Annotated in this window: 61 protein-coding genes and 1 pseudogene (2 of these 62 running past the window's edge); 30 read left to right on the plus strand and 32 right to left on the minus strand. The window is 65.5% G+C overall.

Annotated elements, in window-relative coordinates; translation table 11 throughout:
- On the minus strand, positions 1–35 hold the start of the coding sequence (locus tag EH231_RS11605; RefSeq protein WP_090435197.1) for an acyl-CoA dehydrogenase family protein. 1,141 nt of this gene lie to the left of the window's left edge; only the first 35 of its 1,176 coding nucleotides appear in the window; it begins with the start codon at positions 33–35; its stop codon lies off the left edge, out of view.
- Positions 36–1,040, minus strand: a complete 1,005-nt coding sequence (locus tag EH231_RS11610; RefSeq protein WP_124712466.1) for an acyl-CoA dehydrogenase family protein — start codon at positions 1,038–1,040, stop codon at positions 36–38.
- A 278-nt stretch (positions 1,041–1,318) separates the two neighbouring features.
- Here EH231_RS11610 and EH231_RS11615 point away from each other — a divergent pair, with 278 nt between their 5' ends.
- From EH231_RS11615 to EH231_RS11630, 4 genes are read left to right on the plus strand one after another with little or no spacing between them, the layout of a single operon-like run.
- Entirely contained in the window at positions 1,319–2,431 is a 1,113-nt protein-coding gene (locus EH231_RS11615; protein ID WP_164480855.1) for an amidohydrolase family protein, read from the plus strand.
- A gap of 22 nt (positions 2,432–2,453) precedes the next feature.
- Complete coding sequence (locus tag EH231_RS11620) at positions 2,454–3,608, plus strand: amidohydrolase family protein (protein ID WP_164480856.1); 1,155 nt, start codon at positions 2,454–2,456, stop codon at positions 3,606–3,608.
- Positions 3,608–4,000, plus strand: coding sequence for a Rieske (2Fe-2S) protein (locus EH231_RS11625; RefSeq protein ID WP_090435185.1), 393 nt, complete (start codon positions 3,608–3,610; stop codon positions 3,998–4,000). The genes EH231_RS11620 and EH231_RS11625 overlap by 1 nt, the downstream gene beginning before the upstream one ends.
- A 23-nt stretch (positions 4,001–4,023) precedes the next feature.
- A complete protein-coding gene (locus EH231_RS11630; RefSeq protein WP_090435181.1) occupies positions 4,024–4,959 on the plus strand; it encodes an alpha/beta fold hydrolase in 936 nt (311 codons plus the stop codon).
- A gap of 17 nt (positions 4,960–4,976) precedes the next feature.
- Here EH231_RS11630 and EH231_RS11635 read toward each other — a convergent pair whose 3' ends face one another.
- Complete coding sequence (locus EH231_RS11635; protein WP_164480857.1) at positions 4,977–5,450, minus strand: hypothetical protein; 474 nt, start codon at positions 5,448–5,450, stop codon at positions 4,977–4,979.
- Between the two features lie 33 nt (positions 5,451–5,483).
- Here EH231_RS11635 and EH231_RS11640 point away from each other — a divergent pair, with 33 nt between their 5' ends.
- From EH231_RS11640 to EH231_RS11680, 9 genes are all read left to right on the plus strand, one after another.
- On the plus strand, positions 5,484–6,785 hold the full coding sequence (locus tag EH231_RS11640; RefSeq protein WP_205264197.1) for an NADH-ubiquinone oxidoreductase-F iron-sulfur binding region domain-containing protein: 1,302 nt from the start codon (positions 5,484–5,486) through the stop codon (positions 6,783–6,785).
- A complete protein-coding gene (locus EH231_RS11645; RefSeq protein ID WP_090435172.1) occupies positions 6,782–7,003 on the plus strand; it encodes a ferredoxin in 222 nt (73 codons plus the stop codon). Before EH231_RS11640 ends, EH231_RS11645 begins: the two co-directional genes overlap by 4 nt.
- Positions 7,004–7,097: 94 nt before the next feature.
- Complete coding sequence (locus tag EH231_RS11650) at positions 7,098–8,753, plus strand: thiolase C-terminal domain-containing protein (protein ID WP_090435169.1); 1,656 nt, start codon at positions 7,098–7,100, stop codon at positions 8,751–8,753.
- A 3-nt stretch (positions 8,754–8,756) separates the two neighbouring features.
- Positions 8,757–9,626 carry an alpha/beta fold hydrolase gene (locus EH231_RS11655; protein ID WP_090435166.1) on the plus strand — a complete coding sequence of 290 codons (870 nt, stop codon included), beginning with the start codon at positions 8,757–8,759 and terminating at the stop codon, positions 9,624–9,626.
- A complete protein-coding gene (locus tag EH231_RS11660; protein WP_090435164.1) occupies positions 9,626–10,444 on the plus strand; it encodes an NAD(P)-dependent oxidoreductase in 819 nt (272 codons plus the stop codon). The genes EH231_RS11655 and EH231_RS11660 overlap by 1 nt, the downstream gene beginning before the upstream one ends.
- Positions 10,444–11,232, plus strand: coding sequence for an NAD(P)-dependent oxidoreductase (locus EH231_RS11665; protein ID WP_090435161.1), 789 nt, complete (start codon positions 10,444–10,446; stop codon positions 11,230–11,232). The genes EH231_RS11660 and EH231_RS11665 overlap by 1 nt, the downstream gene beginning before the upstream one ends.
- Positions 11,233–11,380: 148 nt before the next feature.
- On the plus strand, positions 11,381–12,583 hold the full coding sequence (locus EH231_RS11670; RefSeq protein WP_090435158.1) for a cytochrome P450: 1,203 nt from the start codon (positions 11,381–11,383) through the stop codon (positions 12,581–12,583).
- Between the two features lie 31 nt (positions 12,584–12,614).
- On the plus strand, positions 12,615–12,815 hold the full coding sequence (locus EH231_RS11675) for a ferredoxin (RefSeq protein WP_044522319.1): 201 nt from the start codon (positions 12,615–12,617) through the stop codon (positions 12,813–12,815).
- Between the two features lie 2 nt (positions 12,816–12,817).
- On the plus strand, positions 12,818–13,585 hold the full coding sequence (locus EH231_RS11680) for an alpha/beta fold hydrolase (protein ID WP_124712468.1): 768 nt from the start codon (positions 12,818–12,820) through the stop codon (positions 13,583–13,585).
- A 1-nt stretch (position 13,586) separates the two neighbouring features.
- On the opposite strand, the gene EH231_RS11685 is transcribed toward EH231_RS11680, so the two are convergent.
- The 5 genes and pseudogenes from EH231_RS11685 to EH231_RS34245 all read right to left on the minus strand — a co-directional run.
- Positions 13,587–14,507: an LLM class F420-dependent oxidoreductase gene (locus EH231_RS11685; protein WP_090435155.1), complete on the minus strand. Its 921-nt coding sequence runs from the start codon at positions 14,505–14,507 to the stop codon at positions 13,587–13,589.
- 12 nt (positions 14,508–14,519) lie between these two features.
- A complete protein-coding gene (locus EH231_RS11690) occupies positions 14,520–14,816 on the minus strand; it encodes a DUF1330 domain-containing protein (RefSeq protein ID WP_090435152.1) in 297 nt (98 codons plus the stop codon).
- Positions 14,817–14,831: 15 nt separating this feature from the next.
- Positions 14,832–15,026, minus strand: coding sequence for a ferredoxin (locus EH231_RS11695; protein WP_090435149.1), 195 nt, complete (start codon positions 15,024–15,026; stop codon positions 14,832–14,834).
- Positions 15,026–16,306 (minus strand): cytochrome P450, encoded by a 1,281-nt coding sequence (locus tag EH231_RS11700; RefSeq protein WP_090435340.1) that lies wholly within the window; start codon positions 16,304–16,306, stop codon positions 15,026–15,028. Before EH231_RS11700 ends, EH231_RS11695 begins: the two co-directional genes overlap by 1 nt.
- A 131-nt stretch (positions 16,307–16,437) precedes the next feature.
- Positions 16,438–16,570, minus strand: a pseudogene (locus EH231_RS34245) (short-chain dehydrogenase); the annotation flags it as partial.
- Between the two features lie 139 nt (positions 16,571–16,709).
- Between EH231_RS34245 and EH231_RS11710 the strand changes: the two are divergent.
- The 4 genes from EH231_RS11710 to EH231_RS11725 are packed head-to-tail and all read left to right on the plus strand — an operon-like array spanning position 16,710 to position 20,702.
- Positions 16,710–17,366, plus strand: coding sequence for a TetR/AcrR family transcriptional regulator (locus tag EH231_RS11710; protein ID WP_170856518.1), 657 nt, complete (start codon positions 16,710–16,712; stop codon positions 17,364–17,366).
- Positions 17,367–17,380: 14 nt separating this feature from the next.
- Positions 17,381–18,682 carry an acyl-CoA dehydrogenase family protein gene (locus EH231_RS11715; RefSeq protein ID WP_090435145.1) on the plus strand — a complete coding sequence of 434 codons (1,302 nt, stop codon included), beginning with the start codon at positions 17,381–17,383 and terminating at the stop codon, positions 18,680–18,682.
- Positions 18,683–18,714: 32 nt separating this feature from the next.
- A complete protein-coding gene (locus EH231_RS11720; protein WP_124714259.1) occupies positions 18,715–19,704 on the plus strand; it encodes a phosphotransferase family protein in 990 nt (329 codons plus the stop codon).
- Positions 19,701–20,702 carry an NADPH:quinone oxidoreductase family protein gene (locus EH231_RS11725; RefSeq protein ID WP_124712469.1) on the plus strand — a complete coding sequence of 334 codons (1,002 nt, stop codon included), beginning with the start codon at positions 19,701–19,703 and terminating at the stop codon, positions 20,700–20,702. Before EH231_RS11720 ends, EH231_RS11725 begins: the two co-directional genes overlap by 4 nt.
- Here the strand turns inward: EH231_RS11725 and EH231_RS11730 are convergent.
- Positions 20,659–21,015 carry a limonene-1,2-epoxide hydrolase family protein gene (locus EH231_RS11730; protein WP_090435139.1) on the minus strand — a complete coding sequence of 119 codons (357 nt, stop codon included), beginning with the start codon at positions 21,013–21,015 and terminating at the stop codon, positions 20,659–20,661. The genes EH231_RS11725 and EH231_RS11730 overlap by 44 nt on opposite strands.
- A 176-nt stretch (positions 21,016–21,191) precedes the next feature.
- Between EH231_RS11730 and EH231_RS11735 the strand changes: the two genes are divergently transcribed.
- The gene (locus EH231_RS11735) at positions 21,192–22,406 is read left to right on the plus strand and encodes a cytochrome P450 (RefSeq protein WP_124712470.1); all 1,215 of its coding nucleotides are present in this window, start codon (positions 21,192–21,194) and stop codon (positions 22,404–22,406) included.
- A gap of 87 nt (positions 22,407–22,493) precedes the next feature.
- Here EH231_RS11735 and EH231_RS33810 read toward each other — a convergent pair whose 3' ends face one another.
- From EH231_RS33810 to EH231_RS11775, 9 genes are all read right to left on the minus strand, one after another.
- Positions 22,494–22,664, minus strand: coding sequence for a hypothetical protein (locus tag EH231_RS33810; RefSeq protein ID WP_164480858.1), 171 nt, complete (start codon positions 22,662–22,664; stop codon positions 22,494–22,496).
- Between the two features lie 167 nt (positions 22,665–22,831).
- Entirely contained in the window at positions 22,832–23,335 is a 504-nt protein-coding gene (locus EH231_RS11740) for a hypothetical protein (RefSeq protein WP_090435331.1), read from the minus strand.
- A 14-nt stretch (positions 23,336–23,349) separates the two neighbouring features.
- The gene (locus EH231_RS11745) at positions 23,350–24,003 is read right to left on the minus strand and encodes a TetR/AcrR family transcriptional regulator (RefSeq protein WP_090435132.1); all 654 of its coding nucleotides are present in this window, start codon (positions 24,001–24,003) and stop codon (positions 23,350–23,352) included.
- Between the two features lie 117 nt (positions 24,004–24,120).
- A complete protein-coding gene (locus EH231_RS11750; protein ID WP_090435127.1) occupies positions 24,121–25,269 on the minus strand; it encodes an acyl-CoA dehydrogenase family protein in 1,149 nt (382 codons plus the stop codon).
- Between the two features lie 15 nt (positions 25,270–25,284).
- Positions 25,285–26,442, minus strand: coding sequence for a thiolase family protein (locus tag EH231_RS11755; protein ID WP_090435123.1), 1,158 nt, complete (start codon positions 26,440–26,442; stop codon positions 25,285–25,287).
- Between the two features lie 18 nt (positions 26,443–26,460).
- A complete protein-coding gene (locus tag EH231_RS11760) occupies positions 26,461–27,633 on the minus strand; it encodes a CaiB/BaiF CoA transferase family protein (protein ID WP_241178169.1) in 1,173 nt (390 codons plus the stop codon).
- Between the two features lie 52 nt (positions 27,634–27,685).
- Entirely contained in the window at positions 27,686–28,444 is a 759-nt protein-coding gene (locus tag EH231_RS11765) for an SDR family oxidoreductase (RefSeq protein WP_124712472.1), read from the minus strand.
- Positions 28,445–28,460: 16 nt separating this feature from the next.
- Positions 28,461–29,639 carry an acyl-CoA dehydrogenase family protein gene (locus EH231_RS11770; RefSeq protein WP_090435328.1) on the minus strand — a complete coding sequence of 393 codons (1,179 nt, stop codon included), beginning with the start codon at positions 29,637–29,639 and terminating at the stop codon, positions 28,461–28,463.
- 52 nt (positions 29,640–29,691) lie between these two features.
- A complete protein-coding gene (locus EH231_RS11775) occupies positions 29,692–30,987 on the minus strand; it encodes an amidohydrolase family protein (RefSeq protein WP_044522276.1) in 1,296 nt (431 codons plus the stop codon).
- A gap of 237 nt (positions 30,988–31,224) precedes the next feature.
- Between EH231_RS11775 and EH231_RS11780 the strand changes: the two genes are divergently transcribed.
- Genes EH231_RS11780 through EH231_RS11810 form a run of 7 tightly spaced genes read left to right on the plus strand, consistent with a single transcriptional unit; the run spans position 31,225 to position 37,069 of the window.
- Positions 31,225–31,755 carry a carboxymuconolactone decarboxylase family protein gene (locus EH231_RS11780; protein WP_090435325.1) on the plus strand — a complete coding sequence of 177 codons (531 nt, stop codon included), beginning with the start codon at positions 31,225–31,227 and terminating at the stop codon, positions 31,753–31,755.
- A 25-nt stretch (positions 31,756–31,780) separates the two neighbouring features.
- The gene (locus tag EH231_RS11785; protein WP_090435322.1) at positions 31,781–33,130 is read left to right on the plus strand and encodes an aromatic ring-hydroxylating oxygenase subunit alpha; all 1,350 of its coding nucleotides are present in this window, start codon (positions 31,781–31,783) and stop codon (positions 33,128–33,130) included.
- The gene (locus EH231_RS11790) at positions 33,123–33,452 is read left to right on the plus strand and encodes a hypothetical protein (protein ID WP_090435114.1); all 330 of its coding nucleotides are present in this window, start codon (positions 33,123–33,125) and stop codon (positions 33,450–33,452) included. Before EH231_RS11785 ends, EH231_RS11790 begins: the two co-directional genes overlap by 8 nt.
- A gap of 2 nt (positions 33,453–33,454) precedes the next feature.
- On the plus strand, positions 33,455–34,681 hold the full coding sequence (locus EH231_RS11795; RefSeq protein ID WP_090435111.1) for a metal-dependent hydrolase family protein: 1,227 nt from the start codon (positions 33,455–33,457) through the stop codon (positions 34,679–34,681).
- A complete protein-coding gene (locus tag EH231_RS11800) occupies positions 34,665–35,111 on the plus strand; it encodes a nuclear transport factor 2 family protein (protein WP_090435109.1) in 447 nt (148 codons plus the stop codon). The genes EH231_RS11795 and EH231_RS11800 overlap by 17 nt, the downstream gene beginning before the upstream one ends.
- Positions 35,108–36,259 carry an acyl-CoA dehydrogenase family protein gene (locus EH231_RS11805; RefSeq protein WP_164480859.1) on the plus strand — a complete coding sequence of 384 codons (1,152 nt, stop codon included), beginning with the start codon at positions 35,108–35,110 and terminating at the stop codon, positions 36,257–36,259. Before EH231_RS11800 ends, EH231_RS11805 begins: the two co-directional genes overlap by 4 nt.
- A 60-nt stretch (positions 36,260–36,319) precedes the next feature.
- Positions 36,320–37,069, plus strand: coding sequence for an acyl-CoA dehydrogenase family protein (locus EH231_RS11810; protein WP_234927620.1), 750 nt, complete (start codon positions 36,320–36,322; stop codon positions 37,067–37,069).
- Positions 37,070–37,163: 94 nt separating this feature from the next.
- Here the strand turns inward: EH231_RS11810 and EH231_RS11815 are convergent, their stop codons facing one another.
- The gene (locus EH231_RS11815; RefSeq protein WP_090435106.1) at positions 37,164–38,645 is read right to left on the minus strand and encodes an adenylate/guanylate cyclase domain-containing protein; all 1,482 of its coding nucleotides are present in this window, start codon (positions 38,643–38,645) and stop codon (positions 37,164–37,166) included.
- Positions 38,646–38,661: 16 nt separating this feature from the next.
- Positions 38,662–39,444: an enoyl-CoA hydratase gene (locus tag EH231_RS11820; protein ID WP_090435103.1), complete on the minus strand. Its 783-nt coding sequence runs from the start codon at positions 39,442–39,444 to the stop codon at positions 38,662–38,664.
- 208 nt (positions 39,445–39,652) lie between these two features.
- Here EH231_RS11820 and EH231_RS11825 point away from each other — a divergent pair, with 208 nt between their 5' ends.
- From EH231_RS11825 to EH231_RS11830, 3 genes are all read left to right on the plus strand, one after another.
- A complete protein-coding gene (locus EH231_RS11825; RefSeq protein ID WP_164480860.1) occupies positions 39,653–40,372 on the plus strand; it encodes a TetR/AcrR family transcriptional regulator in 720 nt (239 codons plus the stop codon).
- Positions 40,373–40,421: 49 nt separating this feature from the next.
- Positions 40,422–40,856: a hypothetical protein gene (locus tag EH231_RS33815; protein WP_164480861.1), complete on the plus strand. Its 435-nt coding sequence runs from the start codon at positions 40,422–40,424 to the stop codon at positions 40,854–40,856.
- Between the two features lie 108 nt (positions 40,857–40,964).
- The gene (locus EH231_RS11830) at positions 40,965–41,810 is read left to right on the plus strand and encodes a mycofactocin-coupled SDR family oxidoreductase (RefSeq protein ID WP_090435099.1); all 846 of its coding nucleotides are present in this window, start codon (positions 40,965–40,967) and stop codon (positions 41,808–41,810) included.
- An 11-nt stretch (positions 41,811–41,821) separates the two neighbouring features.
- Here the strand turns inward: EH231_RS11830 and EH231_RS11835 are convergent, their stop codons facing one another.
- Positions 41,822–42,628, minus strand: coding sequence for an SDR family NAD(P)-dependent oxidoreductase (locus tag EH231_RS11835; RefSeq protein ID WP_124712473.1), 807 nt, complete (start codon positions 42,626–42,628; stop codon positions 41,822–41,824).
- Between the two features lie 39 nt (positions 42,629–42,667).
- Here EH231_RS11835 and EH231_RS34710 point away from each other — a divergent pair, with 39 nt between their 5' ends.
- Together EH231_RS34710 and EH231_RS34715 are read left to right on the plus strand one after the other, a co-directional pair.
- Positions 42,668–42,958 carry a hypothetical protein gene (locus tag EH231_RS34710; protein WP_321180081.1) on the plus strand — a complete coding sequence of 97 codons (291 nt, stop codon included), beginning with the start codon at positions 42,668–42,670 and terminating at the stop codon, positions 42,956–42,958.
- A 207-nt stretch (positions 42,959–43,165) separates the two neighbouring features.
- Entirely contained in the window at positions 43,166–43,486 is a 321-nt protein-coding gene (locus EH231_RS34715; protein WP_321180080.1) for a hypothetical protein, read from the plus strand.
- On the opposite strand, the gene EH231_RS11845 is transcribed toward EH231_RS34715, so the two are convergent.
- The 11 genes from EH231_RS11845 to EH231_RS11900 form a co-directional block, all read right to left on the minus strand.
- Complete coding sequence (locus EH231_RS11845) at positions 43,397–45,814, minus strand: CaiB/BaiF CoA transferase family protein (protein WP_124712474.1); 2,418 nt, start codon at positions 45,812–45,814, stop codon at positions 43,397–43,399. The two genes, EH231_RS34715 and EH231_RS11845, sit on opposite strands and share 90 nt — an antisense overlap.
- A 4-nt stretch (positions 45,815–45,818) precedes the next feature.
- The gene (locus EH231_RS11850; RefSeq protein WP_090435093.1) at positions 45,819–46,778 is read right to left on the minus strand and encodes an enoyl-CoA hydratase/isomerase family protein; all 960 of its coding nucleotides are present in this window, start codon (positions 46,776–46,778) and stop codon (positions 45,819–45,821) included.
- Positions 46,771–47,904, minus strand: coding sequence for a M24 family metallopeptidase (locus EH231_RS11855; RefSeq protein WP_090435090.1), 1,134 nt, complete (start codon positions 47,902–47,904; stop codon positions 46,771–46,773). Before EH231_RS11855 ends, EH231_RS11850 begins: the two co-directional genes overlap by 8 nt.
- Positions 47,894–49,162, minus strand: a complete 1,269-nt coding sequence (locus EH231_RS11860) for a M24 family metallopeptidase (protein WP_090435087.1) — start codon at positions 49,160–49,162, stop codon at positions 47,894–47,896. Before EH231_RS11860 ends, EH231_RS11855 begins: the two co-directional genes overlap by 11 nt.
- The gene (locus tag EH231_RS11865; protein WP_090435085.1) at positions 49,159–50,322 is read right to left on the minus strand and encodes an amidohydrolase family protein; all 1,164 of its coding nucleotides are present in this window, start codon (positions 50,320–50,322) and stop codon (positions 49,159–49,161) included. Before EH231_RS11865 ends, EH231_RS11860 begins: the two co-directional genes overlap by 4 nt.
- 51 nt (positions 50,323–50,373) lie before the next feature.
- Positions 50,374–51,591: a cytochrome P450 gene (locus EH231_RS11870; RefSeq protein ID WP_124712475.1), complete on the minus strand. Its 1,218-nt coding sequence runs from the start codon at positions 51,589–51,591 to the stop codon at positions 50,374–50,376.
- Between the two features lie 21 nt (positions 51,592–51,612).
- The gene (locus EH231_RS11875) at positions 51,613–51,807 is read right to left on the minus strand and encodes a ferredoxin (protein WP_090435079.1); all 195 of its coding nucleotides are present in this window, start codon (positions 51,805–51,807) and stop codon (positions 51,613–51,615) included.
- A complete protein-coding gene (locus tag EH231_RS11880) occupies positions 51,804–52,469 on the minus strand; it encodes a TetR/AcrR family transcriptional regulator (protein ID WP_170856516.1) in 666 nt (221 codons plus the stop codon). Before EH231_RS11880 ends, EH231_RS11875 begins: the two co-directional genes overlap by 4 nt.
- A 154-nt stretch (positions 52,470–52,623) precedes the next feature.
- On the minus strand, positions 52,624–53,442 hold the full coding sequence (locus tag EH231_RS11885) for an SDR family NAD(P)-dependent oxidoreductase (protein WP_124712476.1): 819 nt from the start codon (positions 53,440–53,442) through the stop codon (positions 52,624–52,626).
- Positions 53,439–54,263, minus strand: a complete 825-nt coding sequence (locus tag EH231_RS11890) for an alpha/beta fold hydrolase (protein ID WP_090435309.1) — start codon at positions 54,261–54,263, stop codon at positions 53,439–53,441. The genes EH231_RS11885 and EH231_RS11890 overlap by 4 nt, the downstream gene beginning before the upstream one ends.
- A gap of 979 nt (positions 54,264–55,242) precedes the next feature.
- On the minus strand, positions 55,243–56,372 hold the 3' portion of the coding sequence (locus tag EH231_RS11900) for a DUF4185 domain-containing protein (protein WP_090435070.1). It continues 505 nt past the right edge of the window; only the last 1,130 of its 1,635 coding nucleotides appear in the window; its start codon lies off the right edge, out of view; its stop codon occupies positions 55,243–55,245.

The following is a 56,372-nucleotide window of genomic DNA, read 5'->3' on the forward strand; positions in this document are numbered from 1 at the left end:
AACTCCTCGACATCGGAATCGAATGTCAGCTGCATTTACAGGCCCCTGTAGGTCGTGCGGTACTCGGCGGCGATCAACGCGCGGTGCTCGGCGGCGCCGCCCAGCAGGAGCTCGCCCGCCTTGGCCCGCTTGAGCGCGAACTGCACGTCGTTCTCCCAGGTGAAGCCCATGGCCCCGAACAGCTGCAGGCCATGTCGGAACACCACTGCCTGGCACTCCCCTGCGGCGGCCTTGGCCATCGCCGATGCCAGCCGCCGGCGCGGGTCGTCGGCGGCGATGGTCAGCGCGGCGAAGTACGAGAGTGCCCGTGCTCTTTCGATGGCCACGTGCATGTCGACGGCCTTGTGCTGCACGGCCTGGAACGACCCGATCGCCACACCGAACTGCTGCCGCTGCTTGACGTGTTCGAGGGCCAGATCGAGGACCCGCTGGCAGGCTCCGACCATCGTGACGGCCATGCCGGCCATGGCCAGGTGACGCGCCTTCTCGGTATCCACGTGAACGCGATCCGAGTCATCGACATGGACGTCGTCGAACGACACCTCCGCCACGTGCAGCACCGGATCGAAGACCGGGCTGCGCTTGGCCGAAACCTTGGCCGCGTCGACCAGGAACACTCCACCGTCGGTCACCACGGCCAGGTTCAGCGCACGGTCCCCGTCGAGGACGTGATGGGCGGTTCCGGTCAGCACCCAGCCGGTGGCATCCCGGTTGGCCGTCACACCGCTGTACACCGCGGTGCCGGCTTTGGCCGCGTCGAAGCGGTCCCCCGCCAGTGGCGCATATTGCGTCATGGTCGCCAGGTATGGGGTCAGGTCGGTGGCCCGGCCGAGCTCCTCCAGCACGATGGCCAGTTCCACCGCGTTCTCCGAGTCGGTGAGCTCAGTCCAGCCCTGGTCGATATAGCTCTGCCACAGCGGTGTCGGATCGACACCCTGCTCAGCCACCTCACGGACCAGCGTGGCCGGGCACTGTTTGGTCACCGCGTCACGCACGGTTTCCTGCCATAGCCGCTGATCGGCATCGAATTCGAGTAGCAACCGCCGCCTCCTGCCGCACTGTCACGTCCGGAAGGAGAATAGCATTCTCTTTCTATGGTGCGACCTTCTCCTCCGGCAAGTACCTATTCTCCGTAGCAGTCCGCTGTGCAGGTGACCAACACTGGCGATTACCTGCGACAAAGCCCCGAGGCGTTCCGAGAACTATGTTCTTGCCATGGAAGAATATGGATCTAGACTGGCTGTAAGATCCGGCGCGAGAGGCACGTTGTCATGAGCGCGTGCGCAGCTCGTTTCCAGACGGACATCGGAGGACAGTCTTGGTAATCAAAGACCCGGCGCAGCCCGGCAGTGCGGGAACGCCCCTGATCGACGCGAGCGTGCACGTCTTCTTCGGTTCGAACAAGGACCTGCGGCAGAACTTCCTCAAGGAACCCTTCGCCAGCCGCGGCTTCCCTGACTACGAGATGAACTGGTACGGCGCACCGGGTGGCGAATACGCCAAGGACACCAAGGGACCCAACCGGCAGTACCCCGGCTCCGATCCCGACATCGCCGCGCAGCATCTGTTCACCGACCGCGGCGTGGACATCGCAATCCTGCACCCGATGACCCGCGGCATCATGCCCGACCGTCACCTCGGTACCGCGCTGGCCGCCGCGCACAACGCGATGATGGTGACCCGCTGGCTCGAACACGACGAACACGGTGAACGGTTCCGCGGCACCATTCGGGTCAACCCGGACGACATCGCCGGCGCACTGCGCGAGATCGACAAGTACAAGGACCACCCGCGCGTGGTGCAGATCGGCGTGCCGATGCAGTCACGCGAACTCTATGGCAAGCCGCAGTTCTGGCCGCTGTGGGAGGCGGCCGCCGCGGCGGGCCTGCCGGTGGCCGTGCACATCGAGGGCGGGGCCGGCATCCAGTTCGCGCCGACGCCGTCCGGTAAGGCCCGGACCTACGAGCAGTACCTCGGGTTCATGGCGCTGAACTACCTGTACCACCTGATGAACATGATCGCCGAGGGCGTGTTCGAGCGGAACCCCACGCTCAAGTTCGTCTGGGCCGACGGCGCCGCGGATCTGTTGACCCCGTTCATTTGGCGGATGGATTGCTTCGGCCGCCCGCACCTGGAACAGACCCCGTGGGCACCGAAGATGCCCAGCGACTACCTGCCCGGCCACGTGTACTTCGTGCAGGGCGCGCTCGACGGTCCCGGCGACACCGATTTCACCGGCGAGTGGTTCAGCTTCACCGGCAAGGAAGACATGGTGATGTTCGGTTCCAGCTACCCGCACTGGCAGCTGAACGAACCGACGATTCCGAGCGCGTTCAGCACCGAGCAGCGCGACAAGTTGTTGTGGCGCAATGCTGCAGAGCTTTACGGACTGCAAAACGCAGTTCCCACGTCCGCGGTTGCGGCACAGTAGAGGCACGTGAGGGAGGCCCTGTATGTCAACCAACCAGCCAATCACGACGAGTCCACGGGTGCCCGCCACGGAGCGAATTGCGGTGCGGTGCGTCGACTCCGACGTCCACCCCATGCCCAAGCGCGGTCAGCTCCTCGAGTACATCCCGGAGCCGTGGCGCAGCAAATTCTTCATGAGCCATCCGGTCGGCGACCAGATCTACTACGACGCACCCGATTACGCGCACTCCTACGCGATGCGGCTCGACGCCTTCCCGCCCGACGGTGAGTTCGCCTGCAGCGACCCCGATATGGCGCTGCGCCAGCTCATCATGGAAGCCGGTTCGGACATCGCGATCCTGGAACCGACGCACAGCGAGAGCCGCCTGGGTGAGGCCACCGCGGCCTACTGCACCGCCACCAATTCCTGGCTCGCCGACAACTGGCTGGACCCGCACAACAACTGGCATGAGCGCTGGCGCGGCTCGATCTGCGTGGCCGTCGAGGAACCGTCACTGGCGGTGGCCGAGATCGAGAAGTGGGCCGAACACCCATACATGTCCCAGGTCCTGATCAAGGCCGAGCCGCGGCCGTCGTGGGGCGACCCGAAGTACGACCCGGTGTGGGCGGCAGCGACCAAGCACGACATCACCGTGAGCTGCCACCTGTCCCGGGGTGAGTTCGAGAACCTGCCGCTTCCCCCGGTGGGCCTGCCGAGCTACAACCACGACTTCATGGTCACGTACTCACTGTTGGCGGCCAACCAGGTGATGAGCCTGATCTTCGACGGCGTCTTCGACCGGTTCCCGACGCTGCGCATCGTGTTCATCGAGCACGCGTTCACCTGGATCCTGCCGCTGATGTGGCGGATGGACGCGATCTATGAGGCACGCAAGTCCTGGATGGACATCAAGCGCAAGCCGAGCGAGTACGTCAAGGACCACATCAAGTTCTCGACCCAGCCGCTCGATTACCCCGAGGACAAGACCGAGCTGTCGCGGGCGTTCGAGTGGATGGAGTGCGAGAAGATCCTGCTGTACTCCAGCGACTACCCGCACTGGACGTTCGACGACCCGCGGTGGCTGGTCAAGCACCTGCCCGAGCACGCCCGTGAGGCCATCATGTTCCGCAACGGCATCGAGACCTACAAGCTGCCCGAAACCGTCCCGGTCCTCGAGGGACAGGTCCGGGTGTTCTAGTGAGCGAGCCTGACAAGCGCCCCCGGCTCGCGCAGGGTCGCGAGCACGTTGTCGCCACCGTGGAGGAGATCCCGCCCGGCACACACAAACTGGTGCCGATCGGCCGCCACGGTGTCGGTGTGTACAACGTCAACGGCACCTTCTACGCCATCGCCAACTACTGCCCGCACGAGGGCGGTCCGCTGTGCTCAGGCCGTGCCCGGGGCCGCACGGTGGTCGACGATGATGTGCCGGGCGACGCGGTGATGGTGCGCGACAAGGAGTTCATCTACTGCCCCTGGCACCAATGGGGTTTCGAGCTGGCAACCGGCACCACCGCGGTGAAGCCGGAATGGAGTATCCGTACCTACCCGGTCCGTGTGGTTGGAGATGATGTGTTGGTGATGGCATGAGCGAGCTTGCGAGCGAATCAACGATGTCGGGTGAGATTCAATTTCCGTTGGGAACCCCGGAACTCAAGCGGGGCGAGAAGACCATCGAGATAAACGGCGGCAACGTCGTCTACGAGATCCTGGGCAAAGAAGGCGATTTCATCGCGCTGACGCCCGGCGGCCGGTTCAGCAAGGACATTCCCGGACTGCGTCCGCTGGCCCAGGCCCTGGTCAAGGGCGGCTATCGGGTGCTGCTGTGGGACCGGCCCAATTGCGGCCGCTCTGACATCCAGTTCTACGGCCAGAGCGAATCGCACATGCGCGCCGAGACGCTCTCGGCGCTGATCACCAAGCTGGGCATCGGTCCGTGCATCCTGGCCGGCGGTTCCGGCGGGGCTCGCGATTCTATGCTGACCGCGATGCTCTACCCCGAGGTCGTCACCAAACTCGTGGTGTGGAACATCGTCGGCGGCGTGTACGGGTCGTTCGTGCTCGGCTCCTACTACATCGTGCCGAGCATCCTGGCCGTTCGCGGAGCGGGCATGAAAGCCGTTGCCGCCATTGAGGAGTGGAAAGAGCGCGCCGCCGAGAACTCGGTGAACCGCGACCGCATCCTGGCTCAGGATCCTGATGAGTTCCTCAAGCTGATGCTGCGCTGGCTCAATGCGTTCGTGCCGAAGCCCGGCCAGACCATTCCCGGCGTCGAGGACGAGATGTTCGACAACATCACCGTGCCGACGCTCATCATCCGTGGCGGCGAGAACGATCTGGACCATCCCAAGCGCACCTCCCTTGAGGTCAGCTGCCTGATCAAGGGTTCCAAGCTGATCGACCCGCCGTGGCCCGAGGACGCCTGGGAGCGCGCCGGTGAGGATCGGGCCTCGGGGAAGGTCAAGCGGTTCAACATGTTCGACACCTGGGTACAGGCCGCACCGGCGATCATCGAATTCCTGGGGTCGACCTCATCGGAGCCCAGGTGAGCGCAGTGCCGTCGCCCTCACACCGTCCGGATGTGCACCTCGCAGTTCAGGGAAGCCTCCAGGGCGGTGTGGACGCGGCTTTCCGGGACGCGGGTCAGGTCGGCCTTGTCCAGGGTCACCGTCACCACATCCCAGCCCTCGTCATCGACGGACCGAACGATGTCGCCCGACAGGCCGAAACCAGCCAGTACGCCGCGGGCGTCCTCGTCGGTCCCGCGGCTCACGAAGGTGACCACCCCAGCCGTGGGCGCGGTGCCAAAAGCCTTGGCACACAGTTCCATCGCAATGGCCTGCAGCTCTGGTGCGTCGTTGCCGGCGATCAACACCTCGACCTCGCGGCGATTCGCGGGCAGTCCGGCGAGCTGGTTGTCCAACACCTCGGCACCACGTTCGCCCAGCAACTCACGGAGCGTTGCCATGCCGTCGGATAGCTCCTGGCCCCCGAGCTCACCGGCCGGGTCGACGCCGACGCGCACCACCGCAGTTCTCATGCCGGTAAGCCTAACCGGGGACGGGATGTGACCATGACAGCCGAACTGACGGTCGCGGCATGGCCGGGAATCACCCCGCGCCTCCTGCGTGACGGGCCCGAAGGCCTGACCGACTATCAGCGGGCCGGGGGCTATGGCGCCCTTACCGATCCGGAGCAGTTGCTGGACGAGGTACAGGCCGGCGGATTGCTCGGTCGGGGCGGCGCGGCCTTCCCGATGGCGGTGAAACTGCGCACGGTCCGCGACAACGGGCAGCAGGGCGGCGAGGCCAAGATCGGCTCAGTGGTGATCGCCAACGGCGAAGAGGGCGAGCCGGCCTCGATCAAGGACCGCTGGTTGCTGCGCAACCGCCCACATGCGGTGTTGGATGGCCTGCGACTGGCCGCCGGGATCGTCGGTGCCGGCCGTGCCGTGGTGTACGTGTCGGATCCCCGGGCCGCCGAGAGCATCGAGCGCGCGCTCGCCGAACTCCCCGGCGAATTGCCCGGTGTGGCGATCGAATTGCTCACCGTCGCCCCAGGTTACGTCGCGGGCGAGGAAACCGCCGCCGTACACGTGGTCAACGGAGGACCGGCCAAACCGACGGACAAGCCACCGCGCCCGTTCGAGGAGGGGGTGGATGGCAAGCCGACGCTGATCAGCAATGTCGAGACGCTGGCCCACCTGGCGTTCCTCCACCAGCACGGCGCCCAGACGTTCCGGGAACTAGGCACCGAGGCCTCCCCCGGCACCTTCCTGGCCACGATCACCGGGGCCGGACGCGCGCCGGCGCTGTACGAACTGCCGCACGGCATCGCCTTCGCCGATCTGCTGACCCTGCACGGGGTGTCCCCCGACAAAGTCCACGGGGCGCTGATGGGCGGGTACTTCGCCGGACTGGTCAACCGCGACATCGTCGGGATCACACTGGATCACGAGTCGGTGCGGGCCCTCGGCAGCGGGTTGGGCTGCGGCGCCATCGGCATCCTCACCGATGACTGCCCGGTGGCGGTCGCGGCGTCGGTGCTGGCGTACTTCGACCGCGAGAACGCAGGCCAATGCGGTTCGTGCTTCAACGGAACGGCCGCCATGGCAGCCGTGGCCACGGGCCTGCGCGACGGTCTGGCCACGCAGGAGGACCTGGACCGGCTCAAGCGGTGGTCGGTGGTGTTGCGCGGCCGTGGTGCCTGCGCCACGCTCGACGGCGCGGCCAATGTGGCGGCGAGCCTGCTGTCCCAGTTCCCCGACCCGGTACAGCGCCACCTCGAAAATGGCTGTCAGACTTGCCGTTCCGGTGCATTCACTGCCGATCGGCCCTACGAGGTGGAGTCCCTGGAGGCGGTGGTGGCGGTATGAAGATCAAGCTCGATCGCACGTTGTGCGATGGCTTCGGATTGTGCGCCAAGCACGCACCGGAGTACTTCCCGCTCGACGACTGGGGGTACGCCTCACTTCAGGGTGACGGCAACATTCCCGAGGCCGACGAGGACGCGGTCCGGCGTGCCCTGCTGGACTGCCCCGTGCACGCGATCATCGAGTTGAAGGACACCCGGACACAGCGGGAGGCCGGCTGAGCCCGGCTCGAATACGTTGGTTCTGGATCACCGATACCGGAAACTGGTAACGTGATTCTCCACACAGAATAACCCGCTTACCACCGGAGTCGAGTTGTCACAGATACCGGGACGTCCGCTCCCGACGGTCACCACGCTCAACGAGTACTTCTGGACTGCGGGCGCCGACGGGGTGCTGCGAATCCAGGAGTGCCAGGACTGCAGCGCCCTCATCCATCCGCCGCAGCCGATCTGCCGCTATTGCCGCAGCCACAACATGGGCGTGCGTGACGTGTCCGGCCGTGCATCGCTGGCGGGGTTCACGGTCAACCACCGGTTCGGTTTCCCCGATATGCCGCCGCCGTATGTGGTGGCCGAGGTGGCCATCGCCGAGGATCCCCGGGTCCGGCTGACGACCAACATCGTCGACTGCGAGCCGGACGATCTAAAGCTAGGGATGCCGGTAGAGGTCGAGTTCCTGCACATCGAGGATGTCTGGCTGCCGGTGTTCAAGCCGTCGGCCGACACCACCTCCACCCCTCCGGTCGCCGAACCCGTCGCCCCCCAGGACGTCGGCAAGTACGTCCGGCCGATGCTGACCAAGGAGAAGTTCGAGGACCACTCGGCCATCACCGGCATCGGCATGTCCGCCATCGGCCGCCGGCTGATGGTGCCGCCGCTGTCGCTGACCATCGAAGCCGCCGAAAAAGCAGTCGCCGACGCCGGTTTGACGTTCGACGACATCGACGGTTTGTCCACCTATCCGGGTCTGGACATCGCCGGCATGGGCGAAGGTGGCGTGAGCGCACTGGAGGGCGCGCTCGGGCTCCGGCCGACGTGGATCAACGGCGGTATGGACACCTTCGGCCCCGGTGGCTCGGTGATCGCGGCCATGATGGCGGTCGCCACCGGAATGGCCAAACACGTTCTGTGTTTCCGCACGCTATGGGAGTCGACCTTCGGCCAGCTGGTCAAGGAGGGCAAGATGTCCCCTCCGATGGGTGGCCGTAGCAACAGCTGGCAACACCCGTTCGGGTCCACCTCGGCGGCACACACGTTGGCCCAGAACGCCGGCCGCCACTTCGACCGATATGGCACGACGCGGGAGACGCTCGGCTGGATCGCGCTGAACCAGCGTGCCAACGCCACACTGAACCCGACCGCGATCTACCGCGATCCGATGACCATGGACGACTACCTGTCGGCCCGCATGATCACCACGCCATTCGGCCTATACGACTGCGACGTGCCGTGCGACGGCGCGGTGGCTGTCATCGTCTCGGCCGTCGATGTCGCGCGCGATCTGGCCAAGCCGCCGATCCTGTTCGAGGCGGTGGGCACCCAGATCATCGAGCGATTGGACTGGGACCAGACCACCCTGACCCACGAACCGCAGGTGCTCGGCCAGAGCGCCCACATGTGGTCGCGAACCTCGTTGCGCCCCAGCGATGTCGATGTCGCCGAGCTCTATGACGGATTCAGCTTCAACTGCCTGTCCTGGCTGGAGGGGCTTGGCTTCTGCGGCATCGGGGAGGCCAAGGACTTCCTCGACGGCGGCCACAACATCGCCCGCGACGGCGTCATCCCGCTCAACACCCACGGCGGGCAGCTCTCGCACGGCCGCACCCACGGGATGGGCCTCATCCACGAGGCTGTCACCCAGCTACGCGGCGAGGCCGCTGAGCGCCAGGTGGCCGACGCGCGCGTCGCTGTGGCCAGCAGCGGTGGTCTGACCCCGAGCGGCGTGCTGCTGATGCGCAGGGACGACTAAGCCATGAGCAAGGCCGATCCGCACCCCAGGGTGGTGATGGTCGACGGCGTCCCGATGTCGGCCCTGGTCGCCGAGTCCCCTGCCCCGCGCGCCGTCGTCGTCGCATTGCACGGCGGGGCCACCACGTCTGCTTACTTCGACTGCCCCGGGCACCCGGAGCTGTCGCTGTTGCGCATCGCCGTCGACCAGGGGTACACCGTGATCGCGCTGGATCGCCCCGGCTATGGCGCGTCGGCGGCCTACCCGGACGCCATGGCACGGCCCGAACAACGGGTCGCGCTGGCGTTCGGCGCAATCCAGCGCATCGCCGGTGCGGCGGACCTGTTCGTTCTGGGCCATTCGATGGGCTGCGAGCTGGCACTGCACCTGGCGGTGCAACGGCCCGAGGTACTCGGCGTGTCACTGGCCGGCACCGGCCGCCGGTATCACCCGGGTGCACAGGACCTGCTGAAGGACGCCTCACCCGTGAACCGGCCGCGCGGTCTGCGTGAGCTGCTGTGGGAGCCGGCCCGGCTCTACCCGTCGGACGTGGTCGGCGCCGGATTGTCGGCGGGTGGCACCGCTTACGAGGGTGATGTCATCAAAACCTGGTCTCGGCAGGACTTTCCGGCGCTGGCCGGCCAGACGAAAGTGCCTGTGCAGTTCCTCGCCGGCGAGTTCGAGAACGTCTGGCAGTCCGATGCCGAGGCACTGGCCGCGATCGGCGCGATGTTCACCGCCGCGCCCCGGGTCCAGACCGGTGAGCTCGCCGATAGCGGGCACAACCTCAGTGTGGGGCTGACCGCCGCGAGTTATCACCGCAAGGTGTTGTCGTTCGCCGATGAGTGCGTCGCCGACAGTGCGCGCACCGAAGTGGAAGTGGAGGCAGGTTGATGCGAGTCGGATTTATCGGGCTGGGCAGCCAGGGCGCGCCGATGGCCCGGCGGATTGTCGAAGGCGGCTTCGAGACGACCCTGTGGGCCCGGCGCCCGGCGTCCCTGGAACCCTTCGCCGACACCGCGGCCAAGACCGCCGGTTCCCCCGCCGAACTGGCCGCCGCCAGTGATCTGGTCTGCCTGTGTGTGGTCGGCGACGACGACGTCCGCCAGGTGCTCGACGGCGAGAACGGTGTGCTGGCCGGACTCGCGCCCGGCGGCGTCATCGCCATTCACTCCACGGTGCACCCCGACACCTGTCGGGAGATCGCAGAAAAGGCTGCCGCCCAGGGTGTTTCTGTCGTCGACGCCCCGGTGAGCGGTGGCGAGCCCGCCGCCTCAGCGGGCACCCTGCTGGTGATGCTCGGCGGCGACGAGGAAGTCGTCGAACGGGTGCGGCCGGTGTTCGCCACCTATGCCGACCCGATCGTGCACCTCGGCGGCATCGGTGCCGGCCAGGTCGCCAAGATCCTGAACAACCTGCTGTTCAGCGCCAACCTGGGTTCCGCCATGAGTGCGCTGGAACTCGGTGAGGCGCTTGGCGTTCCGCGCCAGGCGTTGTGCGAGGTGATCTCGCGCGGCTCGGCCACCAGTAAGGCTCTCAACAGCATCGCCATGTTCGGCGGGACGCTGGACAACCTGGCACCGATCGCGGGGGCGCTGCTGCAGAAGGACTGCCGCCATGCCGCCAGCCTGGCCGACGATGCCTCGGCCCCCCAGGGGGCGGTGTTTGACGCGGCGGACAACGCCCTGGCGATCATGAACCATCCCCGCTGATGCATATCGGTTTCATCGGGGCAGGCCGGATGGGCGCTCCGATGGTGCGCCGCCTGACCGACGCCGGACACCAGGTGCGAGCCTTGGGCCGCGACGACGAAAAGCGCGCTGCGATAGCCGAACTCGGCGCTGAGCCGGTGGATTCGGCGAGCGCTGCCGTCGCCGATGCCGGCGTCACGATCGTCTGCGTGTTCACCGACGATCAGGTCCGGGAACTCTGCCCGGATCTGATCGACGAGATGCCGGCCGGTTCTGTGCTGGTGCTGCACACCACCGGCAGCCCCCGCACTGCCGAGGCCCTCGCCGAGCGCGGGGCCGCCCGCGGCATCGCCGTCGTCGACGCACCGGTCAGCGGCGGACCGCATGACATCGCGGCCGGCACCGTCACGGTGTTCGCCGGCGGTGACGACGACGCGGTCGCTCGCGCCCGCGAGGTGCTGACCTCCTATGCCGATCCGGTACTGCACGTCGGCCCGGTCGGCGCCGGACAACGGGTGAAGTTGGTGAACAACGCGTTGTTCGCCGCGCAGATCGGCGCCGTGGCCGAGGGCGTGCGCCTGGGCGATCGACTGGGCATCGACGAGGCGACGCTACTGACCGCACTCACCCACGGCAGTGCGGCAAGTCGCGCGCTGGGCGGTATCGCCGCCACCGGCTCCGCAGACGCATTCATCGCCCGGGTCGGCGAATTCATCGGCAAGGACGTGGCCGTGGTCCGCAGAACAGCCTCTGAGCTGGACAGCGACCTGGGCCGACTCGAGGACCTGCTCGACGCTGCACTCAAGTGAGCCGGCCCGCCGTCACGACCTGATCAGCACCCATTTTGTGCTTTTCAAACACTCCCAAAGGGTTTACTGTTAGCGTTACAGTTCAACAGATTCCCGTAACGTTTCACAGCACTTCCGGCCCAGCCCGCCGCGAAGGAGGAGCCAGCCAATGACCAAGGCCCAGGTGATTTTCGATCCGTTCTCCGAGGAGTTCTTCAACAACCCGTTCGACATGTACCGGCGGATGCGCCAGGACGCGCCGCTCTACTACAACGAGGACTCCGACTTCTATGCCCTGACCCGGCATGAGGACGTGTCGGCGGCGCTGAAGGATCACGAGGCGTTCTCCTCGTCGCGCGGCTGCGATCTGGCCATGGTGCAAAGCGACGAGCCGCCGCAGAAGTCGATCATCTTCATGGACCCGCCCGATCACCGGCACATGCGCAGCCTGCTGAACAAGGCGTTCACCCCGCGCATGATCCAGTCGCAGCGCGACACGGTGGTGGAACAGATCGACCACCACCTCGGATTGATCAAGTCCGACGAATTCGATGTCGTCCAGGATTTCTCGGGCCCGTTCCCCGTCGAGGTCATCACCCGGATGGCCGGCGTCGACCCGGAGTACCGCCAGCAGGTCCGGCACTGGATCGACACCAGTCTGTCCCGTGAACCCGGCCAGATCGGCTACTCAGAAGCCGGAATGCAGGCCAACATCGATACCGGCATCTACTACTACGGGTTGGTGCAGAAACGCCGGGAAGACCCGCAGGACGACATGATCAGCCGGCTCATCGCCGCCGAGATCCCCGGCGAGGACGGCCAGATGCGCCGCCTCGACGACATCGAGATCACCGGGTTCGCCACCCTGCTGGGCGGGGCCGGAGCCGAGACCGTCACCAAACTCATCGGCACCGCCATGGTGCTGTTCGCGCGCAACCCGGAGCAGTGGCAGAAACTCCTCGACGACCGCGAGAAGATCCCGGCCGCCGTCGAGGAATTGCTGCGCTACGAGGGCCCGGTGCAGTACAACGTGCGCTACACCCTCAAGGAAGCCCACGTGCCCAGTGGCACCATCCCGGCGGGCAAGGCGGTGTTCCTGATCAGTGCCGCGGCCAACCGCGATCCCAACGCGTTCACCGACGCCGACGCCTTCGACATCGAGCGCGACCGCACGGAGGCACAGAACCTGGGGCTGGGCTACGGCATCCACAGCTGTCTCGGGGCCGCACTGGCCCGTATGGAGAGCGCCGTCGCGCTGGAGAAGCTGCTCGACTTCATGCCCCGCTACGAGGTGAAATGGGATGAGCTGCAGCGGGTTCACATGCAGAATGTGGCGGGCTACTCGCACGTGCCGGTGAAGGTGTTGAGGTGATGAGCGCTTGCGCGAAGAACAGAGGGCGCTGATGACCAAGAAGGTTCACGTCGATTTCGAGATCTGCGAGAGCAACGCGGTCTGTATGGGGATCATCCCCGAAGTGTTCGACCTCGACGATCAGGACTACCTCCACATCCTTCAGGAGGATGTGACGCCCGAGAACGAGGCGCTGATCCGCGAAGCGGTGCGCCAGTGTCCCCGGCAGGCTATCTCGATCAAGGACGAGTAGGCGTGCGGTTCGTCTTCGTACACGGCGGTTTTCACGCGGCCTGGTGTTGGGAGCGGACCGTCGCCGAGTTGCAGAGCCTGGGTCACGACGGCGTCGCCGTGGACCTGCCCGGACATGGCGCCCGGGTAGCCGAGGAATCAACCCTGGCCAACCGGCGGGCCGCGATCGTCGAGGTGATGCAGCCCGGCGATGTGCTGGTCGGACATTCCGGCGGCGGGTTCGACGCGACCCTGGCCGCCGATGCGGCCCCGGAACTGGTGGGCCACATCGTGTATCTGGCCGCGGCGCTGCCCAGAGAGGGCCGGACCTATCCCGAAGCCATGGCCATGCGTTCGGCCGAGGACCAATTGGGCGGCGAATTCGACGGTGATGTCGGCGAGATGCTGGGCTACCTGCATTTCGACGAGGAAGGCGCCATGCACTTCGCCGACTTCGACGGCGCGTGGCGTTACTTCTACCACGACTGCGACGAGGCAACGGCGCGTTGGGCTTTCGATCGCCTCGGCCCCGAGCGATTCGGCGACACCACGGTCACGCCGGTGTCTGTGCCGCAGTTCTGGGGGGCCGATCTGCCTCGCAGCTTCATCCGCTGTCTGCAGGACCGCTCGATGCCGCAATGGCTGGCCGACACCGTCACCCAACGCCTCGGTGTCGAACAGCTGACCATCGACGCATCGCACTCGCCGTTCCTGAGCCGCCCGCGCGAGCTGGCCGAGCTACTCGTGCACGCCACGACCACCACGCCGATTGCCGCGTTGACGCCGGCCTGATCTATGCGGCGGAGATAACCGTCTTCCCGAATTCCTCGGCGGCCTCCAGCGCATGCGCCAGACTGTCGCCGGGCAGAGTCACGTGCAGCCAGGTCACCCCCAGCGCGGCGAGCTTGTCCACACCGGCCAGATAGGCCTCGGCATCGAAGTCATCGTCGCCGGGGCTACCGCCCTCAAAGTTGTTGAACACGATGTCGATTGCTTCCGGATCGCGACCGGCCGCGGCCAGCCGCGCCCGCAGATCCTCGATGCCGGTAGCCAAGGCGTCCAGTGAATCGATCGCTGCCGTACCCGCGGTCTTGGCCAGACCCGCCGGCGCGGCGAACGGGCACCAGCCGTCGCCGTGTTTGGCCACGCGGGCGCGCGCGGCAGACGTGTTGCCGCCGATCCAGATCGGAGGATGCGGGCTCGCCGCCGGCCGGGGGTGCGCCGTGATACCCCGGGCGCTGAAGCTCTTCCCCTCGAAGGTGTAGTCGTCGGTGGTCCAGACGCCGCGGATCACCTCGAGCGCCTCGTCGAAGAGTGCAGCGCGCTCATCGTAGGAGACCCCGAGCGCACCGAATTCCCGCTTGAGGTAACCGACTCCGACGGCCAGGGTGAACCGGCCGCCGGACAGCACGTCGAGGGTGGCACCGGATTTGGCCACCACGAACGGATTTCGATACGGCAGCACCACAATGTTGGGCACCAGGCGCAGGGTCGTGGTGTGTGCCGCGGCGAAGGCCATGGCCACGAACGGATCCAACGCATCGTGACCGCCGGCGTCAAGCCAGCGTTGCGACGGGGCGGGATGGTCGGTGAACCCGAAGCCGTCGAAACCCGCCGCTTCAGCCGCAGCCGCCATCGCCGCAACTCCGCTGCCGCTCACCAGATCCGGGTGGTAGGGGTGAGTGTGCATCGGGTAGGTGATGCTGTAACGCACTGCGGCCGCCGATCAGGAAGGGAAGCCGGAGATGATGATGCCGTTGCACTCCGCCGCGCCCTGACGGACCTTGGCGGCTGCCTGGTAGGCGTCGGAGTAATACCATTCCCGCGCGGCGTCGACGGACTCGAACTCCAGCACGACGGTCTGGGTGCCGTGCCAGGCGCCCTCGATGACCTCCGGCTTCTGGTCGACGGCCACGATGGTGGCACCGCCCATGGCCTTCGACGCCAGCTTCGCGTACTCCCCCATCCCGGCCGGGTCCTTGATGTCCTCGGTGATGATCACATATCCCTTGGCAACTGCCATGTCCGAACTCCTTCTCTAGCCTTCGATTTCGCTGATTGCCCGCTCCGGGCAATTCTGTATCGCCTCGCGTGCCGCATCCTCAAGTCCTGCCGGAACCTCTTCCGGATCGGCCACCGCCCAACCGTCGTCTGACATCTCGAAGACCTCGGGACACAGCGTCAGGCACATGCCATGGCCGGCACAACGGTCCTCGTCAACCCGGACCCGCATCAGCTGTCGAACTCCAGGTGCAGTTCGGTCAGCCCACGCAGGATGAAGGTGGGGATGTAGTTGTAGCGACGGTCGCCGTCCGAACCGTGCTCGGCCTCGGAGATCCGGATGTCGGTGGTCCGGTCCAGCAACCGCTCGATACCGACCCGGGTCTCGGCACGTGCCAACGGGGCACCGGGGCAGCTGTGGATGCCGCGGCCGAAAGCCAGGTGCTGGCGGGCATTCTTGCGCGCCGGGTCGAAGATGTCGGGATCCTCGAAGCGCCGCGGATCGCGGTTGGCCGCACCGTTGAGCACCATCACCGTGGTACCGGCATTCAACTCGGTGTCGCCGATCGTCACCGGGCAGCGCGACAGCCGGAAGTCGCCCTTGACCGGGCTCTCGATGCGCAGCGCCTCCTCGATGAAGTTCGGGATCAGGCTGCGGTCGGCCCGAAGCCGCTGCTGGATCTCCGGCTGTTCGCCCAAGACCTTCAACGCGGTGCTGAGCAGGCGCACCGTGGTCTCCTGTCCGGCCGAGAAGACATTCGTCGCCACCCGCGCGACATCGCCGACGTCGGGGATGCTGCCGTCCGGGAACGTGGCCTCCGCCAGCCCGGTGAGGACGTCATCGCGCGGGTTGGCCCGGCGGTCCGACACGTAGTCGGAGAACTGGCCGTAGAGGAACTCCAGCGGGCTGTGGGACAGCGATTCCTTGCTTGTGCTGCCGATGCCGCCGCCGGAATGCTGCTTGATGCCGTTGACGAAGCCTTCCCGATCCTCTGGCGGGATACCGAGCAGGTCGGCGATCACCAGGAGCGTGAACGGACCGGCGAAGCCTTTGATGAACTCGCCGCCGCCGGGCGCCAGGTAGCTGTCGAGCACCTCGTCGGCCAGCTGCCACATGGCGTCCTCGTTCTCCTTGAGGCGCTTGGGCGTGATCAACCGCATCAACAGCGACCGGTGATCGGTGTGGGTGGGCGGATCCAGCGTCGGCAGCTGATCGCTGAACGGCAGATCGTTGCGGTGCTTGTCGATGAGCGCGGTCACGTCCTCGGCACTGCGCCCCTCCAGCGGGACCGGGAACCCCGGGAACGGCCCGGTGACCGACAGGCAGGACGAGAAGGTCTCCTCGTCGTTGTAGACCTGCACGGCCTCGTCCCAGCCGGTCACCATGGTCACGTTGTAGTGGTCTTCACGGGTGACCGGGCACTTGTTCCGCAGCGCCTCGAAGAATGGGTACGGGTTGTCGACCAATCGTTCATCGCGGAAAAAATCGATACCGGTTGGGTCGATCGCCATCAGCTGCTCCCGTTCCAGCCACTCATATGAGAATGTGGCTCTCATCTACGAATAGTAGATTTCCACAGCACCGGTTTCGCGTCAACGCCGCACCCCGACCTATCAGCGACAAGCAGCAAGAATAGTATTCTCTACCAGCCACCGCGCATCCTCAGTCTGCCGTCGACAGCGATCAACTGGCCCGGTGATGAAGCCCGCTCCGTCGCCGGCCAGAAACACCAGAACCGGCCCGAGGTCGCGGGCCGGATCCCCCAGCGCGCGACCTCGGGCCCGAGGAATTCCGATACCCCAGGAGCCGCCGGTGACCAGGATCCGACGGCCATCCAGGGATTGGCCCACAGGGAGATAGTTAGACAAACGTCAACTATTTTCAAGAGCCGAATCCGTTGTTAAAGTGCCGTATATGCCCAAGGGAACCACGACAGATACTGCTGACAGCAGTCAACGTCGCGCGTCGTTCCAACGGGCCCGCTCGCACCGGACCAAGCGCGATCTGGTGCAGGCCGCGATGGCGCTCTGGCGCACCAACGGCTACGCGAAGACCACCGTCGCCGACATTTGCCGGGCCGCAGGGGTGTCCCGCGCCCTGTTCTACTTCTATTTCCCGGCCAAAGAGGACGTACTGTTCGAGGTGGGCCTGACCTCCACCCGGCTGGCACAGAAGCGGGTGAAATCGCTGCTGGTCGGCGACTACGACATGACGGCCGTCATCACCGAGGCACTGCGCAGCCTCGAGCGGTCGATGGCGCGCAACCCACCCGAGCTGATCGTCGAGACGATCCTGGAGGGGTACCGGCACGAACACCGGATCCTGGCCGGCGACGTCGACCCGGATACCCAGGACGCCGACATGTTCGGCGAGTTGTTCAGCCGGGCCCAGACCGACGGCAAGCTCGGCGCCCACGTCGACGTGTCCCACCTGTCCCGGCTGGCCCAAATCCTGGTCAGCGAGGGCGTCCGGCACTGGGCCGGCGGGGGTTTCGGCAACCGCTCGTTCACCGACGTCGTCGCGCGCGACATCAGCGCGATGATCACCGGCTTCAACTCCACCAACAACTAGATCGGAGGACCCCGATGGCGTGGGATTTCGAGACCGACCCGCAGTATCAGGAACTACTGGACTGGGCCGACGAATTCGTCACCGAGCAGGTCGAGCCGCTCGATCTGGCCTTTCCGCACCTGCAGTTCACGCAGCTGGAGGGCAAGCGTCGCGAGGCGATCGATCCCCTCAAGGCGCAGGTGCGCGAAAAGGGTCTGTGGGCAACGCATCTCGGTCCGGATCTGGGCGGCCAAGGCTACGGACAGCTCAAGCTGGCATTGCTGAACGAGATCCTCGGCCGCTCTCAGTGGGCTCCGATCGTGTTCGGCTGTCAGGCCCCCGATACCGGAAACGCCGAGATCATCGCGCATTACGGGACAGAGGAGCAGAAGAAGAAGTACCTGCATCCGCTGCTCGAGGGTGAGTTGTTCTCCTGCTATTCGATGACCGAACCGCACGCCGGTGCAGACCCGACGCTGTTCACCACCAGCGCGATACGCGACGGGGACGACTGGGTGATCAATGGGTGGAAGTTCTTCTCCTCCAACGCCGCAACGGCCTCGTTCCTGATCGTCATGGTGGTCACCAACCCTGAGGTCAGCGCCTACCAGGGCATGTCGATGTTCCTGGTGCCCACCGACACCCCCGGCGTCGAGATCGTCCGCAACGTCGGGCTGTACGGCGAAGCGGACAACCACGGCAGCCATGCGCTGATCCACTATGACAACGTCCGGGTACCGGCCGAGGCCCTCCTGGGCGGCGAGGGACAAGCCTTCGTCATCGCCCAGACCCGGTTGGGCGGCGGCCGGATTCACCACGCGATGCGCACGATCGGCCTGGCCCAGAAGGCGCTCGACATGATGTGCGAGCGCGCTCTCAGCCGTGAGACACAGGGCAGCAGGCTGTCCGACAAGCAATTCGTCCAGGGCTACATCGCCGACTCCTACGCTCAGCTGCTGCAGTTCCGGCTGATGGTGCTCTACACCGCGTGGGAGATCGACAAGTACAACGACTACAAGAAGGTCCGCAAGGACATCGCCGCGGTCAAGGTGGCCATGCCCACCGTGCTGCACGACATCGCCTGGCGCGCAATGCAGGTCCACGGTGCGCTCGGCGTCACCAACGAGATGCCGTTCCTGGGCATGGTCACCGGCGCCGCGGTGATGGGACTGGCCGACGGTCCGACCGAGGTGCACAAGACCACCGTCGCCCGGCAGGTGTTGCGGGACTACCAGCCGACCACCGACACGTGGCCCACCGAGTGGATACCCCGCAAGCGCGACGCCGCCAAGGCGAAGTACGCCGAGTACCTGGAGGCCGAGGTGGGCAACCTGTGAGCGAGATAGATACCGCGCGCCTTGCCGACTGGATGGACAACGCCGGGCTCGAGGGCAAGGGCGAGCCGCTCGAGGCCCGCTTCCTGTCCGGCGGAACCCAGAACGTCATCTACGAGATCCGCCGCGGCGAGCACAACTGCGTCCTGCGGATGCCGCCGGCCGGGGCCCCGCCGGACCGGGACAAGGGCATCCTGCGGGAGTGGCGCATCATCGAGGCGCTCGACGGCACGGAGGTCCCGCACACCGCCGCGGTCGGGGTGTGCGCCGATCCCGAGGTGCTGGGCCGGCCGTTCTATCTGATGGGTTTCGTCGACGGCTGGTCCCCGATGGATACCCACGGTCGCTGGCCCGAGCCGTTCGACTCCGATCCGAGCACCCGCCCCGGGCTGAGTTATCAGCTGGCCGAAGGCATCGCGCTGCTGTCCAAGGTCGACTGGCAGGCCAAAGGGCTGGGTGACCTCGGTCGGCCCGACGGCTTCCACGAACGCCAGGTCTCCCGCTGGATCGGTTTCCTCGACCGGATCAGGAACCGCGAGTTGCCCGGGCTGGAGGTCGCCACGGACTGGCTGCGGGCCCACAAGCCGCTCGATTTCATCCCGGGACTGATGCACGGGGACTACCAGTTCGCCAATGTCATGTACCGCCACGGCGCTCCGGCCGACCTGGCCGCCATCGTGGACTGGGAGATGGGCACCGTGGGTGATCCGAAGCTGGACCTGGCCTGGATGGTCCAATCGTGGCCCTCCGATCCGGACAACCCCGAGCCGTCAGAGATGGGCTATGTGGACATGCGCGGCATGCCGTCTCGCGACGACGTCGTCGCGCACTACGCGAAGGTGTCCGGACGCCAGGTCGACGACCTCGACTACTACCTGGTGCTGGCCAAATGGAAGCTGGCGATCGTGCTGGAGCAGGGTTTTCAGCGGGCCGGCGACGACGAGAAGCTGCTGGCGTTCGGGCCGGTGGTGACCGACCTGATGGCCTCGGCCGCCGAACTCGCCGAATCCAGCGACTACCGGTGAGGGCCGCGGTCTGCCCCGAGTACGGGCCACCGGAGGTGGTCCGTCTCGAGGAACTCCCCGCTCCCCCGATCGCGTCCGGCCAGGTGCGTGTCCAGGTCGGCGCGGCCGCGGTGAACTTTCCGGACGTGCTGTTGGTCGCCGATCAGTACCAGATCACGGTGCCTGTACCGTTCATCCCGGGTAGCGAGTTCGCCGGGGTGGTGACCGAAGTAGCCGGTGACACCGACGGTTTCGCCGTCGGCGACCGGGTGACCGGCACCGGGTTGTTCGGGGCGTTCGCCGAACAGGTGTGTGTCGCGACCGCCGGACTGGCCCGGATCCCCGACGGCGTGGACGACCGCACCGCGGCGGCTTTCGGAGTGGCCCACCGCACCGCCTATCACACGCTCCGGTCGGTGTCCCGGACCCGACCGGGCGACGACGTGATCGTGCTCGGAGCCGGCGGCGGAGTGGGCCTGGCGGCCGTGCAGCTCGCGACGGCGCTCGGTGCCCGGGTCACCGCGGTCGCATCGTCGGACGAAAAGCTCTCCACTGCAGAACAATACGGTGCAGTCTTGCTCGTCAACCACACCCGGGGCGACCTGCGCGCCACCCTACGAGAGGCGCTCCCTGACGGTGCCCACGCGGTACTCGACCCGATAGGCGGCGACCTCTCCGAGCCGGCGTTGCGCGCGTTGCGCCGCGGCGGCCGATTCGTGACGATCGGCTACGCCTCGGGCGTCATCCCCCGGATTCCGCTGAACCTGGTGCTGGTAAAGGGAATTGAGGTCCTCGGCTTCCAGTTCCAGGACATCGACCCGGACGAGTTCGCCCGCAATGAAGCGGAATTGCGGGAGTTGTTGGCCGGCGGGACCGTTCGGCCACACATCGGTGCGGTCTATCCGCTGACCGAGACCACCGCGGCGCTGCGTGAAGTGGCCTCCGGGAAAGCGGTCGGTAAGGTCGTGATCGAACTCAGGACTCCTTCGGCGGATAGAAGTACTCCCGCCAGGCCGTGATCTTCTCGTCCCGCACCTCATAGGCGCCCATCACCGGCCAGCTCATCTGCTTACCGTCCACGATCCAGTGATCGCGCCGTTCCATCAGCACGACGTCCCCGGCCACGGCGAGGTGCAGGATCTCAAGGTCTACGCAGTTCCCGCCGGCGAAGAACACCTTCATCATGTCGTGGATCGCGTCGCGCCCCGAGAGCTTCGGCCAGTCGGGCCCGATGTCGAAGGTGGCATCCTCGGCGAAGTGACTCATGACTTCGTCGACGTCGTTGCGCCCCCATGCCGCGATCTCGGCCCGCACGATCTCCTCAGCGGTCATCAGTCCTCCATCGGCCGTTGTCACTGATTTACAGTAGCCCGGCCGAGTGTAATTCCGATAGACAAGAATTACGGACCGACTCGCACTTCAATCTGCAACGGCCAGTTTCGAATCCGCCCGAAACCGGACGCTATCGGCCGATTCCTTGACCGGGCCACCTTCGGCCTGCTAAGCAGATGCACAGCCCATTCAATCTGGTCAGGAGATCAGCCGTGCCAACTTCGACCGAAGCCGATCTGTACTACGACCCGTACAACATCGAACTCAACATGAACCCGTACCCGGTCTTCGCCCGGATCAGGGAGGAAGCCCCGCTCTACTACAACGAGCAGCACGACTTCTACGCGTTGAGCCGCTTCGACGATGTCAACAAGGGCGTCATCGACCACGAGACATTCATCTCCGGTCGCGGTGCGCTGCTCGAGATCATCAAGTCCGGCATGGAGATCCCGCCCGGTACGTTGATCTTCGAGGATCCGCCGATCCACAACATCCACCGCAACCTGCTGTCGCGGGTGTTCACACCGCGCAAGGTGCTCGCGCTCGAACCGCAGATCCGCGAGTTCACCGCACGCTGCCTGGATCCGCTGGTCGGGACGGACAAGTTCGACTTCGTCAACGATCTCGGCGAGCAGATGCCGATGCGGGTCATCGGCATGCTCCTGGGCATCCCGGAAGACCGGCAGCGGGCCATCACCGATCACGGTGAAGAGACGCTGCAGGGTCAGACTGTCGATGCGCTGGCCACCGGTGAGGTGTTCGCGGAGTTCATCGACTGGCGGGCCGAACACCCGTCCGACGACATCATGACCGACCTGCTCAACGCCGAGTTCACCGATGAGACCGGCACGGTGCGCACGCTGCGCCGCGACGAGCTGCTGCTCTACCTGACCGTGATCGCCACCGCGGGCTCCGAGACCACAACCCGACTGATCGGCTGGGCCGGCAAGACGCTGGCCGAATATCCCGATCAGCGCCGCGATCTCGTGAACAGCCCGGACCTGATTCCCGATGCGATCGAGGAGATCCTGCGCTGGGAGCCACCGGCCCTACAGATCGCCCGCTACGTCTCCCGCGACGTCGAGAACTACGGCCAGACCGTGCCGGAGGGTTCGGCGATGCTGATGCTCGTCGGCGCGGCCAACCGCGATCATCGCCGGTTCGCGCCCGACGGCGACGTGTTCGACATCCACCGGGAACATCACTCGCACATGACTTTCGGTGCGGGAACGCATTTCTGCATGGGCAACGCGCTTGCGCGCCTGGAAGGCCGCATCGCCATGGAGGAGATCCTCAAACGCTTCCCCGAGTGGGAGGTCGACTGGGCCAACGCCAAGCCATCGGAAACCGCGGCGGTGCGGGGCTGGGCCGCTATGCCCACCTTCGTCTAACGTTCGTCCAATGCCGAAACTGCGTACAGATCGCGAATTTGGCGATTTTCGCGATCTGTACGCAGTGTCGACGAGCTGTGCGCAGGCTCAGAACGGAAGGTCCACAAAGCCGTTCGTGGTGTTGACCTCGTCGTGGTCGTCGACGCTGTAGTGCGGCCCGACGGGGGTGCCAGGGTCGGCTTGAGCCGGCGCGGCGAAGCCGAACACGGCAGCGGTCAGACCGCCGGCGATCAGGGTGGCGACTCCGATCTTCTTCATGGTGATGCCCTCTTCCGATGTGTTCTCAGGTGGCGTCGAGCATCGCGCTACGGCCCCACAGGTCGGCGATCTGGTACTGCGTTTCGCCGGTCTGTTCCATCAAACATCGAGGTCAGAGGGTTAATTCCGCTGGCAGAAATTGATCTGCGGTTGGCAGGAACGTTCCGTCAGCTGGCCGGAGTCAGGTCTGCGGGCACCGAGCGGCTGATCATCGTGCCGCACCGGAATGCCTCGGTGGTCCCGACGACCTTGGCCTCGGGATCGTTGACCGCCGCGAGTGCCTGCGCCTTGAAAGCGCGTGCGGCAGCGGATAGTTCGTGATGTACGGGGCCGACGCTCAGGTCCGCCGGACACTCGTCGCCCCACAATGTCACTTCGGTGTGACCCTGCTCCAGCGCGCCCAGGACGCCGCGCCGAACCCGCTCGTCGGTGTTGAACAGATCGGCGGCCACCGCGACGGTCTGCGGGTGCGGGCGGTCTTCCCAGGACTCCAGGACAGACTCCAGGGGCATCGTCTCCACCCCGAGAATCGCCAGCGGACGGACATCTTCGTCGGCACCGATCAGCACCGTGACGTCCCACCCCGCCATCACCCGGTCGACCAGCCAGCCACCGGCGAACCGGACCGCGTCGACCACGCAGGGGGCGACCACATCAAGCCGATACCGCATGTCGTCCTCCAATCTCACTGGCCGGCCGCCCCGTTGCGGCCGCCCGGCTGCTCGATTTCCCGCCCCAGCATCTCGGCGTAGCTCTTGAACACGTCCGTCAACGGGAGCGAGGGATCGAGTAGCCATGAGGTCTCCATTCCATTGATGAATGCCAGGATCTCCACGGCCTTGGTGGCCGCGTCGAAGTCGGAGCGGTAGCGACCGTCGAGCTGGCCGCGAGTGATGATGTCCGCGACGATGTCGCGCGCATCCTGTTGCCGTTTGAGCAAACGATCGTGCAGTGGAGCGTCGGGTTGGATGTTCTCGACCAGCAGCACTGTGAACGTGCCGACCAGCTCGGGCGCCCGTACGAACCGGTCGGCCACCCGCTTGATCTCGTCTGCGAGGTTCCCCGACCGATCCGCGTGGGTGTCGTCGTCGTGGTCGCGCGCGTCGAGCACGGCGTTGAGCAGTTGCTCCTTGGATTCGAAATGGTGGAGCAGACCGGCCGGCGTGACCCCGGCTTCCCGGGCGATCTGGGCCAGCGAGGTGTTGCGCCACCCATTGCGGGCCAGCAGCTTCTCAGCCACAGAAAGTATCCGCTGCCTGCGGTCTTCCCCCTTGGCCAGGAGCGTCGCGTAGGGCCGCGCGCCCCCAGAAGACGCCTCTGCACCTGCAACCGAAGCCACCGGACTCCTTCGTCGAACCAACCTAGTGAACACACAGTAGGTTGGTTTGACCGTCTGTGACAAGTGTCTCAGAGAAAGAAATTCCCGGCGGCCGTCACAACCGCCGGGAGCGCCCGGTCAGAGCCCCAGCGACTTGGCGATGATCACCTTCATGACCTCGCTGGTCCCGGCGTAGATTCGGGCCACCCGGGCATCCGTGTAGAGCCGCGCGATGGGGTACTCCATCATGTAGCCGTACCCGCCGAAGAGCTGCAGGCAACGATCGATGACCCGCGCCTGCATCTCCGTGCAGAACAGTTTCACCCGGGCTGCGTCGGCACCGGACAGCTCGCCGTCGACGTGCAGCGCCACCGCCCGGTCGAGCATCGCCTGGGCCGCTTCGACCTCTGTCGAGCATGCCGCCAGTTCGAACTTGGTGTTCTGAAAGGACGCGACCGGCTGGCCGAACGCTTTGCGGTCCTTGGTGTAGCCGATCGCCGCGGCGATGGCCGAGCGGGCCTGTGCCACCGACCCCACGGCCACGGTGAGGCGCTCCTGGGCCAGGTTGTGGCCGAGGTAGCTGAATGCCTCGCCCTCCTCCCCCAGCACGTTGGCCACCGGCACCCGCACATCGCTGAATGACAGCTCCGCGGTGTCCTGCACCTTGCAGCCCATCTTCTCCAGCTCGCGGCCCCGCTCGAAGCCCGCCATCCCGTCCTCGACGACCAGCAGGGTCAATCCCTTGCGCCGATTTTCCGGGTCGGTGGACGTCCGGGCCACCACGACCACCAGATCGGCCTGGATGCCACCGGTGATGAACGTCTTCGCGCCGTTGAGCACGTACTCGTCACCGTCGCGTACCGCGGTGGTGCGCATGCCGGCCAGGTCCGATCCGGTGCCCGGTTCGGTCATCGCGACCGCGGTCAGCAGCGTGCCCGCCGCCAGCCCGGGGAACCAACGCTGCCGCTGCTCTTCGTTCGCGTAGTGCAGGAAGTACGGCAGGATCACCTCGAGCTGCGTGCGCACCGTCGACAACGTCACCAGGGCGCGGGCGGCCTCCTCCTGGAGCACCACGTTGTACCGATAGTCGTCGATGCCGGCGCCGCCGTACTCCTCGGGAATCGCCATACCGAGCATGCCGAGTTCACCCATGTGCTTGAAGACGTCACGGGGCATCCGGCCGCCCTTCTCCCACTCGGGATAGGCAGGGACGACTTCCTTTTCGATGAAGTCGCGCGCGAGCGCGCGGAAGGCCTCATGGTCCTCGGTGAACAGATTGCGTTGCACTACTTCTCCCTAGCGTCAGTCGATGAGCTCGACCAGCGTGGCGTTGGCGGTACCGCCGCCCTCACACATGGTCTGCAGGCCGTACCGAATTCCGTTGTCGCGCATGTGATTGATCATCCGGGTCATCAGCACCGCGCCCGACGCCCCGAGCGGGTGCCCCAGCGCGATGGCGCCGCCGAGCGGGTTCAGCTTGGCCTCGTCGGCGCCCGTCTCGGCGAGCCACGCCATGGGCACCGGGGCGAAGGCCTCGTTCACCTCGAACACGCCGACCTCGTCGAGACGCACGCCGGCCTTGTGCAACACCTTCTCGGTGGCCGGGATCGGCCCGGTCAGCATCAGCACCGGATCGGCTCCCGTCACCGCACCCGCGCGGTACCGCGCGATCGGCGAAAGGCCCATCGTCACAGCACGTTCCTCGGTCATCACCAGCAGCGCCGCGGCGCCGTCGGAGATCTGAGACGAGTTGCCCGCGTGGATCACGCCGTCCTCGGCGAAGGCCGGCTTGAGACCGGCAAGCTTCTCCACCGTGGTGCCCCGGCGCACCCCTTCGTCGGCGACCACCGGGTCCAGCTGATCGGCCGGGTCGGGAAACACGGTGATCATCTGGTTCTCGAAGGCACCGCGGTCCTGGGCCGCCGCGGCCCGCTCGTGCGAGGCGACGGAGTACTCGTCCAGCTGGGTCCGGCTGAAACCCCACTTCTGCGAGATCATCTCGGCCGAGATGCCCTGATTGAACGCAAAGTCCTTGTACCGCTGGAACACCTTCGGACCGTATGGCGTACCGGTGGCCCGGGCCGCGCCCAGCGGGACCTGGCTCATCACCTCCACCCCGCCCGCGACGACCACGTCCTGCTGGCCCGACATGACGGCCTGGACCGCGAAATCCAGTGCCTGCTGGCTCGATCCGCACGCCCGGTTGACCGTGGTCCCCGGGATGTGTTCGGGCCAGCCGGCGGCCAGCACCGAGTAGCGGCCGATATTGCTTGATTGATCGCCGACCTGCGAGACGCAGCCCCAGACCACGTCGTCGACGATGTCGGGGCTGATGCCCGCCCGCTCCACGAGCGCATTGAGCACCAGTGCCGACAGGTCGGCGGCGTGGAATCCGGACAGCCCGCCGTTACGCTTACCCACAGGGGTACGGACGGCCTCGACGATGACGGTTTCGCGCATTGCGATTCTCCTCTGGAATTAAGACTGGTAGGCCGGGCCGATTGCGCCCTGCTCCCGCAGGGCGTCGATTTGCTCGGCACTCAGGCCGATCCCGGCCAGGATGGCATCGGTGTGCTCGCCGAGCCCCGGCACCGCACCCATACCCAACTCCATGCCGCTGATCACCGGCGGCGGCAACAGGGCCGAGATCTGCCCGTTGGGGGTGCCCACCTGACGCCACCGGTCCCGCGCCTTCAGGTGCGGGTGTGCGATGACCTCACTGGGCAGGTTGTAGCGCGAATTGCCGATCCCGGCGTCATCTGCGGTCTGCTGAATGTCATCGAGATCATGTAGGGCGCACCAGGATTCGATGGCCTTGTTCAGTTCGTCCCGATGCGCGCAGCGATCGGAGTTGGTGGCGAAACGCGGGTCGTCGGCCAGATCGGGCCGCTGGATGATCTCGCGGGCCAACCGCTGCCATTCCCGGTCGTTGGTGGTTCCCAGCACCACCGTCTGCCCGTCGCGGGTGTCGAACGCACCGTAGGGAGCCACCGCCGGCGAACTCATCCCCAGCGGAACCTGGTCGATGCCGGAGTGCTGGGTGTAGGCCAGCTGGTATCCCATGATGTCGGTCATGGTGTCGAACAGGCTGACGGCCACGGCCGGTGCGGCACCGGTGTCGCCCTTGCGCGCCCGGCCGAGCAACAGCGCCATGATCGACAGCGCCGAATACAGCCCCGTGGTGATATCCGCTACCGCCGCACCGGGTTTGGCCGGCATCCCGGCATAGCCGGTCGACGCGCACGAACCGGACTCGGCCTGCACCAGCAGGTCGTAGGCGCGTTTGTGCGACAGAGGCCCACCGGGTCCGTAACCATCGATCTCCACGGGGATCACCTGGGGATGGCGCACCTTGAGGTCCTCGGGCCCAAGCCCCAGGCGCGCGGTGGCGCCGGGAGCGAGGTTGGACACGAAGGCGTCGGCACCGTCGAGCAACCGGTGCAGGACCTCCATGCCCTCCGGCGACTTCAGATTGAGGGTGATCGATTCCTTGCCCCGGTTGGCCCAGACGAAATGGGCCGCCTGCCCCAGCACGACATCGTCGTAGTCGCGGGCGAAATCTCCACCCTTGGGATTCTCGATCTTGACCACCCTGGCGCCGAAGTCGGCGAGCACCCTGGTGCACATCGGCGCGGAGACCGCCTGCTCCATCGCGATGACGGTGATACCGGCCAACGGGCCGTCTTGAGCTGCACTCACGAATTCACATAACCATGCCGCCATCGACCGGCAGAACCTGCCCGGTGATGTACGACGCGGCATCGGAGGCCAGGAAGACGAACGCGCCCGCGACCTCGTCGGCCTCGGCCCATCGCTTGAGCGGGATGCGGTTCATCATGTTGGCCGCGAACTTCTCGTTGGTCCGGATGGTCTCGGTCATCGGCGTGGCCGCCAGCGGCGCCAGCGCGTTGACCATGATGTTCTTGGCCGCCAGTTCCCGTGCCAGCGATTTGGTGAACCCGATCAGGCCTGCCTTGGCCGCCGAGTAGTTGACCTGCCCCAGGGTGCCGGTGATCCCGGCCGACGAGGTGACGTTGATGACGCGGCCGGTCCCGTCGGTCGGCATGTGCGGCAGGGCGGCCTGGGTGACGTGGAAGGTGCCCATCACGTGAATGTCGAAAGTGACCCGGAACGTCTCGTCCGTCAGTTTCGGAAACATCGCCGGGGAGGTGACGCCGGCGTTGTTGACCACGATGTGCAGGTTGCCCTCACCCAGCGCGGCGGCCTGCGCGGCGGCAGCCACCGCGGCATCACGGTCGCTGACGTCCAGCGCGGCACTGTCGGCCTTGCCACCGCCCGTATTGATCCGGTCGGCGACCGCGGCCGCGGCGTCACCGCTGATGTCGGTGACCAGTACCGAGGCGCCGGCCGCGGCGAGCGCCTCGGAAACCGCCGCGCCGATCCCGGCACCGGCGCCGGTCACCAGCGCCGAACGTCCGGTCAGGTCGAAATAGGTCCTCATGGATCTGGATATCTCCTCAGTAGCTCTTGGGCAGGCCGAGAACGTTGGCGGCGAGGAAGTTCAGGATCATCTCCTGGCTCACCGGTGCGATCTTCATCAGCCGGGACTCGCGGAAGAACCGCGAGATGTTGTATTCCTCGGAGTAACCCATCCCGCCGTGGGTCTGCAGCGCACGGTCGGCCGCACCGAATCCGGCATCGGCACACAGATACTTGGCCATGTTGGCCTCACGTCCACAGGGCTTGCCGTTGTCGTAGAGCCAGGTGGCCTTGCGCAGGACCAACTCGGCGGCGTCGAGCCGGGCCAGCGAGTCGGCCAGCGGGAACTGGATGCCCTGGTTCATGCCGATCGGCCGGTCGAACACCACCCGCTCGTTGGCGTACTTCACCGCACGGTCGAGCGCCACCCGGCCGATGCCGAGCGCCTCGGCCGCGATCAGCATCCGCTCCGGGTTGAGCCCGTGCAGGATGTACTTGAACCCCTTGCCCTCCTCGCCGATGCGGTGCTCGGCCGGCACCCGCAGATCGTCGATGAACAACTCGTTGGAGCTCACCGCGTTCCGGCCCATCTTGTTGATGGGCCGGATCTCGACGTGATCGCGGTCGAGGTCGGTCAGGAACAGCGTGAGACCCTCGGTCGGCTTCCCTCCGCGTTTCTCCACATCCTCACGGGACTCGGTACGAGTGAGCAGCAGGATCTTCTCGGACTCAAGCGCTTTGGAGATCCAGACCTTGCGGCCGTTGACCACATAACCGTCGCCGTCCTTCTTGGCGAACGTGGTGATGCGCGAGGTGTCCAGGCCGGCGCCGGGTTCGGTGACGCCGAAGCACACATGCAGATCTCCGTTGACGATGCGCGGTAGCGTCGCCTTCTTCATCTCCTCGGAGCCGAACACCACCACCGGCTGCATCCCGAAGATCGACATATGGATCGCGCTGGCGGCGTTCATGGCTCCGCCGGACCGCGCCACTTCCTCGGCCAGGATGGTGGCCTCGGTGATACCGAGGCCGTGCCCGCCGTACTCCTCGGGGATGGTCATCCCGAGCCATCCCCCACCGGCGATGGCGTCGTAGAACTCCTGCGGGAACTCGTGGGCCTGGTCCTTGGTCATCCAATAGTGATCGTCGAACTTGCCCGCCAGCTCCGCAACGGAATTGCGGATCAGCTGCTGGTCCTCGGTCAGCTCGAAGTTCATACCGCCCGACACTGTGTGCTCTCCTATTTTTCTCGGCCGATCGTCTCGGCGTTCAGTCTCGCGCGCCGGCAACAGCTTTGGCGTTGGCCTGGAAGTCGGCGAAGGTGGTGCCGGTCTTCTCCTTGTGGCTCAACGCGCGGATGGAGACATCGTGCCCCTCGGCCTGCTTACGCAGCGCACCGACGGTCGCCTGCTCCTTGGGGACGTGGACGAACGGATCGAAGTGGTACAGCCGCATGGCGTTCTCGTGGGTGATCTTGTTGATCTCGTCGTCGGGAACTTCGTAGGTCTCGAACACCGCGCTCAACTCCTCGGGGGCCCCGGGCCACATCGAGTCGCTGTGCGGGTAGTCCATCTCCCAGCAGATGTTGTCCACCCCGATCTCGTGGCGGTTCTTCACACCGACGGGGTCGGAGATGAAGCAGGTCATGAAGTGCTCCCGGAACACCTCCGAGGGCAACTTGTCGCCGAAGTCCTGGTGCGTCCACGTCGAGTGCATGTCGTAGGTGCGGTCCACCCGGTCCAGGAAGTACGGAATCCACCCCGTGCCGCCTTCGGACAGCGCGATCTTGAGGCCGGGGTATGCCTTGATCGGTGCTGACCACAGCAGGTCGGCCGCGGCCTGCACGATGTTCATCGGCTGCAGGGTGATCATCACGTCCATCGGGGCATCCGGGGCGGTGATCGCCAGCTTTCCCGACGATCCGATGTGCACGTTCATCACGGTGTCGGTGTCGACCAGGGCCTCCCACAACGGCTTCCAGTACTCCAGGTCGTGGAAGGACGGGTAGCCCAGTGTCGACGGGTTCTCGGTGAAGGTCAGCGAGTGCACGCCCTTCTTCGATACCCGGCGCACCTCGTCGGCGCACAGCTGCGGATCCCAGATCGCCGGAATGGCCATCGGAATGAACCGCCCGGGGTTGGATCCGCACCACTCGTCGATGTGCCAGTCGTTGTACGCCTGCACCAGCGCCAGCGAGAACTCCGCATCCTCGGTGGCGAACAACCGCGCCGCGAAACCCGGGAACGAGGGGAAGTTCATGGTGGCCAGCACGCCGCCGGCATTCATGTCCTTGACCCGCTCGTTGGGGTCGTAGCAACCCTTGCGGATCTCATCGAGCCCCTGGGGCTCCAGTCCGTACTCCTCCTTGGGCCGGCCCGCCACCGCGTTGAGCGCCACATTTGGGATCACCGTGTCGCGGAACTGCCAGGTGTCACTGCCGTCGGGGTTGTGCACCAACCGTGGCGCCTCGTCGCGGTATTTCTCCGGAAGGTGGTTCTTGAACATGTTCGGCGGTTCGATGATGTGGTCGTCGACGCTGATCAAGATCATGTCGTCTTTGTTCACTGCCTCGCTCCGTCCCGTTGGCTGTCACATCGGTTCTCTATGTGAGAAAACTAGCTTCTCATCTAGCGAGAATCAATGTCTGATGCCCTTGACGAGGAGATTTAGCCAGGTCAACGCACAACCTGGCACATCCTTGTTGACCATCGCCGCAAAAGATGGAAACCTCTTAGTCGGAAATGAGAACCTGATTCTCGTCACCGAGAGTCAGCCATGGTTCATCGAGAGGAGAACCGCCTCGTGCGCCTGCCCCCGTTGCCCGCCGAGGAGTGGGACGACGACGTGCGACGAGCACTGTCGGTCATGCTTCCGGAGGAGCGGCTCAACCCCGAGGGTGCGGGAACCGCGCTGTCGACCCTGGCCCGCCACCCCGCACTGACCAAGGCGTTCCTACGCTTCAGCAATCATCTGCTGTTCCGCTCGACGCTGGAACCGCAGATGCGGGAGCTCGCCATCCTGCGGATCGCCCATCGCAAGAAATGCGAATACGAGTGGGCGCACCACGCATTCATCGGCAAGTCCGAGGGCCTCACGGATGAGCAGATCGCGAGTAGCACGAGCGGCGACGGTTCCTCCCCCCTCGACCAATTGGTGCTCGACTCCGTCGACGAACTCGACGGGCAATCGGAGATCTCGGACGGCACCTGGACCGCCCTGAGCGAGCACCTCGATGAGCGCCAGCGCATGGACCTGGTCTTCACAATCGGCGGCTACGGCCTGATGGCCATGGCCTACAACACCTTTGGAATTGCGCCGGAATCCGGCCACTAACTCAAGAAGAAAGTAGAGGTAGATGATGGCGTTCTTCCCGAAGCCGGCCGCCGGCAGCTGGACCGAGAACTGGCCCGAACTGGGCACCGGCCCGGTCAACTACGAGGATTCAATCGATCCTGAGCAGTGGAAACTGGAGCAGCAGGCCATCTTCCGCAAGACCTGGCTCCAGATGGGCCGGGTGGAGTTGATTCCCAAGAAGGGCCGATACATCACCCGTGAGCTGCCGTCGGTCGGCCCCGGCACCTCGATCATCATCGTCAACGACGGTGAGCAGATCCGCGCCTTCTACAACCTGTGCCGCCACCGCGGCAACAAGCTGGTCTGGAACGACTACCCGGGCGAAGAGGTCTCCGGCAGCTGCAGGCAGTTCGTCTGCAAGTACCACGCCTGGCGTTATGACCTCAAGGGCGACCTGACCTTCATCCAGCAGGAGCAGGAGTTCTTCGACGTCGACAAGGCCGACTACCCGCTCAAGCCCGTGCGCTGCGAGGTGTGGGAAGGCTTCATCTTCGTCAACTTCGACGACGACGCGGTGTCGCTTGAGGAGTACCTGGGTGAGTTCGCCGAGGGCCTCAAGGGTTATCCGTTCCACGAGATGACCGAGCACTACAGCTACCGCTCCGAGATCAAGGCCAACTGGAAGCTGTTCATCGACGCGTTCGTCGAGTTCTACCACGCGCCGATCCTGCACATGAAGCAGGCGGAGAAGGAGGAAGCCGAGAAGCTGGCCAAGTTCGGCTTCGAGGCGCTGCACTACGACATCAAGGGTGATCACTCGATGATCTCGTCCTGGGGTGGCATGAGCCCGCCGAAGGATCTGAAGATGGTCAAGCCCATCGAGCGCATCCTGCACAGTGGCCTGTTCGGGCCGTGGGATCGCCCCGACATCAAGGGCATCCTGCCCGACGAACTGCCGCCGGCGATCAACCCCGGCCGGCATTCGACGTGGGGCCAGGACTCGTTCGAGTTCTTCCCGAACTTCACCCTGCTCTTCTGGGCGCCGGGCTGGTATCTGACCTACAACTACTGGCCAACCGGTGTGGACAGCCACATCTTCGAGGCCGACCTGTACTTCGTGCCGCCGAAGAACCTGCGCGAACGGCTGTCCCAGGAACTGGCCGCAGTGACGTTCAAGGAGTACGCGTTCCAGGACGCCAACACGCTGGAAGCCACCCAGTCGCAGATCGGCACGCGCGCCGTACTCGACTTCCCGCTGTGCGACCAGGAGGTCCTGCTGCGCCACCTGCACCACACCGCTCACAATTACGTCGACCGGTACAAAGAAGCCAAGGCCAACGGGAATGGTTCAACGAACGGCAATCACGCCGCTCCAAGTGAGAAGGCCGCAGAAAAGGATGCCGCAAATGTCTAAGTTGCCTGAAGAATTCGCCGACCTGGAGCGGTTCAGCGACTGGTGCCTGCCCACCGAGGAGGAGCGCTATCAGAAGCGTCTCAACTCGTCGATGGACGAGATGCAGGAACTGTACGACGCAGGCATGGCACGCCTCGAGGACATCATGGTCTACGTCGATGCCCGCTTCCCGCTGGCGAGCATGCCGGACGACGCCAAGGCGCTGGTGCATCTCGGTCAATCCGTCGTCATGGTGAGCTTCCCGATCGAGGTGTGGAAGCAACCGCGGGTGCTCGACAGCGGTGCGGCCTACATCAATCTCATCAAGGAGCCGGTGGTCTGATCGTGCTGACCCTCAAAGCTGCGGGTCTGGTCGACGTCGATGCCGGGACGATCATTCGTCCCGGCATTGTCCGTGTCGACGGGGACCGAATCGTAGGTATAGGCGGGCCGATTCCAGAAGATTCCGACGTGATCGATCTGGGCGACTCCATCCTGCTGCCCGGACTGATGGACATGGAAGTCAACCTGTTGATGGGTGGCCGGGGTGAGAACCCGGGCCTGTCCCAGGTTCAGGACGATCCCCCGACCCGCGTCCTGCGTGCGGTGGGCAACGCCCGCCGGACGCTGCGCGCCGGGTTCACCACGGTGCGCAACCTCGGGTTGTTCGTCAAGACCGGCGGATATCTGCTCGACGTCGCCCTGGGCAGGGCCATCGATGCCGGGTTGATCGATGGTCCGCGCATCATCCCCGCCGGCCACGCCATCACCCCTACCGGCGGGCACCTGGATCCGACGATGTTCGCGGCGTTCATGCCGGGCGTGCTGGAGCTGACCATCGAGGAAGGCATCGCCAACGGGGTCGATGAGATCCGCAAGGCGGTCCGCTACCAGATCAAGCACGGGGCTCAGCTGATCAAGGTGTGCTGCTCGGGCGGTGTCATGTCCCTCACCGGTGAGGCTGGCGCACAACACTATTCGGACGAGGAATTGCGCGTCATCGTCGACGAGGCGCATCGGCGCGGACTGCGGGTCGCGGCCCACACCCACGGCGCCGAGGCGGTCAAACATGCCGTGGACTGCGGCATCGACTGCATCGAGCACGGTTTCCTGATGGATGACGAGGCCATCCAGAAGCTGGTCGACAACGACCGGTTCCTGGTCACCACCCGCCGGCTGGCACAGGCCATGGACGTCTCGAAGGCACCGAAGGTGCTGCAGGACAAAGCAGCCGAGATGTTCCCCAGGGCCGAGACCTCCATCAAGGCGGCCTACGAGGCCGGGGTGAAGATCGCTGTGGGTACCGACGCGCCGGCCATCCCGCACGGCAAGAACGCCGACGAACTCGTCACGCTGGTCGAGTGGGGCATGCCGCCGGCCGCGGTGCTGCGGTCAGCCACCACGATCGCCGCCGATCTGATCAACGTCACCGACCGGGGCCGGCTGGCAGAAGGGCTGCTCGCCGACATCATCGCGGTGCCGGGCAATCCACTCGAGGACATCACCGTTACACAACATGTGGATTTTGTAATGAAAGGCGGTAAGGTCTTCCGCAATGAGCACATCAACTGATTCCCCGACGCGGACCGAGGATCTGATCGAGATCCAGCAGGTGCTCGCCAAATACGCGGTGACCATCACCCAGGGCGACATCGACGGTCTGATCAGTGTTTTCACCCCCGACGGCACGTACAGCGCATTCGGCGAGACCTACACGCTCAATCGCTTCCCGGTACTGGTGGACGCCGCGCCCAAGGGCCTGTTCATGACCGGCACCGCCCTGATCGACCTGGTCGAAGGGGCCGACACCGCGTCAGGCACACAGCCGCTGTGCTTCATCGAGCACTCCAAGCACGACATGCGCATCGGCTACTACCGCGACACCTACCAGCGGACCGCCGAGGGTTGGCGACTGAAGACCCGCGCGATGACCTTCATCCGGCGCAGTGGCGATCACGACCACGGCCGGCCGCACGCGATCGGTAGGCCGGAAGCAGGATGAGCGAGCGCAGCGAGCGAATCGCAGATCTATTCGAACCAGCGGCTTTCCGCACGGCGCTGCAGGATTGGCTCGCCGAGAATGACCTGACGCCACCCGATGACCATTCGCTGGAAGGTCATATGCGCCAGTTCGCCCGCGTGCAGAAGGCACTTTACGACGGCGGCTGGAGCCGCTACGGCTGGCCCGAGCACGCCGGTGGACTGGGTGGTCCGGAGATGCTGCGCGCCATCGTCGGCGAGGAGGTCGTGGGCCGCAGGCTGGCCGAACCCGGCCCCTACTCGATGCTCGAAGTGCTGGCGCCGACGATGATCGACTACGCGCCCAAGGAACTGGCCGCCGAGATGGTGCCGAAACTGCTGTCCGGCGAAGAGCAATGGTGCCAAGGGTTCTCCGAACCCGGCTCGGGCAGCGACCTGGCATCACTGACCACACGCGCGGTACAGCATCCAACGGAGGGTCACCGCTACATCATCAATGGCCAGAAGGTCTGGACCAGCTTCGCGCAATACTCGCACCGGTGCATCCTGCTCACCCGCACCGGCGATGCGGACACCCCCAACCACCAGGCGATCACCGCGTTCTTCGTCGACACCGACTCCCCCGGCATCACGGTCCGGCCGTTGCGCACCATGCACGATGTCGATGAGTTCTGCGAGGTGTACTTCGACGATGTCGAGGTCGACGCGAGCCGGATGCTCGGCAAGCCCGGCGACGGCTGGCAGCTGGCGATGGACCTGCTGCCCTACGAGCGTTCGACCTGCTTCTGGCAGCGCATCGCCTACCTGTACTCACGGTTCGACGCACTGGTCGAAGCGGTGAAACGGCAAGGGCAGGTGGTGGATCCGGACCTCGGAGAGGTCTACCTTGCGCTGCACACTCTGCGCTGCCGTTCGGCGGCAACCCAGCACCGGCTGGCCCAGGGTCACAAGCTCGGACCCGACACCTCGATCGACAAGGTGCTGCTGGCGACTGCCGAACAGCTGCTCTACGACACCGCCCGCAATCTGATGCCCGGCGTCATCGAACTCGAAGACTCCGAATGGCGCACCGAGTACCTGTATTCACGAGCGTCGACAATCTACGGCGGCACGGCCGAAGTGCAACGCAACATCATCGCGCGTCGCCTGCTGGACCTAGGGAAGGAGTGAGGCGTGACCGATTTGGATACCGAATCACTCGGCCTGCTCGAAGACACCCTGCGCAAGACCATGCTGTCGGCCTCGGGAGCCAAGCTGGATGCCGCGCTGGCCGAACTCGGCTGGGCCGAGATGCTGTCCGACATGCCAGAGGTGGCCATGCCTCTCGTGTTCCGCCTGCTGGGCGAAACAGGTTCGCACGCGTCGATTCTCAACGATGTGCTGCTTGAGACGATCGGTGGCCTTCCCGGCGGTACGCCGCCGATGCCCTATGCCGGTGGCATCTGGGTGGTGTGGGAACGCGAGGATCAGCCTGCCGGCGGCAACCCGACAATGGGCGGCCTGCCGCTGCGGGAAGTGCCCGACGGCCAGTTGCTGCGGATATCGGAGGCGCGCCGCGCGCTGGGCTGGTGGCTGGTCGGCTCGGCCCGCGGGATGCTGGCCCTCGCCCGACAGCACGCACTGGACCGGGTCCAGTTCGGCAAGCCGATCTCGTCCTTCCAGGCCGTGCGGCACCGGCTGGCCGAGACACTCGTGGCCATCGAAGGTGCCGAGGCGACGCTGAGCCTGCCTGGTGCGGACAACGTCGATCTGAACTCGCTGCTGGCCAAGGCCGCCGCGGGCAAGGCCGCGCTGACCGCGGCCAAGCACTGCCAACAGGTGCTCGGGGGCATCGGTTTCACCGCCGAGCACGAGCTGCACAACCACGTGAAGCGGGTTCTGGTGCTCGACGGGTTGCTCGGCAGCTCAAGGGAACTCACCCGCAAGGCCGGATCCGGTCTGCGGGCCCGCGGGACCGTCCCACGCTTGGCCCAGCTGTAGCGTTTCCTGCCGAGCAGACATAAAACTGCCCCTTTTCGTTCGAAAAGGGGCAGTTTTGCTGGGGGTCCCACCCGCTTGCGGGGGACTGCTCGCGCTAGGGGGTGACGGGCTCGGCGAAGACCGTGGCCGTCGAACGGCCACGCAACACCGTCGAACCGCGCACCACCCAGTGCTCGCCTTCGTCGGCATCGGCATGGGCCAGCGCGCTTCCCGAGCACAACACCGTCGACTCGCGGTCCTTGGCGTGGTCGGCCAACCGCGCTGCCTCGTTGACCGCGTCGCCGATCACGGTGTACTCGTAGCGGTTCTCGGCGCCGATGTTCCCCGCGAACACCGAGCCGCACGAAATGCCAACGCCGAACTCCACATCCGGTAGCTCGTGGAGCCGCGGCACCAGTGCCCGCGCTGTGGCCAGCGCCGAGGAAGCCGGGTTGTCCAGCCGTAGCGGCGCACCGAAGACGGCCAGCACGGCATCGCCCTCGAACTTGTTGATCAGGCCGTGATGGCGCTCGACCGTGTCCACCACGATCTTGAAGAATCCGTTCAGCAGCTGCGCCACCTCCTGCGGCGGACGCGAGGCACCCAATGCAGTCGAGCCGACCAGGTCGACATACAGCACTGCTGCCTCCCGCACATCGCCGGTGACCGCCGCGCCCTGCTCCAGGGCATGGCGGGCCACGTCGACGCCGACATACCGCCCGAACAGGTCTCGCAACCGGTTCCGCTCCGCCAGGCCGGCCAGCATTCGGTTGAATCCGTATTGGAGTCGGCCGATCTCGGACGACTCATACACCTTGACCGAGACACCCGACCAGCCTCTTTCGACGGCTTTCATGGCCAGCACGACTTCCCCGATCGGGTCGGAGACAGAGCGCGCAACCAGAAACATCGACCGCAGACCGAAGATCAGCGAAACGATGGCCAGCACGAGCACCGCGGCCTCGACCGGCGCCGTCTTCTGCACGAACCAGCCATTGGAGCGGGCCAGCACGATCAACGCTATTCCCAATATGGGCAGCCCACTGAACAGTGTCCAGATGGTGATCAGGCGGGCCAGCACACCGGGCATCCGGACGATCGCGGCCGAGGACGCGGTCAACGACGCCGCCACGATCGGCCGCAACATCCGTTGCGTCACCAGGAATCCCATACAGGCGGCCGCTATGCCGCCGAAGAGGATCGCACCCCCCATCACATACGCGACACCTCCCCCGGCATCGAGGTTGAGGAGGGTGTACACCAGGGCGCTCACCGCCCACGTGGTGAACTGGATGATGGTCTGACGCGGCGCGATACGCATGGCGGCGCGCTGCTGTTGCGGCGTCGGATTCTCGCCCGCGGCATACCATTTGAAGGTCGGATGGACGTTGACCCAGCCGACGACGGTGTCGACGATCGCCGCCGCGACCATCAGAGCGATCAGCGCGACCAGGTTCGCCTGGGTCATCAGCTGGCGCGCGTCACCGACGGTGTTGCGGCTCAGTGCGAGCACCACGAGCGTCACCGCCGCCGCGGCGGTGGTCTGCGCATAGATCTGCCTGGCCGCGTAACTCACACTGAGCCGGATCGCCCCCATCCTCAGAGGCCCAGGCCTACTTGATGTTCTGCTTCATTCCGTCGATATCCATGAGCACCGGCCATCCGCTGACGCTAAGCGCATTGCCGTGCCCGGTCTGGTGAATATCGAACACCGATTGGATCGCGGCGTAGAAGCCCTGTACGTCGAGGGTCTGATTGACCGCGCGCTTGGCCTGACGGAGCGCGAACGCGGGCATCTGCGCGATCTGCGCGGCCAGCTCAGCAGCCTGGGCGTCGAGTTCGTCACGCGGCACCACCCGGTTGACCATGCCGGTGCGCTCGGCCTCCTCGGCGGTCAAGGCCCGGCCGGTGAACAGGATCTCCTTGGCCTTGCGGGCACCGAGCTCCCAGGTGTGGCCGTGGTATTCGACGCCGCCGATGCCCATCAGGGCCACCGGATCGGAGAACAGCGCGTCATCTGCGGCCAGGATCAGGTCGCACGGCCAGCAGAGCAGAAGACCGCCCGAGATGCATCGTCCCTGTACCGCCGCGATCGACGGCTTGGGCACGTTGCGCCACCGCAACGTGTACTCCAGATAGCGCCGCGACTCGTGCTCGATGAGGAATTCCAGCGTGATCTTGTCGGGCACCGGCCCACCGCCGCGCAGGTCATGTCCCGCGGAGAAGTGCTTGCCATTGGCCCGCAGCACGATCACTTTCACATCGCGGTCATCGGCAGCCCTGGTCCACGCGGCGTCGAGCTCATCGAGCAGTTCCGGGTTCTGCGCATTGGCCGCTTCGGGCCGGTTGAGCGTGATCGTGGCGATCGAATCGGCAACGTCGTAGTCGATGTACACGTGTTTCCTTCTGTTCACAGCTGCCACACGACAGCCGCCTCCGCGACCGCGGCAGCCGCCCGCAAACAGCAACCCAGGACGGCGCCAGATTTGATGTGAAACCCTTCTTCTCAAAGGACTTCTATAATTCCCACCATGAGAATACTATTCTCACAGTACGAAAGTTACAATCTCCGACACGTTGGCCGCGAGGGGGTCTGGCACCACAATGGCAAGGCGTTCTCCGGTACAGTCAGTTCATGTTCTCCCCACTCGACAAGCGTCGGAGCCGCCAGTGACTACCGCTGGCGAAGAACCCGCGTGGAAGCAACGAGCTGTCGAGCGGTCGATCAAAACCGCAAAGTTGCGCGCGGCCCAGCGTGTGCAACGTTTCCTGGACGCGGCCCAGGCGATCATCATCGAAAAGGGCAGCACCGACTTCACCGTGCAAGAGGTCGTCGACCGCTCCCGCCAGTCACTGCGGAGCTTTTACCTGCAGTTCGACGGTAAGCACGAGCTCCTGCTCGCGTTGTTCGAGGACGCATTGAGCCGGTCGGCCGACCAGATCCGGGCCGCCACCTCGACCCAGGGCGAGCCGATCGAGCGGCTCAAGGTCGCCATCCAGCTGCTTTTCGAGTCGTCTCGGCCCGATCCGGCCGCCAAGCGCCCGCTGTTCACCGACTTCGCGCCGCGTTTGCTGGTGTCGCACCCGTCGGAGGTCAAAGTCGCCCACGCACCGCTGCTGGCCCTGCTCACGGAGCTCATGGAGGAGGCCTCGGAGGCCGGCCAGCTGCGCACGGGGATCAACCCGCGGCGGATGGCCGCGATGACCATGCAGACGGTGATGTTCGTCGCACAATCCAGCGGCGGCGCCGATGAGGCATCGGTCCACCCGATCACCGCCGACGAGGTCTGGGACTTCGTCGCCAACGGATTCGCCGCCAGCTAGCTGAGAATTTCGTTCTCCTAGAGGCAGAATTCTCCTTACGCTCAGGCGTGTGCCCGATCTCCGGACTCACCGCCATCGCGTCGCGCAATGGGCGACCGGCACCATCGGAACCCACGCGCTGCGCTCGATCATCGAGCACCCACATCTGGAGCTGAGCGGTGTTCACGTCTTCGGCGCCGGCGAGGTCGGAACCGACGCGGGCGACCTGTGCGACTTGGCCCCCACCGGCGTCACCGCCACCGACCGTATCGAGGCGATCCTCGACGCCGCGCCCGACTGTGTGCTCTACATGCCCGCGGCCCCATTCCACTCGATCGGATGGCTGCGGCATCCCCGGCTATACAGCGAACCGCGCGGTCAACGCGGTGCCCTTCGTCTGCGCCGCCGCGCCGGGAATCCGCGCGACTCTGGACCTGCCGCAGATCGTCGCCGAATTGAGTTAGAGAATTTCATTCTTCTAAGCGGAGAGTATAAATGGCCATAAACGTATCTGTCATTGACACGGCAGGCGACCCGATGACAGAGTTGCTGAGCAGGTGCACAGAACTTCACCGAGCATGTGGCAGACACGAAAACAGAACTGGGGTAATCAATGACTGGACGGGTGGAAGGCAAGGTCGCGTTCGTCACCGGCGCGGCCCGCGGCCAGGGACGTAGCCACGCGGTGCGGCTGGCGCAAGAGGGCGCCGACATCATCGCGATCGACATCTGTGGACCGATCCGGCCCGGCGTGGAGACCGCCATCCCGGCCTCCACCTCTGATGACCTGGCCGAGACCGCCAACCTCATCAAGGGACTCAACCGCCGCGTCGTCACCGCCGAGGTCGACGTGCGCGACGCCGACGCGATCAAGGCAGCCGTGGACAGCGGCGTCGAGCAGTTGGGCCGCCTCGACATCATCGTTGCCAACGCCGGCATCGGCAACGGCGGCGACGTGCTGCACGAGACCAGCCAGCTCGACTGGGACGAGATGATCGACATCAACCTCTCGGGTGTCTGGAAGTCGGTCAAAGCCGGTGTGCCGCACCTGATCGAAGGCGGCCGCGGCGGCTCGATCATCCTGACCAGCTCGGTCGGTGGCCTCAAGGCCTACCCGCACTGCGGTAACTATGTCGCCGCCAAGCACGGCGTCGTCGGCCTCATGCGCGGCTTCGCCGTGGAGCTGGGTCAGCACAACATCCGTTGCAACACCGTGCATCCCACGCATGTGGCGACCCCGATGCTGCACAACGACGGAACGTTCAAGATGTTCCGGCCCGACCTGGAGAACCCGGGCCCCGACGACATGGCGCCGATCTGCCAGCTGTTCCACACCCTGCCCATCCCGTGGGTCGAGGCCGTGGACATCAGCAACGCGGTGCTGTTCCTGGCCTCCGACGAGGCGCGTTACATCACCGGCGTGACCCTGCCGGTCGACGCGGGAAGCTGCCTCAAGTAAGTCCGGATCCCCTAGCCCGGACCGAGTGTGGCGGCGCCGGTCTGCGGGTGGCGGTACCAGCCACCCGCAGCCCGAGTGCCACCGTCGACGTGAATCGTCTGCCCGGTGACATAGCCCGACAGGCTCGAAGCCAGAAAAACTGCCGTACCGGCGATTTCGTCGACATGTCCAGCCCGACCCAGCGGGATGGCGTCAGCGATACCCGAGGGCGGACCATCCGGTGACAGAGCCATGAGTCCCTCTGTGATGGTGAGGTCGGGTGCGATCGCGTTGACGCGGATGTTGTGCGGGGCGAGCTCGAACGACGCGGTCTGCGTGTAGTTGATGACGCCGGCCTTCGCGGCCGCGTACGCGGCATACCCCGGGGCGGCGCGCACCCCCTCGATCGACGTGAGATTGATGATGCTGCCCGGTAATTCATCGGCGACCAATCGGCGCGCCACCCGCTGTGTACACAACAGCACGTGGCGCAGATTGCTCTTGTACAGCGCGTCCCAACCGTTCTCACTCGTCTCCAACAGCGCCGAGGCGAACACCCCACCGGCATTGTTGACCAGGATGCGCACGGGACCCAACTCGCCGGCGGTCTGCGCCAACGCGGCATCGACCTGCTCGGCGTCACGCACATCGGTGACGATGCCAAGGGCACCGATGGATTCGGCGGACTCCGCACAGCTGCCCGCGTCACGTTCCCAGATAGCCACCGAGGCACCGAAAGCCGCGAGGCCGGCAGCGATGCCCCGGCCGATACCGGTGCCACCGCCGGTGACAACTGCCACCTGTCCGGTGAGCAGAATGTCAGAAGGATTGATGGCCATGATCATTCAGGCTAGTGGCGAGACGGGTGATGAGGCTAGATGCAGCGCTGGATGATCGGAGACGGAACCGGGCTTGAATTTCCCGCTGATCCGGACACGCTCCGTAGTGCCGGCCCAGCCTTCCTCACCACAGCCCTGCACGCCTTCGGTGCGCTCCCCCAGAGCAATCGGATCACGGCCATCACCCGCTTCCAGGAATGCCCCGGGGACAGTACCGGACGCAAGACACTGCTCGATGTCCGTTACGCGCGTCCGGCCGACGGGCTGCCCACTGAACTGTTCGTGAAGTTCTCCCGCGACTTCGACGACTCCCGGCGGGAGCGGGCCTGAACCGGACCGGACGTTGGGGGTGCGGGTTGATGGACTGGGGCCGCGTCAGCGGGATGAATGTCGCGATGGCCCTGTGGGGTTCGCTGTGCAGCGCCGAGACAGAAGTATGGGAACAGCATCTCGACGGGCTGCCGGCCCACTTCGCCGCCGAGTTTCACGCCGCCGGCGGGCCCGTGCTCGACATTGCGCGTGCTATGCGTTCAGCTCATGCTCTACGCCGCCGTGATGGGAGTGACCTGGCTCCTCGGTGCGCCTGCCCACTTCACGGCTGCACTGCCCGATCGGCACATCGACCGCTTCGATCCGCGGATCGCCGACAACGAGCCGGTGCGGGCCCACCTGCGGATGCTCAGCAACGTCCTTCACCTCTGGGAAACCCAGGATTTCGGTGCGTTGCTCGACGAGTTCGAGAGCCGCTGGGGTTGGCCCGCGGCTCGCTCAGCGAGCCGCTTTGCGGCGTCCGCCGACCCCGGGTTCGGTGCCGATCACCCCGTCTGTGGCCAGCGCGGTGATCTCGTCGTCGGATAGCCCCAGTTCGGCCAGCAGCTCGTGATTGTGCTCGCCGAGCAGCGGCGCCGCCTGCCGGTGCAGCGCCCGTGGCCCGTTGGCCAGCGAGACAGGCAGGGTGCTGTGCAGTGCGGGGTTGTTCACCGGATGCCCGACATGTTCGAAGAAGCGCCGGAACCGCAACTGCGGCAGCTCCAACTGCCGGTGCGGCTGCATCACCTTGGCCACCGGAACACCCAGCGGCCACAGGGTTTCGACGATCTCGTCACCGGTGCGCGGTAGGCACCAGGCGGCCAGCTCCTCGTCGATCAGGTCATGCTGAACCTTCCGCCCATCGGCGGATTCCAACGCCGGATCCATCGCCCATTCCGGCTGCCCGATCGCCACGCGCAGTGCGGCCCACTGGGCGTCGGTGCTCACCGCGATGGCCACCCAACTGTCTGCTCTGCCGAACTCGTCGGTCTCGGCACTCTGGTAGATGTTCTGCGGCGCCGCGGCAGGCCCGCGGTTGCCGTCGCGCTGCAGCAGCACGCCGTAGGCCGAGTACTCGATGACCTGTTCGGCGGCGACATTGAGCGCGGCATCGACCATCGCGGCTTCTACTAGCACTCCCTGTCCGGTGCGGCGCCGGTGCTCGAGGGCGAGCATCAGCCCCGACAGCGCGTGCACGCCGGCGTTGGGGTCACCGATCGAATACGGTTCGAACGGAGTGCGATCCGGATAGCCGGTGAGCCAGCTCAACCCGGAAGCGTCCTCGATGATGTACGCGAACGCCGGGTTGTCCCGCCACGGCCCGTCCAAGCCGAAGCCGGGCATGCGCACCATGATGATGTCCTCGCGCAACGCCCGCAGTGAGTCGAAGTCGAGCCCGATCTGCTCGATCACCCTCGGGGTGAAGTTCTCCACCACGACGTCGCAGGTCGCGATCAGCCGGCGCAACAGGTCCCGGCCCTGCTCGGTCTGGAAATCCAGGGTCAGGCTCTTCTTGTTCGTGTTGAGCGCACTGAAGATCGGCGAGCGCTCCCACCACTGCTCCACTGTCGCCGGGATCCCGGCGATCAACCGGGTGCCGTCCGGCCGCAGGGTCGACTCCAGATGGATCACCTCGGCGCCCAGCATGCCCAGCGGATGGGTGCACGACGGTCCGGCCCAGAACGTCGTCATGTCGAGCACGCGTAACCCGCTGAACGGCAGCCGATCCCCGCCGGGCATACCGACCGGTACATCGCGCGGGGTCAGTTCCCTGGCCCGGATCTCTTCGGTGTGCTCCCCGAGACGGGGAGCCGGCGCCGCCTCACGCAACACAGCACCCGACAGCCGGTACGGGGCGGCGGGCTGGGTGAACCCGCGCTGCGGATTGCGGATGAACGCCTGCCGTTGCACGAAATGGTCCATGGTGGTGACGTTCTCACCGTTGCCGACCGGCGAGTTGGGGATCCGGAACGCCGACGCCAAATCTCGTACGTCGTCCACATTCTGGTTGCGTACCCATGCGTAGAGCTCCTCGGCGTGCAGGTTCGCCTGCTCGGTGATCGTGAGTTCCGAGGTCTCGTCGATCCACTCGTCGTGGCCCGACATCGCACACAGGTCCCACCACTGCTGGGCGGTACCGCATCCGAGTGCGACCAAACCGTCTGCCGCCTCGGCGACCCCGGGAACCGTGGGCCTGCGCTCGCTGCGCCACGGGCGGCCCAGCATCTCGAAGTAGGTGACCGGGTAGTACGTCAAGCCCAGAACCTGAGCCTCCAGCGCCGACAGGTCCACCAACTCGCCGTGGCCGTCACGGACTGCCCGCGCCCGGAACGCCAGCGTCATCGCCGCCGCGTACGCACCGGCGAGCCACTCGCCGACCTGTCCACCGATGGACACCGGCGCCCGGTCCTGCACGCCGCGCCCGATACCGATCGCGCCACCTGACCACGCCTGCAGGGTGAACTCGGTGGCGGCCCGGCCGCTCCACGGCCCGTCCAACCCGAACGGGGTGATCGTGGTGACGATCAGATGCGGATGCCGGCGAAAGAGATCCTCGGGAGCGATCGACTGAGCGACAGGCGATTCCGGGGACCAGATCACGGCGTCGGCCGCTGCCACCAGCCGGTCCAGCAGTCGCGGGTCGTCGGGATGGACGACCACGCTGCGCTTGCCGCCGGCCAGGAAGGCGAACAGCGCGCCGTCCTCGTCCGGGCCGATGTGCGCACCCGACGCCGACCAGCGGCGCAACGGGTCACCTTCGGGGGCTTCGACCTTGATCACGTCGGCACCGCCATCGGCGAGAAGCTTCGTGGCGTACGCCCCGGCGATCCCGCTGGACAGGTCGATGACGGTGTAGCCGTCAAGTGGTGAGCTCATGTGTCTATTCGGGTTTCGCCCTGTTCTTCTTGGACAGCCGGAAATCGGGTGGGAACTTGCTGTCGTTGTCGTTGACCGCGGCCGACAGCCCGGAATCGATCGACTCGAACATGTCCAGGTCGTCGTCGCTGTCGTTGGCCACCCCGTTGCCCATCGACTCGAAGAACGCGCTCAGCAGGCTGCCCATGTATTCGCCCTGCTGCTGTTTGAAGATCTCGAAGAACATCTTCTGCTGGAAGACGGTGTCCACCGGCCGGTTCCGGGTACAGGCCAGCGCGTACTTCTGCACTTCGTCTTCCAGCTGATCGCGGGCGACCACCTTGTTCAGGAAGTTGCAGTCGTACATCTCCGCGGCGGTGAACGGCCGTCCGGTGAAGACCATCTCCTGGAACTTCCGCAGGCCCATCATCTGGACCCACGTCCACATCCGCGGTCCCCAGCCGTGATACCGGAACGACGGATGCCCGAACAGGGCGTCGTCAGACGAGATCACCAGATCGGCGTCCGCGCACTGGTAGAAATGCCAGCCGTAGCAATAGCCCTTGGCCTCGACGATGCTGATCTTCTTGAAGTCCTGCAACGCACGGTTGCCGGCCTGGGAGTTGGCGTACCACGAGCTGATCGTCGCGCCGTTGCGGAACGTGCCCTTGGGCGGGTAGGTCACCTCCCCGACCCCGTCATCTTCGAGCCGCAGTTCCGCCAGACGCGCCGCCGGATTGTCGTTGCCCTCCATGAACTCCGGCAGATCTGCCCCGCTGCCCAGGTTGTCCCCGACGCCGCGGATGATCACCACCTTCACGTCGTTGTCGGCGTTGGCCGCCCGCAGCACGTCGGCGTAGCGCAGCCGCGCCATCGAGGTCGGCGCGTTGAGGAACTCCGGCCGGTTGAACGTGATGGTGGCGATCTTGGTCTTGCGGTCCTTCTCGTAGAGGATGATCTCCTCCGGGGTGGGACGCTCAGGCATGTGCCGCCTCACTGTTCGATGGCGCCTGGGTCAGTACCTCGGGACCGTCGGCGCCTATGACGACGGCGTCGCGGGTGAACACCGCGCCGATCCCCTGCTCCCAGACATAGCCGGTAACGGCCAGGACCATGCCTTCCTCAAGAATGTCGGCCTCGGCGGTCGCCCGCAGGTTCGTGGACACCACCGGTGGGTCGAATCCCAACCCGAGCCCGTGCGCCACCGGCATCGCCGGCAGCGGTTCGCCGGCCTGCTCGTACGCGTCCAGCAACGCGCTGGTGGGCTTGCCGGCGCGGCATGCGTCAACCAGCCTGTCCCACAGCTCATCCCGACGCCGATACAGCGATCGAACCGCCTCTGTCGGTTCGCCCACGAACACCGTGCGCGCCACCTCCGCGACGTAGCCCTCCGCGAGCACACCCGCCGACAGCGCCACCAGGTCGCCCTCGTTCACGCGGCCGTCGCCTTGGGCACGTCGCCACGGATGCTCTTTCGAGGTGATCCACGCGGCGTCCTGGGTGGCTGGGGTGCTCACCCCGCCGGCAGCCTCGGCCTCCAATATCGCACCGGCCAGGCGCTTCTCGGTGGTTCCCGGAACCAGCTCGGCGACGCCCTTTGCCAGCCCCTCCTCGGCGACGGCCAGTGCCCGTCGCAGCGCCACGATCTCCTCGGGCGTCTTCACTCGACGCGCGGCCCGCATCGCCTGCTCACCGTCGACCAGCTCGGCATTCGGAAAGGCCATCGGCAGCAGCTTGGCGAAGGTCGGTGTCAGGGCGTCGGTTCCGATGCGCCATGCTGAATCGGAACCCTTGATGTTCTGCAGTACACCGATCAGAGTCATCGGGTTCCACGCGAAGCCGTACAGATTCTCGTGGGGGATCTCCTCGGGGATGCCCTCGTCCCACGTGCTGTTCAGGTGGATCTCACCCGTGGCGCGGACGAACGTGCAGATCGGCCCGAAAGGGCGGGTACCCACCACCCACAGCTGCGGGGCGCCGGAGATGTACCGAACATTGGCCTGCCTGCCCAGTACCAGCGCGTCGAGGTCATGGGCCTCCATCTGGGTGATGGCGCGCTCTCGACGGCTGACGCGCAGTGCCCGGCCGTCGGCCTCGATTTCAATTCCCACGGGACACCTCATAGGGGTCGTACGGATATGCGGTCAGCGGCATCCAGCCGCCTTCTGTGACCACCACGATCTCCTCGCCGCGATAGCCGCCGGTGCCGTCCTCCCAGACCACCGGCTCGAACACCAACAGCATGCCCTCCGGGAAGACGAAGTTGTCGTCCCACTCCTGGCCGAGATCCGTTCCGATCATCGGCATCTCAGCCGCGCTGGTACCGATGCCGTGCCCCAGGTAGAAGTGCGGCAACCACGGCTTCTGTCCGCCGGCGGCCGCAGTCGCCGCCCGGCCGAGGTCACCACAGGTGGCACCGGCCTTGGTCACCGACAGCACCGCTTCGACGATGCGGCTCCACTTGTCGAATTGCTTCTGTTGCGCCGGCGTCGGGTCCTGGCCGACGATCCAGGTACGCCCGTGGTCGGAGCAGTAGCCGTGATACGCGATGGACACGTCGGTCCACAGCACATCGCCCCGCCGCAACTCGCGCTCGGTGGTGAGCAGGGGCAGGGCGAGATCGCCGGTGGTGGTCCAGGTGCCCTCCGCCTTCGACGCGGGCATGGCCTGCCAGATCGAGTCGAACATGTTGGTCGTGGCGCCCAGTTCAAAAGTGCGGCGCACGAATTCGGCAGACAGGTCGATCTGCCGCACACCGGGCGCCAGCGACTTGTGGATCTCGGCGACGGCCTCTTCGGTGATCTGACAGGCCCGGCGGATAGAGGCGATCTGGTCGATCGTCTTGACGAGCTTCGCCGCACCGACCACCGGCGCGGCATCCACCGGTGCGCTGGGGAACAGCGCGCTGCCGGCCAGCCGCATCGCCCCGGTCAACTCGTCGGTCGCGATCGTCGCGCCGGCGGGTACCAAACCGGCCAGGATCTTCGCGAATTCCGCTACCCCCTCGTCGAATTCGAGATAGACCGGTCCGTGGAGGTGGTCATCGGGCAGCCCTGCCTCCATGGCCGCACCCTCACGGAACGGCAGGAACAGGTGCGGGTGTTCATCGTCGGCCAGCACCACCGCGATCGGCCGCTCGACATGCGACAGCCCCGCGTCGGCCAGCGGCCAGGCGATACCGGTGGCGTACATGACGTTGCCGTTGCCGAGCAGCACAAGCGCGTCGACGCCCTGGTCGGCCATCGCGGCGTGCAGACGCGCACCGACCTCTCGCCGCATCCGGGCGAGGTCGGGCTCGTCGGGAATGTCGAGCGGGGTGAAGCCCGTTCGGGCGATCTGGGTGACGCCCGTTTGAGTGGCCGTACTCACGACAATCCCAGGAAATTCTGGATGTTCGTCGACACGATCTTGACGGCAGCCTCAGACCCGACCGCTTCCACCACGGTGGCCAGCGACTTCTCCGAGTACCCGAAGGTGCTCTCGTTGTGCGGGTAGTCGCTGGACCACATCACGTTGTCGACACCGATCTCATCGATCAGCCGGAGGCCCAGCGGATCCACCATGAACGAGGCGCTCATGTGATGGTCCCAGTAGTACCGGACCGGGTGTTGCAGTTCGTGATTGAACATGTGCCGGTAGGAGGCGAGCATGTGCTCGGCGTCTTGCAATGCGGTGGGCACCCAGGCGATCCCGCCCTCGAACCACCCGATCTTCAGGCTCGGATGCCGATCCAGGATTCCGGAGAACACGTACTTGGCGAACTGCTCGCGGAACGAGTCGACATTGACCATCATGCCGACTACGACGCTGTTGTTCTGGCACGGCGTCTTGGGCGGGGTCTCACCGATGTGATGGCTGACCGGCAGGCCGGCGGCCTCGATCTCGTCCCACACCGCGTCCATCTCGGTGCTGCCGTAGTCGTAGATGTTGCCCTCGTCGTCCTTTCCCGGATTCAACGGCAGCAGGAACGTCTTGAGCCCCAGCGATTTCAGCTGCTCGAGGGTGCTGCGGGTGCCGGCCGGGTCCCACCAGTTGATCAGCCCGACACCGTAGAAGTGGCCATTGCTGGCCTCCTGCAGCTCGGCCATCACCTCGTTGTAGATCCGGAACACCCGCTCGCGGATTCCCTTGTCCGGATAGTGGAACAGGGCGAGCACAGCGTTGGGGAACGCCAGCTCCTTGTCGATACCGTCCTCGGCGAGCTCACGGATGCGGGCCGCGATGTTGTTGGTCGCCGCGCCGGCGAGGTCGTCGTACTGCATGAGCACCCGGCCGAAGTCGCCGCCGGTCCAGGCCTTGCCCTTCATCCCGACCATGTAGGCGCCGTCCTCGTACCAGATCCGGGGAGCGGCACCCTTGAGATCATCGGGGAAGCGCTCGTAGAAGATGTCGTCGGCGACCGAGATGTGATTGTCGGCCGAGAAGATCTCCGTGCCCTTGGGAAGCCCGAGGTCACCGCTGGCATGGCCCTTGCGGTTCTTCGGTGCACCAAAGCCTTCCGGCGGATACAGGGTCGTGGAAGCGGTCATCGTGTGGTACTCCAATCGGGCTGTTGATGCTGAAGGCCGGTGTGCCGGCAATTACCAGGTCACGGGAAGTTCGTAGACGCCGTAGGCGAGGCGGTCGTGCTTGAAGGGCACCTCGTCGAGCGGAACGGCCAGGCGCAGGGTCGGGATCCGGCGCAGCAGGGTGTGGAAGACGATCTGCAGTTCGGCGCGCGCGAGCTGCTGACCGACGCACTGGTGGCGGCCGTAGCCGAAGCCCAATTGCTGGGCGGCGTCGCGGCTGAGGTCGAGTTTGTCGGGCTCCGGGTAGGCCTTGGCGTCCCAGTTGGCCGGGGACAGATCGATGATGACGCCATCACCGGCGCGGATGGTCTCGCCGCTGATCTCGATATCCTCCAGTGCCACCCGGCGCTGTCCGGTCTGGATGATGGACAGATAGCGCATCAGTTCCTCGACCGCGTTGGCGATCGCCTTCGGATCCTCTGCATTACGAAGGAAGTCGGCCTGCTCGGGGTTCTCCAGGAGCGCCAGGATGCCGATGCCGATCATGTTGGCGGTGGTCTCGTGCCCGGCGATCAGCAGGCCGGTGCCGAGCTGGGCGGCCTCCTTGACGCTGATCTCACCGGCGGTCACCCGCTCGGCCAGATCGGACACCGCGTCCTCGGACGGGTTCGCCTGCTTCTCCTCGACGAGGTTGATCAGATACTGGTGCAGGCTCATCGCGCCCTTCTGCATGGCGTCTGCCGCGGCATAGCGGGCCAGGCCGGCGTTGGCATGCTCCTGGAAGAACTCGTGGTCTTCGTAAGGGACACCGAGCATCTCGCTGATCACCACAGTGGGCACCGGCAGCGCCAGCTTGGCGACGAGGTCGGCGGGCTGCGGGCCGGCCAGGATCTCATCGATGCACTCGTCGGTGACCTTCTGGATGGCCGAGCGCAATCCCTCGACGCGACGGAACGTGAACGGCTTGGACAGCATTCGGCGAAACCGGGTGTGCTCCTCGGCATCTGAGGTGAACACCGAGCGTGGCCGCTTGTCGACGGTGGAGAGCATGTGCTCGTTCCAGTGCGGGAAGCCCTCGATGCGATCGTCCACACTGATCCGGGAGTCGGAGAACAGCGCGCGGGCCTCCTCGTGGCCGGTGATCAGCCACGGGGTGCTGCCGTTCCAGATCTTCACGCGGAACAGGCCTTTGGGGTTGCCCAGCATGGGCGGCGGCGGCGCGAACGGGCACCGCACGTCGCGCTCCATCGGGTATTCGGGGATGTCGACTTCGGTCAGCGTCTCAGACATATGGTGGTTCCGTTCCTCAAGTCAGTCTTGAATCTCGATGGCCAGGGCTGGGCAGGCCGCCGCCGCGCGGCGGGCATTGTCGGTTTGGTTCGGAGCGGGTTCGGGTTCCAGCAAGACGACGACACCGTCTTCGTCGCGCTGGTCGAACACCTCGCTGGCGTTGAGCACGCACTGCCCCGACGAGACGCACTTGTCCTGATCGACAGTGACTTTCATATGAGGTCGCTTTCGTGAGTGACCGGCGCCATCCACAGGCCGACGATCGCATCGATCAATCCCGACGCCGCACCCTGCCAGGACGCCCGCGGCACGTTGCCGCCCTGCGCCATCGCTCGTTCACGGTCGGCGCAGCTGTGCATCAACAGGTTGCGCGCCATGATGTTGCGTTCGGCGCGAACCTCGGCGGGCAGGTCTGGCAGGCAGTTGTTCATCCCCTCGATGACCTGTACCAGCGACTCCGAACTCAGGGCGTCACGGACCACGATGTTGTGGTAGGCCGGATCGGTCATCACCTGAGCGGCGAACCTGGCGTACCAGGTCGGGTTGCCCAGCGCCGTCAGGTGGTCGGTGAGCGGCTGCACCAGGCAGGAAACCCAGTCCCGAAGCTCGGACGAATCGCCGGTGTCGGCCACCATCTGCTCGCGCAGGCACTCGATCGGACCGCGGTGCTTGTGTTCGATCGCGCGGACCAGGTCGGTCTTGGTGCCGAAGTGGTAGCCGACCGCGGCGTTGTTGCCCTGCCCGGCCGCCTCACTCACCTGGCGGTTGGACACCGCGAACACTCCGTGTTCGGCGTAGAGCCGCTCAGCCGCCTTGAGGATTGCCTCCTGGGTACTGCTCGCCCGGTCGGCACGGGCGGTGCGGTTGGCTGCTGTCACCGTTACAGTCAACGCCCCTCCTGTAATTAAGTCAAGCAGTTGATTTAATCAGGCCAAGGCCCGGCGAGACCCCGCCACAGAGCGCGCCGAGACTACGGTTTTGGGCGGGATAACCCAGCTAACACGGCAAAAGCCGTAGTGTCGGCGGCCCAGGTCAGGCCTGGGGCTTCGGCTTCCGGGCGATTACCTTGCCCGCGACGGTGCCCCCGTCGATCGGCAACACGGTTCCCGTCACGTACCGCGACCGGTCGGTCGCGAAGTACAGCGCGGCCTCCGCCACGTCCTCGACCGTGCCTTCGCGCTTGAGCGGGCGGTCGTTACGCATCGGGGCCCGGATCCCTGCCTCGAACTCTTCGATGCGCTCGCGCTCCTCGGGCGAGGCCGACTTGGCCACAATCGCCGTGCGGATGTTGCCCGGAGCGATGGCGTTGACCCGGATCTCGTAATGGGCCAGCTCGATCGCCGCGCACTTGGTGAACTGGATGACCGCGGCCTTGGACGCGCGATACGTCATCACCCCGCCGCCGGCCTGAATGCCGCCGATCGAGGTGAGGTTGAGAATCGAACCACCGCCGTGTTCGGCCATGTATCGCGCGGCATCGCGGGTACCGGCCATCACGCCGAGCACGTTGACGCCCATGACCTTGTTGAAGTCGGCGAGATCGTCGTCGAGGAAGCGACGGTGCATGGTGCCCGAGACCCCCGCGTTGTTGACCATGACGTCCAGGCCTCCGAAGGTGTCCACCGCGGCCGACACCAGCCGGCCCACCTGTTCGACATCGCCGACGTCGGTGAACAGGAACCGGGCGTTCTCCCCCAGTTCGTCGGCCAACGCCTTGCCGTGGTCCTCGTCGACGTCACCGATCATCACCTTCGCGCCCTCGGCGGCGAATCGGCGTACCAACCCCTCACCCAGACCGGACGCGCCTCCGGTGACGACCGCGACTTTTCCGGCCAGCTCGTTGCCTGTCATGAAACCTCTTTCAGGAATTCCAGCAGCACCGCGATGAGCGCGGCGGGCTGTTCGATCTGCGGGCAGTGCCCGGCACCGGGAATCACCGCACTGCGGGCACCGGCGATCTGGCCGGCGATTTCGGCCGCCCAACCGGACGGCAGCAGCTTGTCACGATCGCCCTCGATGATCATGGTCGGCACACGGATGCGGCCATATGCCCGTTGCGCCGACGGCATCGGCGGTGCGTCCAGGCCGGGCCGCCGAAACCGGGCCGCGGCCAAGGTTTCCCATGCGCCCGGCGCGATGCTCGACTCGTACCGCCGCCGCACATACGCCTCATCGGCCGGATAGGCCGGATCAGCGAACAGCGCGGTGACGATGCGTCGCATCCCGTCCAGCGTGGCGTCGTAGTCGTACAACGCCGCCGAATGCTCGTTGCGCTGGATCTCCCCTCCCCCGCAGATCGCGGTGAGCGACCGCACGGGGAGCCGCGGCGCATCCGAGGTGGTGTCGACCAGCAGGTTGATCGCCCCCATCGAGTTGCCGACGAAATGGGCGTCAGCGACGCCGAGTTCGGCACAGAACCGGGCGATGTGCCGAATCCGCATGCCCCGGCCGTCGTTGAAATCGATGACCTTGGCGCTCTCGCCGAAACCCAGCATGTCCGGGGCCAACACCCGGTAGTGCTCGGCGAGCGCGTCGATGGCGCGCTCCCAACCCAATTCGGCACTGACGCCGAACTCGCCACCGTGCAACAGGACGACGGGATCACCCTGCCCCGCTTCGAGGTAGCCGGTGGTCAGACCGTCGACATCGATGGTCTTACGTACGAAGTCCACGGCCACACGATACTGATGTTTTCTGAATTGGAGAACATCATTCTCTAGACCGTGACATGACCAGACTGCTTAACCATGCGTCCCGATCATGCGTAGCGTCATGGCTGTGCTGGAGAAATCGGAGATCCGGTTCCTTCCCTGGCGACCGCCGTATGGCCTACGAGATGCGTTGCGACGGTCCACCGCTGGCGGCTCCAGCCTGGTGGGCGAGCCACCTCGAACTCGACTGGCAGGTGTTCCGTCGGTGACCCCGAACATGCGCTCGTTCCGACCGGTTTGGCCTCGACGACGCCGACGACTGCCTTGTCCAGTGACGCCAGCGATCACACCGTTTCGCGATATTGATGGCGACAGACTAAATCCAGCAATAAATGTGCGACTGCCTTGCCGAGTATTAATGCGCAACCGGTCGTATCTCGTGACCTTCTGCCGTTCATACCTTTGGTAGCCACCCCGACCATGACGACGACAGGATGAAACCGCGGCCCTGAGGATCTTTGCACGCCGTAGTTCCTGAATCGTCAACCCCGCACATCACTCCATCAACCGTGATCGAATGCATCGCAGGCAGTGTCTTGATTTCCGTCGAGCGGTCATCAGACGGAACGACAGGCTTCAATCCCGAGGAAGTACCGATCCAATTGACACGTGGTGCGCCTTTCGAGGTTGGAGACGCCGGCGGAAGGCCAGGTAGATCGTTTCCGATGCACTGCGCTTGTCCCGATAGAAAGTTGCAGGCAACGCCGTCGGGCGTGCGGAAATACACTTGCGTAGAAGGCATTCCGGGTGTCGAAGCATCTACCGCGTACTCTGCGGCATCGACAGGACTGTAGCCCCCTAGGTCGGGGAACCTCGGAGGATCCGCGTGCGCGCTACAGGCGCTCGTTACAACAGCAACGAGAACGCCGGTAGTCACAGCAAATGACTTGGCGATCATGTATGTCCTATCGGCGCGAATCGGAAGTGCGTTATCAACGGGTCAATCATTCGGGTTCACCCGGAACTGCCCGACGGTGTACGGGCTGCCTGTGTCAGTGTTCCATTGGCTTACCAGAATATCCATATTGTCTAGTGTGGCGCCGGGCAGTATGTAACCGCCATAGTTCTGAGGAAACTTTCCTGGTTCGCCCCAATAGCCACCCTGAGCCACGACGGTCTTCGACGAGTCGGCGAAAATCTGAGTTGGGTCATTACCACCACCGATTAGAACTTCAACATTGCCCGTACTTCCGTTGAAGCCAGAAAGCACAGGCCTCCCGTCAACTTCGCGGAAGCTCATTTCTCCGTAACGGTCAGGCCCGATGGGCGAAGTGGCAACCTCCCCCGGCCGGCCCCAATCCTGCCCGGTCCACGGTTGCCAGGCATCGCGGTTCGTAACTTGATCGGCGTCAACCCGGTATATGGTGACGCCCTGGTTGCGGTCAAATGTATCGGCTGCGATGTACACATTGCCGTCGTCGGCCTCGAATCCGCTGATCTGCGAGGGAACGCTCCCCGGCGCACTTGCCCGATGGTCCGGGTCATTCGGTAGTGGCGCGAGAACGGATTTCCATTCTCTCCATGAGTCCTTGCCTCCAGGCACATCGACAGGCACCAAGCCACGCCCGTTCGAAAGGTCAGTGCCCTTATTTACCTCCACAAGCCAGGATCCACCTTTGGGGGGCAGGCCTTCGTTTGTATTGGTTCCCACCACCATCATGACGGTACGTCCGTCACGCATCTGGATGCTGCCTGAAGGCAGCGCATTGTTGGCGCCCGCCTTAGTCACGGCCTCCGGAAGCGGAAACAATACGTTGGGACTGCCTTCTGGTCCGGTAATTGGCTTGCCGAAGTGTGGGCGCCCATCCGCGTCGAACGTGACAGGTACTGCGACCGACGGATAATGGACTCCATCGCCTTGCTTGTCACCTGTGTACGAGTCGCCAAAGATCGCGATCTTCTGACCATTCGGCAGTTCGATGATTTCGCCGAGATCGGCAGCCTTGATGCCAGGGATGCCTGGGTAAGCCCCCGTCCCTGCAACAGGCCCCAGGTTGCGGACTTCGCCCTCAGCCAACGGTCCGTCGGATATCCCCGGCAACAGCAGATCTTGCAACGTGGTCGGCGTAC

The organism is Mycolicibacterium nivoides (assembly GCF_003855255.1).
Classification (GTDB): domain Bacteria; phylum Actinomycetota; class Actinomycetes; order Mycobacteriales; family Mycobacteriaceae; genus Mycobacterium; species Mycobacterium nivoides.

Coding starts and splice junctions, on each gene's coding strand:
- EH231_RS11620 (WP_164480856.1), top strand. CDS start 2,454: ATGTCAACCAACCAGCCAATCACGACGAGTCCACGGGTGCCCGCCACG.
- EH231_RS11630 (WP_090435181.1), top strand. CDS start 4,024: ATGTCGGGTGAGATTCAATTTCCGTTGGGAACCCCGGAACTCAAGCGG.
- EH231_RS11635 (WP_164480857.1), bottom strand. CDS start 5,450: ATGAGAACTGCGGTGGTGCGCGTCGGCGTCGACCCGGCCGGTGAGCTC.
- EH231_RS11640 (WP_205264197.1), top strand. CDS start 5,484: ATGACAGCCGAACTGACGGTCGCGGCATGGCCGGGAATCACCCCGCGC.
- EH231_RS11645 (WP_090435172.1), top strand. CDS start 6,782: ATGAAGATCAAGCTCGATCGCACGTTGTGCGATGGCTTCGGATTGTGC.
- EH231_RS11655 (WP_090435166.1), top strand. CDS start 8,757: ATGAGCAAGGCCGATCCGCACCCCAGGGTGGTGATGGTCGACGGCGTC.
- EH231_RS11660 (WP_090435164.1), top strand. CDS start 9,626: ATGCGAGTCGGATTTATCGGGCTGGGCAGCCAGGGCGCGCCGATGGCC.
- EH231_RS11665 (WP_090435161.1), top strand. CDS start 10,444: ATGCATATCGGTTTCATCGGGGCAGGCCGGATGGGCGCTCCGATGGTG.
- EH231_RS11670 (WP_090435158.1), top strand. CDS start 11,381: ATGACCAAGGCCCAGGTGATTTTCGATCCGTTCTCCGAGGAGTTCTTC.
- EH231_RS11675 (WP_044522319.1), top strand. CDS start 12,615: ATGACCAAGAAGGTTCACGTCGATTTCGAGATCTGCGAGAGCAACGCG.
- EH231_RS11690 (WP_090435152.1), bottom strand. CDS start 14,816: ATGGCAGTTGCCAAGGGATATGTGATCATCACCGAGGACATCAAGGAC.
- EH231_RS11695 (WP_090435149.1), bottom strand. CDS start 15,026: ATGCGGGTCCGGGTTGACGAGGACCGTTGTGCCGGCCATGGCATGTGC.
- EH231_RS11700 (WP_090435340.1), bottom strand. CDS start 16,306: ATGGCGATCGACCCAACCGGTATCGATTTTTTCCGCGATGAACGATTG.
- EH231_RS11710 (WP_170856518.1), top strand. CDS start 16,710: ATGCCCAAGGGAACCACGACAGATACTGCTGACAGCAGTCAACGTCGC.
- EH231_RS11715 (WP_090435145.1), top strand. CDS start 17,381: ATGGCGTGGGATTTCGAGACCGACCCGCAGTATCAGGAACTACTGGAC.
- EH231_RS11720 (WP_124714259.1), top strand. CDS start 18,715: ATGGACAACGCCGGGCTCGAGGGCAAGGGCGAGCCGCTCGAGGCCCGC.
- EH231_RS11730 (WP_090435139.1), bottom strand. CDS start 21,015: ATGACCGCTGAGGAGATCGTGCGGGCCGAGATCGCGGCATGGGGGCGC.
- EH231_RS11735 (WP_124712470.1), top strand. CDS start 21,192: ATGCACAGCCCATTCAATCTGGTCAGGAGATCAGCCGTGCCAACTTCG.
- EH231_RS33810 (WP_164480858.1), bottom strand. CDS start 22,664: ATGAAGAAGATCGGAGTCGCCACCCTGATCGCCGGCGGTCTGACCGCT.
- EH231_RS11740 (WP_090435331.1), bottom strand. CDS start 23,335: ATGCGGTATCGGCTTGATGTGGTCGCCCCCTGCGTGGTCGACGCGGTC.
- EH231_RS11755 (WP_090435123.1), bottom strand. CDS start 26,442: ATGCGCGAAACCGTCATCGTCGAGGCCGTCCGTACCCCTGTGGGTAAG.
- EH231_RS11760 (WP_241178169.1), bottom strand. CDS start 27,633: ATGGAGCAGGCGGTCTCCGCGCCGATGTGCACCAGGGTGCTCGCCGAC.
- EH231_RS11765 (WP_124712472.1), bottom strand. CDS start 28,444: ATGAGGACCTATTTCGACCTGACCGGACGTTCGGCGCTGGTGACCGGC.
- EH231_RS11770 (WP_090435328.1), bottom strand. CDS start 29,639: ATGAACTTCGAGCTGACCGAGGACCAGCAGCTGATCCGCAATTCCGTT.
- EH231_RS11785 (WP_090435322.1), top strand. CDS start 31,781: ATGGCGTTCTTCCCGAAGCCGGCCGCCGGCAGCTGGACCGAGAACTGG.
- EH231_RS11790 (WP_090435114.1), top strand. CDS start 33,123: ATGTCTAAGTTGCCTGAAGAATTCGCCGACCTGGAGCGGTTCAGCGAC.
- EH231_RS11800 (WP_090435109.1), top strand. CDS start 34,665: ATGAGCACATCAACTGATTCCCCGACGCGGACCGAGGATCTGATCGAG.
- EH231_RS11805 (WP_164480859.1), top strand. CDS start 35,108: ATGAGCGAGCGCAGCGAGCGAATCGCAGATCTATTCGAACCAGCGGCT.
- EH231_RS11810 (WP_234927620.1), top strand. CDS start 36,320: ATGCTGTCGGCCTCGGGAGCCAAGCTGGATGCCGCGCTGGCCGAACTC.
- EH231_RS11815 (WP_090435106.1), bottom strand. CDS start 38,645: ATGGGGGCGATCCGGCTCAGTGTGAGTTACGCGGCCAGGCAGATCTAT.
- EH231_RS11825 (WP_164480860.1), top strand. CDS start 39,653: ATGGCAAGGCGTTCTCCGGTACAGTCAGTTCATGTTCTCCCCACTCGA.
- EH231_RS11830 (WP_090435099.1), top strand. CDS start 40,965: ATGACTGGACGGGTGGAAGGCAAGGTCGCGTTCGTCACCGGCGCGGCC.
- EH231_RS11835 (WP_124712473.1), bottom strand. CDS start 42,628: ATGGCCATCAATCCTTCTGACATTCTGCTCACCGGACAGGTGGCAGTT.
- EH231_RS34710 (WP_321180081.1), top strand. CDS start 42,668: ATGCAGCGCTGGATGATCGGAGACGGAACCGGGCTTGAATTTCCCGCT.
- EH231_RS34715 (WP_321180080.1), top strand. CDS start 43,166: ATGCTCTACGCCGCCGTGATGGGAGTGACCTGGCTCCTCGGTGCGCCT.
- EH231_RS11845 (WP_124712474.1), bottom strand. CDS start 45,814: ATGAGCTCACCACTTGACGGCTACACCGTCATCGACCTGTCCAGCGGG.
- EH231_RS11850 (WP_090435093.1), bottom strand. CDS start 46,778: ATGCCTGAGCGTCCCACCCCGGAGGAGATCATCCTCTACGAGAAGGAC.
- EH231_RS11865 (WP_090435085.1), bottom strand. CDS start 50,322: ATGACCGCTTCCACGACCCTGTATCCGCCGGAAGGCTTTGGTGCACCG.
- EH231_RS11870 (WP_124712475.1), bottom strand. CDS start 51,591: ATGTCTGAGACGCTGACCGAAGTCGACATCCCCGAATACCCGATGGAG.
- EH231_RS11875 (WP_090435079.1), bottom strand. CDS start 51,807: ATGAAAGTCACTGTCGATCAGGACAAGTGCGTCTCGTCGGGGCAGTGC.
- EH231_RS11885 (WP_124712476.1), bottom strand. CDS start 53,442: ATGACAGGCAACGAGCTGGCCGGAAAAGTCGCGGTCGTCACCGGAGGC.